This is a genomic window from Dendronalium phyllosphericum CENA369, from assembly GCF_016056275.1.
Lineage (GTDB): Bacteria > Cyanobacteriota > Cyanobacteriia > Cyanobacteriales > Nostocaceae > Dendronalium > Dendronalium phyllosphericum.
Window position 1 is genome coordinate 115,344 of record NZ_JAECZA010000012.1, and the last position, 57,671, is coordinate 173,014.

Annotated in this window: 40 protein-coding genes (1 of these 40 only partly in view); 21 read left to right on the forward strand and 19 right to left on the reverse strand. The window is 41.1% G+C overall.

The window, feature by feature from the left end:
- Positions 1 to 643, reverse strand: partial view of an FAD-dependent oxidoreductase gene (locus I8752_RS05145; protein ID WP_214431251.1) — the beginning only. It extends 986 nt beyond the left edge of the window; the window shows 643 of its 1,629 coding nt (coding positions 1-643); the start codon lies at positions 641 to 643; its stop codon lies beyond the left edge, outside the window.
- A 314-nt stretch (positions 644 to 957) separates the two neighbouring features.
- Here I8752_RS05145 and I8752_RS05150 point away from each other — a divergent pair, with 314 nt between their 5' ends.
- Complete coding sequence (locus I8752_RS05150; protein WP_214431252.1) at positions 958 to 1,773, forward strand: class I SAM-dependent methyltransferase; 816 nt, start codon at positions 958 to 960, stop codon at positions 1,771 to 1,773.
- 69 nt (positions 1,774 to 1,842) lie between these two features.
- On the opposite strand, the gene I8752_RS05155 is transcribed toward I8752_RS05150, so the two are convergent.
- Both I8752_RS05155 and I8752_RS05160 read right to left on the reverse strand, forming a co-directional pair.
- A complete protein-coding gene (locus I8752_RS05155; RefSeq protein WP_214431253.1) occupies positions 1,843 to 3,354 on the reverse strand; it encodes an NB-ARC domain-containing protein in 1,512 nt (503 codons plus the stop codon).
- 175 nt (positions 3,355 to 3,529) lie between these two features.
- Positions 3,530 to 6,235, reverse strand: a complete 2,706-nt coding sequence (locus I8752_RS05160) for an AAA family ATPase (protein WP_214431254.1) — start codon at positions 6,233 to 6,235, stop codon at positions 3,530 to 3,532.
- 289 nt (positions 6,236 to 6,524) lie between these two features.
- On the opposite strand from I8752_RS05160, the gene I8752_RS05165 reads away from it, so the two are divergent.
- A complete protein-coding gene (locus I8752_RS05165) occupies positions 6,525 to 8,909 on the forward strand; it encodes a VIT domain-containing protein (RefSeq protein WP_214431255.1) in 2,385 nt (794 codons plus the stop codon).
- Here the strand turns inward: I8752_RS05165 and I8752_RS05170 are convergent.
- Positions 8,900 to 9,103: a hypothetical protein gene (locus I8752_RS05170; RefSeq protein ID WP_214431256.1), complete on the reverse strand. Its 204-nt coding sequence runs from the start codon at positions 9,101 to 9,103 to the stop codon at positions 8,900 to 8,902. The genes I8752_RS05165 and I8752_RS05170 overlap by 10 nt on opposite strands.
- 301 nt (positions 9,104 to 9,404) lie before the next feature.
- Here I8752_RS05170 and I8752_RS05175 point away from each other — a divergent pair, with 301 nt between their 5' ends.
- The 4 genes from I8752_RS05175 to I8752_RS05190 all read left to right on the forward strand — a co-directional run bounded on the left by I8752_RS05175 (position 9,405) and on the right by I8752_RS05190 (position 11,549).
- Complete coding sequence (locus I8752_RS05175) at positions 9,405 to 9,857, forward strand: GFA family protein (RefSeq protein ID WP_214431257.1); 453 nt, start codon at positions 9,405 to 9,407, stop codon at positions 9,855 to 9,857.
- Positions 9,858 to 9,923: 66 nt separating this feature from the next.
- The gene (locus I8752_RS05180) at positions 9,924 to 10,133 is read left to right on the forward strand and encodes a hypothetical protein (RefSeq protein ID WP_214431258.1); all 210 of its coding nucleotides are present in this window, start codon (positions 9,924 to 9,926) and stop codon (positions 10,131 to 10,133) included.
- Positions 10,133 to 10,306, forward strand: coding sequence for a hypothetical protein (locus I8752_RS05185; protein WP_214431259.1), 174 nt, complete (start codon positions 10,133 to 10,135; stop codon positions 10,304 to 10,306). Before I8752_RS05180 ends, I8752_RS05185 begins: the two co-directional genes overlap by 1 nt.
- Before the next feature lie 61 nt (positions 10,307 to 10,367).
- Complete coding sequence (locus I8752_RS05190; protein ID WP_214431260.1) at positions 10,368 to 11,549, forward strand: low temperature requirement protein A; 1,182 nt, start codon at positions 10,368 to 10,370, stop codon at positions 11,547 to 11,549.
- Between the two features lie 343 nt (positions 11,550 to 11,892).
- On the opposite strand, the gene I8752_RS05195 is transcribed toward I8752_RS05190, so the two are convergent.
- A complete protein-coding gene (locus I8752_RS05195; protein WP_214431261.1) occupies positions 11,893 to 12,552 on the reverse strand; it encodes a Uma2 family endonuclease in 660 nt (219 codons plus the stop codon).
- Between the two features lie 227 nt (positions 12,553 to 12,779).
- On the opposite strand from I8752_RS05195, the gene I8752_RS05200 reads away from it, so the two are divergent.
- Positions 12,780 to 14,468, forward strand: coding sequence for a dipeptide ABC transporter ATP-binding protein (locus tag I8752_RS05200; protein ID WP_214431262.1), 1,689 nt, complete (start codon positions 12,780 to 12,782; stop codon positions 14,466 to 14,468).
- Between the two features lie 109 nt (positions 14,469 to 14,577).
- Here the strand turns inward: I8752_RS05200 and I8752_RS05205 are convergent, their stop codons facing one another.
- Positions 14,578 to 15,513, reverse strand: coding sequence for a hypothetical protein (locus I8752_RS05205; protein ID WP_214431263.1), 936 nt, complete (start codon positions 15,511 to 15,513; stop codon positions 14,578 to 14,580).
- Positions 15,514 to 16,079: 566 nt separating this feature from the next.
- On the opposite strand from I8752_RS05205, the gene I8752_RS05210 reads away from it, so the two are divergent.
- On the forward strand, positions 16,080 to 16,595 hold the full coding sequence (locus I8752_RS05210; protein WP_214431264.1) for a GNAT family N-acetyltransferase: 516 nt from the start codon (positions 16,080 to 16,082) through the stop codon (positions 16,593 to 16,595).
- Between the two features lie 209 nt (positions 16,596 to 16,804).
- On the opposite strand, the gene I8752_RS05215 is transcribed toward I8752_RS05210, so the two are convergent.
- From I8752_RS05215 to I8752_RS05255, 9 genes are all read right to left on the reverse strand, one after another.
- On the reverse strand, positions 16,805 to 19,330 hold the full coding sequence (locus tag I8752_RS05215; protein WP_214431265.1) for a cyclic nucleotide-binding domain-containing protein: 2,526 nt from the start codon (positions 19,328 to 19,330) through the stop codon (positions 16,805 to 16,807).
- Positions 19,331 to 19,509: 179 nt separating this feature from the next.
- Complete coding sequence (locus tag I8752_RS05220; RefSeq protein WP_214431266.1) at positions 19,510 to 19,884, reverse strand: DUF1877 family protein; 375 nt, start codon at positions 19,882 to 19,884, stop codon at positions 19,510 to 19,512.
- Between the two features lie 181 nt (positions 19,885 to 20,065).
- Positions 20,066 to 20,326 carry a hypothetical protein gene (locus I8752_RS05225; RefSeq protein ID WP_214431267.1) on the reverse strand — a complete coding sequence of 87 codons (261 nt, stop codon included), beginning with the start codon at positions 20,324 to 20,326 and terminating at the stop codon, positions 20,066 to 20,068.
- Between the two features lie 77 nt (positions 20,327 to 20,403).
- The gene (locus I8752_RS05230) at positions 20,404 to 21,597 is read right to left on the reverse strand and encodes an MFS transporter (RefSeq protein WP_214431268.1); all 1,194 of its coding nucleotides are present in this window, start codon (positions 21,595 to 21,597) and stop codon (positions 20,404 to 20,406) included.
- A gap of 233 nt (positions 21,598 to 21,830) precedes the next feature.
- Positions 21,831 to 22,544, reverse strand: a complete 714-nt coding sequence (locus tag I8752_RS38340; protein WP_214431269.1) for a rubrerythrin family protein — start codon at positions 22,542 to 22,544, stop codon at positions 21,831 to 21,833.
- A 505-nt stretch (positions 22,545 to 23,049) separates the two neighbouring features.
- Positions 23,050 to 23,790: an SDR family oxidoreductase gene (locus I8752_RS05240; RefSeq protein WP_214431270.1), complete on the reverse strand. Its 741-nt coding sequence runs from the start codon at positions 23,788 to 23,790 to the stop codon at positions 23,050 to 23,052.
- Positions 23,791 to 23,941: 151 nt separating this feature from the next.
- The gene (locus I8752_RS05245; RefSeq protein ID WP_214431271.1) at positions 23,942 to 27,118 is read right to left on the reverse strand and encodes an efflux RND transporter permease subunit; all 3,177 of its coding nucleotides are present in this window, start codon (positions 27,116 to 27,118) and stop codon (positions 23,942 to 23,944) included.
- A 72-nt stretch (positions 27,119 to 27,190) separates the two neighbouring features.
- Positions 27,191 to 28,507 (reverse strand): efflux RND transporter periplasmic adaptor subunit, encoded by a 1,317-nt coding sequence (locus I8752_RS05250; protein ID WP_214431272.1) that lies wholly within the window; start codon positions 28,505 to 28,507, stop codon positions 27,191 to 27,193.
- Positions 28,508 to 28,996: 489 nt separating this feature from the next.
- On the reverse strand, positions 28,997 to 29,941 hold the full coding sequence (locus tag I8752_RS05255) for a LysR substrate-binding domain-containing protein (RefSeq protein WP_214431273.1): 945 nt from the start codon (positions 29,939 to 29,941) through the stop codon (positions 28,997 to 28,999).
- Positions 29,942 to 30,256: 315 nt separating this feature from the next.
- On the opposite strand from I8752_RS05255, the gene I8752_RS05260 reads away from it, so the two are divergent.
- Together I8752_RS05260 and I8752_RS05265 are read left to right on the forward strand one after the other, a co-directional pair.
- Positions 30,257 to 30,928 (forward strand): cadmium resistance transporter, encoded by a 672-nt coding sequence (locus tag I8752_RS05260; protein WP_214431274.1) that lies wholly within the window; start codon positions 30,257 to 30,259, stop codon positions 30,926 to 30,928.
- A 366-nt stretch (positions 30,929 to 31,294) separates the two neighbouring features.
- The gene (locus I8752_RS05265; RefSeq protein WP_318780813.1) at positions 31,295 to 31,849 is read left to right on the forward strand and encodes a YidH family protein; all 555 of its coding nucleotides are present in this window, start codon (positions 31,295 to 31,297) and stop codon (positions 31,847 to 31,849) included.
- 422 nt (positions 31,850 to 32,271) lie between these two features.
- On the opposite strand, the gene I8752_RS05270 is transcribed toward I8752_RS05265, so the two are convergent.
- Both I8752_RS05270 and I8752_RS05275 read right to left on the reverse strand, forming a co-directional pair.
- Complete coding sequence (locus I8752_RS05270) at positions 32,272 to 32,940, reverse strand: PEP-CTERM sorting domain-containing protein (RefSeq protein WP_214431275.1); 669 nt, start codon at positions 32,938 to 32,940, stop codon at positions 32,272 to 32,274.
- A gap of 93 nt (positions 32,941 to 33,033) precedes the next feature.
- Positions 33,034 to 37,974 (reverse strand): pre-peptidase C-terminal domain-containing protein, encoded by a 4,941-nt coding sequence (locus tag I8752_RS05275; RefSeq protein WP_214431276.1) that lies wholly within the window; start codon positions 37,972 to 37,974, stop codon positions 33,034 to 33,036.
- Positions 37,975 to 38,650: 676 nt separating this feature from the next.
- Here I8752_RS05275 and I8752_RS05280 point away from each other — a divergent pair.
- Both I8752_RS05280 and I8752_RS05285 read left to right on the forward strand, forming a co-directional pair.
- Entirely contained in the window at positions 38,651 to 40,618 is a 1,968-nt protein-coding gene (locus I8752_RS05280; protein ID WP_214431277.1) for a VgrG-related protein, read from the forward strand.
- 89 nt (positions 40,619 to 40,707) lie between these two features.
- On the forward strand, positions 40,708 to 40,995 hold the full coding sequence (locus I8752_RS05285; protein WP_214431278.1) for a PAAR domain-containing protein: 288 nt from the start codon (positions 40,708 to 40,710) through the stop codon (positions 40,993 to 40,995).
- Between the two features lie 86 nt (positions 40,996 to 41,081).
- On the opposite strand, the gene I8752_RS05290 is transcribed toward I8752_RS05285, so the two are convergent.
- Positions 41,082 to 41,246: a hypothetical protein gene (locus I8752_RS05290; RefSeq protein WP_214431279.1), complete on the reverse strand. Its 165-nt coding sequence runs from the start codon at positions 41,244 to 41,246 to the stop codon at positions 41,082 to 41,084.
- A 42-nt stretch (positions 41,247 to 41,288) separates the two neighbouring features.
- On the opposite strand from I8752_RS05290, the gene I8752_RS05295 reads away from it, so the two are divergent.
- The 9 genes from I8752_RS05295 to I8752_RS05335 all read left to right on the forward strand — a co-directional run bounded on the left by I8752_RS05295 (position 41,289) and on the right by I8752_RS05335 (position 56,539).
- Entirely contained in the window at positions 41,289 to 41,705 is a 417-nt protein-coding gene (locus I8752_RS05295; protein ID WP_214431280.1) for a GPW/gp25 family protein, read from the forward strand.
- Positions 41,706 to 41,790: 85 nt separating this feature from the next.
- Complete coding sequence (locus tag I8752_RS05300; RefSeq protein ID WP_214431281.1) at positions 41,791 to 43,983, forward strand: putative baseplate assembly protein; 2,193 nt, start codon at positions 41,791 to 41,793, stop codon at positions 43,981 to 43,983.
- Between the two features lie 85 nt (positions 43,984 to 44,068).
- Positions 44,069 to 44,443, forward strand: coding sequence for a four helix bundle protein (locus I8752_RS05305; RefSeq protein WP_214431282.1), 375 nt, complete (start codon positions 44,069 to 44,071; stop codon positions 44,441 to 44,443).
- 41 nt (positions 44,444 to 44,484) lie between these two features.
- The gene (locus tag I8752_RS05310) at positions 44,485 to 45,537 is read left to right on the forward strand and encodes a phage tail protein (protein WP_214431283.1); all 1,053 of its coding nucleotides are present in this window, start codon (positions 44,485 to 44,487) and stop codon (positions 45,535 to 45,537) included.
- 68 nt (positions 45,538 to 45,605) lie between these two features.
- Positions 45,606 to 46,865 (forward strand): DUF4159 domain-containing protein, encoded by a 1,260-nt coding sequence (locus I8752_RS05315; RefSeq protein WP_214431284.1) that lies wholly within the window; start codon positions 45,606 to 45,608, stop codon positions 46,863 to 46,865.
- A gap of 119 nt (positions 46,866 to 46,984) precedes the next feature.
- Complete coding sequence (locus I8752_RS05320) at positions 46,985 to 49,147, forward strand: WD40 repeat domain-containing protein (protein ID WP_214431285.1); 2,163 nt, start codon at positions 46,985 to 46,987, stop codon at positions 49,145 to 49,147.
- Positions 49,148 to 49,326: 179 nt separating this feature from the next.
- Positions 49,327 to 52,089: a hypothetical protein gene (locus I8752_RS05325; RefSeq protein WP_214431286.1), complete on the forward strand. Its 2,763-nt coding sequence runs from the start codon at positions 49,327 to 49,329 to the stop codon at positions 52,087 to 52,089.
- Between the two features lie 33 nt (positions 52,090 to 52,122).
- Entirely contained in the window at positions 52,123 to 54,708 is a 2,586-nt protein-coding gene (locus I8752_RS05330; protein ID WP_214431287.1) for a CHAT domain-containing protein, read from the forward strand.
- 127 nt (positions 54,709 to 54,835) lie between these two features.
- Positions 54,836 to 56,539 carry a ShlB/FhaC/HecB family hemolysin secretion/activation protein gene (locus I8752_RS05335; protein ID WP_225895449.1) on the forward strand — a complete coding sequence of 568 codons (1,704 nt, stop codon included), beginning with the start codon at positions 54,836 to 54,838 and terminating at the stop codon, positions 56,537 to 56,539.
- Between the two features lie 133 nt (positions 56,540 to 56,672).
- Here the strand turns inward: I8752_RS05335 and I8752_RS05340 are convergent, their stop codons facing one another.
- The gene (locus I8752_RS05340) at positions 56,673 to 57,626 is read right to left on the reverse strand and encodes a hypothetical protein (protein WP_214431288.1); all 954 of its coding nucleotides are present in this window, start codon (positions 57,624 to 57,626) and stop codon (positions 56,673 to 56,675) included.
- Positions 57,627 to 57,671: the final 45 nt, after the last annotated feature.

The following is a 57,671-nucleotide window of genomic DNA, read 5'->3' on the forward strand; positions in this document are numbered from 1 at the left end:
AATAACCATCTCCGGTGAGGACATTGCAACCGAGGGCTTTACTTAAAAAAGCACAACCACCAGTAGCGATGACTACTGCTTTGGCTCGCACTGTCCAGCGTCCACCCGCTTGACGACGTATTCCTTTTGCTCCAGACACTGCTCCTTCTCGATCTACTAGCAATTCTAGAGCCGGACTATGGTCAAGAATCTGTACTCCAGCTTTCTTAACTTGCTTACGCATCAGACGCATATATTCTGCGCCTTGCTGGAGGGAACGATAGTAAGGTTGTCCTTGTTGGTCGGAGGGAAAGGGATAACCCCAGTTACCTAACTCATACAGATTTGCATGAGTGCGATCTAGAACTCGCTCCATCCAAGAACGCTCTGCTAAAAACCCTCCCAGAGCTTCCCGACTGGCCATAGCGGTTTCTCGTTGGTTGGGGTTTGCTACATACCACACACTGGTTCCACCAGACGCAGTTGCTCCACTAGAACCACAGTAGCCTTTATCTACCAAAATAACCCGGACTCCAACAGCCGCCGCATTGTAAGCCGCCCAAGCACCAGCCGGGCCACCTCCAATAACTAAGACATCGGCTTCTAAATCTATATCAGAGCCATTGTTAGATGATTGCTCAGACGCTAATTGACTTGCACTCACTAGCTCTCACTCCTTCATAGACAGCAATATTTTTAACACCACAGACATGACTAGCAGAATTCATCTGTGCATAATTTTTAGAAGACCTAAAAGACTTATTTGTAAAGTAATACAGAGGTTTTGCAATTAAATACGAATCATCTACCGATTTAACGGTGATTGATTTAGTAGTATTACACGGCACTAAATAAAATTCAAGCCCTTAGCAGCTAAAATATATATTTAACTAAATTTATTAGTTACGAATATTTAGAGTAACTAAATATTTGTTGACAATAATGAAATTGGACTTCATCGCTGACACGCCCTAGCTTATGCAAGACCCTAGACAAGAAATAAATGCCAGAGCTTCTATGGATTTGGAACAGCGAAGGACTTGGTATTCTCCCGTTGCGGATGTTTATTACAATGCAAGAGCGTCCTATCCAAAGGAATTAATCGATCGGGCTGTCGCTTTAGCCCAACTTGACTCAGATGCGTCGATTCTTGAGGTTGGTTGTGGCCCGGGAAATGCGACGGTGGCTTTTGCTCAATTTGGTTTTTCAATGACGTGTATTGAGCCAAACCAGGACTTTTATCATTTGGCACAACACAACTGCGATCGCTATCCAAAAGTTACAATTTGCAATACATCATTTGAGGAGTGGAAACTAGAAGCAAAACAGTTCAATGCTGTTCTATCTGCCAATGCCTTTCACTGGATACCGCCAGAGATTAGATATACCAAGGCAGCAGCGGCAATGTGCGATAACGGTTTTCTTATTTTGCTATGGAATCTGACCCCAGAACCGAAATACGAAGTTTACCAAGCGATTGAGGAAGTGTATCAAGCTTATGCTCCCTCATTTGCCCGATATGAAGGTGCGGAAGTTCAAGCGGAGATTTTGAGGGGGTTTGGACAAGAGGTTTTGGACTCCGGTTGCTTCAAAGAGTTGGTCGTTGAGCAAACTGCGTGTGAAGTCACCTATAGCATTGATAATTATCTCAAGCTTTTAAGTACCTTTCGGAGACTGGAACCACAAACCAAAGAGTTACTCTTTGCAGGATTGCGGGAGAAGCTAGAAAAAATTGGAGATAGCGTACAACTAGAGTTTCTTTCTGCTGTTCATGTTGCCCGCAAAGACAGCTAAACTGTTAAGGTCGTAACACATCCTACTCAATATTTCCTTTATAAATAGCGTCTGAGACCGAAACATCGGTCATACTAAGTCTATTCCTAAGAGGATTGCGATGTTGCTGCCAATGTAACCCATTGCTAAAGGAGATTGACCCTTTAACAATAATAAAATTTGATTAAGGATTTGTGGAAGAGTTGCACCATATAAGTGCCAGAGCTTTTTCCTCAGTTGAGTTAAAATGCGATCGCCTGTAATATCGTCAGTACCCGGTCGTAGCAACCAATGGGTTCGCAATATCTGAAAATGACGAATATCATGACTCTGCACTACTCGATGAATCTCTTGAGTTGTATTTTCTACCAATTCATCTGTAACCACTTTCATTACTAGGGGTTGCAATGTAAACGAGGGTTCATAATCGCCGATCCATTTTTCTAAAAGCGATCGCTTTTCTAAAGCTACAATACTTTCTAAAACCATAGCTGGGTCAACGGATATCAGCAAGTGGGTTTGCAATCGAGAGAATGAGACAGGTTCTTGCCAAATTGCTAACCAGTAGAGAATATCTTGCTCTAAGCCGGAAAGTTGCTCAAATTGCTGTTGGAGCATCACATGCAAGCGATCGCCTACAATTAAAGTATTCTGCTTCAAAAAAGCAGCAACATTCCCACCAAATACAGACTGAATCAATGGTGTTACCAGTTTCAGCGCTAAGGGATTACCGCGATAAAGTTGAATCAAGGCTGATAACCCCAATTCCTTGCCTGTAAATCCCCTTGATTGCAATAATTCTACAGCTTCCGTTTTCTGCAACCCTTTGAGATTTAAACAACGAAATACTTTTGTGTTAATTTCAACAGTGCTTATTTGTTCGCGGCTGCTAATCAGAATACAACTTTGATGCCGTTCCCGACTTAATTGCTGGATAAATTGACTGTAACTTAAGTCTTTTGGCTGTGAGAAAATAGCTTCTACTCCATCTAATACCAACAGACAGTGATGTTTTTGTAACTGCTGGATGAGTTGTGCAGTACCTTGTTGAATATTTTGGACAAGGCTTTGCTCGAAGAAATTTAGCAGGCTATTCAGTAGGGAAAGCAGAGATGGGGAAGTTTGTACAGACTTCCAAATTAAACAATCAAATTTTGATTGAATGCGATCTACTAAAGCCAGTGCTAGGGTAGTTTTGCCAATACCAGCAATACCGTTAATGGCGACTAATTTATAGTTTTGGCTAGCAATCAATTCTTCTAACTGTACCAATTCCCGATTGCGTCCATAGAAGCTTTCGATATCAGGTGCTTCATTCCAGTCTCGGTAGGATATAGGAATGTCTGTAATAGTTTCTAAGTCTGCGTCTGCATCGGATAAATCTGCGATCGCTTCCCAGTTTTCAATTCTTACAGCTTGACAGATAGCAATGAAAATTTCTCGCTGGATGCGATCGCCTTGCCAAAATCGGCGTAAAGTAGCTCTAGATGTATGGGCATCTTGCCACCAACGCGCCGTGCTAGTTTTTGTCCAACCCAGACGTTGACGGGATTTGTCTACAATTGCTAGTCCTGCTGTTGATGCTTTCAGAGAGTTTGACATACATCTATGGCTGAGATTCCGACTTCTTAAAATAAGTCGAGAATCTGGGAATGATTTTCAAACAATTCTAATAAACCAATTGTACCTACAAAAAAAGTATAAATTTCACATATGTGTTTTGTGCAAAGGATAAAAATTTGTATCTGAACTCTACGTAACAATAGAAACTTTCAAGTTAACTAGAAGCTGTAGAATCAGCGTTGCCTGTATTATTTTTACTCTTCGATTTTTTAATGTTCATAATTTTTGCTTCCGATGATGAAGAATTCTTTGAATTATCATCATCTAATGAAGAAGGTTTAGATAACTCTAAACTCTGATTATTGCCTGATGAATTAATTAATTTACCTTCATGAATAATTTGGAAATTTTCCTGTTTTTCTTGACTTGCAAACTTCCCTGAATACTTAAGACGTTGTAAATCTTGCTTGAATTTTTCATAATTTTCTACAGGTTCGCTCAAATTAAAATTAAGCTGGTAATCATTTCTAATACATCCTATACCTTTTCTAATTTCATCACTATCAAAACTATCATCTAAAAGTAAAAGAGCTTCTAATTTTTCTAAGAACTGTACAACATCTTCCCGATTAGCAGTATTTGGATGATTAGAGAAGAAACTTTCCTCAATATCTTTCAGTTTTTGAGAAGCTTTTTCTCTAGTACGCTCAAGTTCTGCTAAAGATTTTCGTCTGTCAAGTTCTCGAAATAATATCTTGAAATTGAATTCAAATTTATCTAAAGCTTCAGTATATTTCATTTCTCGATTTGTATCTCTTTTTAAAGAGTTAATTACTTCAACAACACTGCGTGCAAACCCAACTTTATCAAGATAGTGTGGATCTTTTGAACATTGCTTAACGCAAGCGTCTACCGCATCAAACATTGTTTCACCTAATTCAACTTTATGCTGAACAAATTCTTCCGTAATATCTCTAGTGTCACGCTCCCTAACACCCCGCACCTCTGAAGCAAATTTTTGAGCAGCTAAAACACTAATAGGTATTGGTATTAAATCTTCAACTTCAGGACTTGAAAGTGTTTCAGGAAAATTAACACCTAATTGCCTCAAATCACCAATTTGCAGGACAAATTCTTCTTTCAGTGGTGGTTTTTTTCGAGGACCATAACCTTTCTTAGTTAATTCTTTTTTAGCGTTATTACCGGAATCATCACTATCTAGTAAAACAATTACTGCTGGTTGTTCTGAGTCACGTCCACGAGCTAGATAAGTTAAGTATGGAATATTTGATGCTCCCTCAGCAGGAACAATAGTAACTTCGTTCAGATCAAGTGATTCACGCTTTGAAGCTACATCAAAAGTACGCAAGTAAGTTGATACTCCTGCAAGAAGGACTTGATCAACAGGTCCTTCTACCATTAAATTGCAATGACTTATATAAACAGTTTCAGCTACAAAAGCACCAAATGCAGAACGCAGTGGTTCATAGTGATTTCTAGATACACTTTTTACTACACGAGTACCTTCATAATCACTTCCTTTATCTAAAACTCGAATTCTTTCGCCGTGATTTTTATCTATCAAAAATGGTGAATGAGTTACATATACTACCTGAGAAGCTGACTTTCTATCTTCTGAATTTGCAACTTCCTCAAAGATTTTCAATAAATCTTGTTGTGCTCGACTGGATAGGAAAGCATCAGGCTCATCCATTAATAGAATTTCAGGAATATTATTTGGAGGTTCATAGGAGCGATGCTGAATGAAGTAACTAAGAAAGTATTTCAATCCATTACTACGTTCATCAAAAGAATATTTGGTTCCTGTCCTATCAACTATTGTGAATTCAAGATTGTGATCTTTTGCTGATACAAGTAAGCGAAATTTGCTATCTTGAACCCAATAGTTTGGGAAGTTGAGATTTGCCGATAGTTGTCTATTTATTTTATCTATTATAGCCTGTGTATATCCTACATCGTTAGCTTCCATCGAATGCGCTAAATCTAACAAATTTATCTCATTAACTTCAGCAATTATACAGAGTAATTGATAAGTTAGATTAACCTCTTCTTCTTGTTTATCCTTCTCTTTTTCGTTTAAAGTACTATCAGAATCAGATAAAATATTGATAATTTCTTGTATTACATTATTGGATGCTTTATCTTCATTAAAATTATATGGAGTTTTAGAATTATTAAATATTTGTGGGTTCTTATAAAACTCATCTATTAACTTACGAATTCTTTGACGATGAGTATTTGAAAGCATTTCATATTTAGTACAATCAGCTTCTCCCTTGACTTTTTGAACAAGTTTTTGAATTGGTATACTTGAAGGAAGTGCTATGTTACTCTTCAGCCTGCGAGTTCCTGGTAGTATTTTTATAAACTCATCTACTTTTCGAGGATCAACTTCATGATAGGAATATTTTCCCTCATCTTCAGGAAGGTATATACTGAGCAAGTTGCCACTAGTCCTAAAAAGAAAAAATCTATCTAATGGACGGCTTTGAGAAATATCAGATAGTTTTTTGATGTGCTTACACTCTATCTCAGATAGACATGACCATTCTGTACCAAAGTCAGGCAGACGATTTTTGTCAGAAGTTACAAGAAAACGCTCTGAATAGCGACAAAAATCTCTTGAAGAAATTGGTTGTTTTTTAGAGTCGTATTCAATAGCATACCCAGTAATTGCTTTTTCAATGGCACTTAAAAGATGAGACTTGCCTGATTCATTTGCACCTACAATAGCTGTGATTTTTGGATCTATCGGTACTTGAATATAGGGATACCACATTTCAGTATTATCGGCTTTAATGATTTCCCAAGGCTTTTTATGCGCTCTAGAATCATGTTGCTTCATATAGTCAACATTGAATGACTTATAAAATCTAACTAAAACTGAATCGAGACGCATAAGTTTTATCTTGATTAAAATGTATAAATATTTACTCAATATACTTCTGTATTTTTACTAGAAAAAGTATTTTAATTGATTTATTCTCGGTAGTTTTTATTACAAAAGTATATGACTAAAATCATACAGGCTGCAAGCAGTATCTAAAAAAATTAGTATATGCTTAAACGAAACTGAATATTTCACCTTAAACCCATCACTGAGCATTTAGTGAGCACAAAACTGAGCATATCTCCCCGAAAAACCCGCCTACGCTAGAGACAGCAAGCAAAAGCGTTAGGTAAAGATTATGACTCAAACCCTAGAACAACCCAGTGGTTTATATCTGCAAAACTCTAGCGAACAGATTGCCTTTCCTCTCAAACACACTGAAGTAAAAGCCAAAATCGCTGGTAACATTTCACGGATGGAAGTTACTCAAAGCTTTGAAAATCCTTTTACCACAACCCTAGAAGCTGTTTATATCTTCCCCTTACCTGATGAAGCCGCCGTTGATGATATGCTGATTCGCATAGGCGATCGCACAATTCAAGGCAGCATCAAAAAACGTCAAGAAGCTTTAGCCATATACGAACAAGCCAGAAAACAGGGACACACAGCTGGACTCCTCGAACAAGAACGAGACAATATCTTTACCCAATCTCTGGCAAATATCAAACCAGGCGAACAAATTGATGTGATTATTCGCTACAGCGACAGTCTAAAATTTGAGAGGGGAAATTACGAGTTTATCTTCCCGATGGTTGTTGGCCCTCGTTACATTCCAGGGATCGCCATCGCAGAAAATGCAGTTGGGGGTGGTTCAGCTATTGCACCCATGACTTCAAATCAAGATACCGATCTAGTTCCAGACGCTTCTCGCTTAAACGCTCCTCTTTTACCAGCTGGAATGCGATCGCGTCATGATATTAATGTCACCATCGAAATTAATGCTGGCGTTGAAATTTCAGATATTAACTCACCCTCTCACCAAATCCAAATCATTCGTGAAGGACAGTTAGTGAATGTCAAACTAGCAGGTACAGACACCATACCCAACAAAGACCTCATTTTACACTACCAAGTTAGCAGTAATAATATTCAAACAACTACACTCACCCAAGCCGATGAACGGGGTGGACACTTCGCACTATATCTGATTCCCGCCCTGGAATACCGTCCTGATGAGATTGTCGCTAAAGATATGGTGTTTCTCATCGATTCTTCCGGTTCTCAAAGTGGCGAACCACTGATGCAATGTCAAAAATTGATGCACCGTTTTATCGATGGACTCAATCCCGATGACACCTTTAATATTATTGATTTTTCCGATACTATACGGCAACTCTCACCTGTCCCCCTTACGAATACTAGCCAAAATCGCTCATTAGCAATCAACTATATCAATCGGTTAAACGCTGGTGGTGGAACGGAGATGTTAAGCGGTATTCGCGCCGTTTTAAACTTAAAAGTTACAAATCCGGGACGCTTGCGAAATATTGTTTTACTAACTGATGGCTATATCGGCAACGAAAACCAAATTTTAGCAGAAATTAAACAGTGTCTCCAGCCAGGAACCCGCCTGCATAGCTTTGGTGCAGGTAGTTCGGTGAATCGTTTCTTACTCAATCGGATTGCGGAATTAGGACGAGGTATTGCTCGAATTATTCGCCATGATGAACCTGTAGATGAAGTGGTAGAAAAATTCTTTCACCAAATAAATAATCCAGTCCTCGCCAATATTCAATTGCAATGGGAGGGTAAGGGGGAATCTCCAATTATGTATCCTTCTACACCACCAGATTTGTTTGCGGAGCAACCCTTAGTGCTATTTGGACGCAAACCAGACGCGCGTTCTGGAAAGTTGTATGTTACTGGCATTGCTGCGGGTGGTAAGCGTTATCAGCACAGTTTTCATCTAGATTTTCCACAAACAGGTAATCCTGCTATTGCTCAACTTTGGGGACGTTCCCGCATCAAGGATTTAATGAATCAAATGGTGAGTGGCGATACTAAAGAAGGTGTAAAAGCAGTGACAGATACGGCTTTGACTTATCAACTTTTATCGCAATATACCGCTTTTGTTGCTGTCAGTGATGATATCGGGGTCAATCCCAACCAAGATTCTGTATCTGTGCAAGTACCTGTGGAAATGCCTGAAGCTATAATGCATGAAGGTATTTTTAGTAACATTACTGCTGGTGCTGCTCCTGGAGGTGCAAGGGTAACGCAAAGGCGGGAAATGAAAAAACAATCTGCACCACCGCCACCAGCTCCCATGGCTGCACCTGCTCTCCCCAAACCGTTGCCACAGTTTGAAGAGATACAATCATTAGCGATGGAAAGCTATATTCCAATATCGGAGCCAGAAATCGGATTTACAGATGTTGATGATTCTAGTAATTTTTATAGCTTGCGTTTAGAGATTGTGAACGTAACGGGATTGAGTCCACAGATGATTTCTCTCTTGGCGCAATACTTGCAACCAATTCAACTTCCTAGAGGTTTCAGTGGCGATTTGGTGTTTGAATTCCAAGTTAGCCGAGGACGGGTGAGACAGTTGGTACTTGATGAGCAGGCTTCATCCTTGAAGGAACAGACAGTGATTGAATTAATTAGGCGATCGCTTTTAGCTTGGCTACCCCCCCAAACCCTTACCAGTACTGTGCTCTTAATACTTCGGATTCAATCGTAATATAGCGAAGTGCTGAGTGCTGAGTGCTGAGTGCTGAGTGCTGAGTTAGGAGTACAGACGCGATAAATCGCGTCTGTACAAGAGTCGGTTGCTATAAGGTTTTGAGCAATCGCAATTGTCTTAAAGGGTGTGACTACGGCTATAGCTCCTTGATAATAGAGCGATCGCCAATAGTGTACCGTAGGCGAACTCATTTACTATATCGGCGAACTCATTTGCTATTTCGGCGAACTCATTTGTTATTTCGGCGAACTCATTTGCTATTTCGGCGAACTCATTTGCTATTTCGGCGAACCCATTTGCTATTTCGGCGAACTCATTTGCTATTTCGGCGAACTCATTATACAGAGTTGATATTACACTAATAACTAGTTCTCAAGGAGAGAAAACTTGTGATATCATGTCCGGTAATCACTTACAATTAAAAATTCTCCGCGTCCCCACGTCTCCCCATCTCCGCGTCACTCTTATCGTAACTATTTAGGTGGACATGATATGATTCCATATGTTGGGGGTTGTCAATGCGGGAATATTCGTTATGAAATCCGCGCCCAACCTTTAACACTCTACTTGTGCCATTGTAAAGAGTGTCAAAAACAATCTTCCAGTGCCTTTGGGATGTCATTGACTGTCGCAAGAGATGCTGTAGTTATTACTCAAGGACAGCCAAAAGCTTGGATTCGCAAAGCTGATAGCGGACGGGAAGTCAAAAACATATTCTGCGGTGACTGCGGAACGCGATTATTTCACGATCGGGCTTACAACCCAAGTACTATCAACGTTAAAGCTGGGACGTTGGATGATACAACAAATTTACATCCAGTTGGTAACATTTGGACGCGCAGCGCCCAGCCCTGGGTAACAATTTCAGACGAGATGTTGAACTACGACGAACAACCTGATGATGTACATCTGTTGTGGGACAAATGGACACAACAAGGTTTTTGAAGAAGAATTCAGCAATCTTGTTCGCTTGATGTACTATTAATATTAGTACATCAGTACAATTGAACTATGAACGAGAAACTCGATCTGAGGTTTGGGCAGAAAGTTTATGTTAGCGAACCCAGAATGCCACAATATGGTCGTCTACTGACGATTTACGGTTCTCACCACAGTCCGAGTTTAGGCATCTTCTTAGTTTGCAAAGATGACCAAGGCAATAGATTGCTGTTACAACCACAAGAACTTTCCGCTTCCAAACCTCAACGTTTAAAAACTTAATGTTATTTATAGCGTGCTGGCAGGTTTGTTCAGAAGGCAGTCCCGATGAAAAAATTTTCATCACCATGCATGAAAAAGGAATATTCCCTACACCCTACACCCTACACCCCACACCCCACACCCTACACCCTACACCCTACACCCTTTGTAACACCTATCATTTATCAGGCTAAGGTTTAGTATGTGGGCAATTATCGTATCTTAGTAATTATTCAAAAGCAATGATTACCAAATATGACCAATTTTCTGCAACCTCCTAGGTTACGTATTGGTGACGAGAGCGAAGAAGAACGACGTGCCACTTGGCTAGAGCTTTTTTATGATTTAGTATTTGTAGTTGCAGTTTCTCAACTCGCCCATAATTTCACAGAAGATATCTCCTTTTCCGGATGGGTTGGGTTTGTAGTTTTATTTATACCGATTTGGTGGTCGTGGATTGGCACAACATACTATGCCAACCGCTTTGATAGCGATGATGTAATCCGGCGGTTGCTTGTTGGTTTACATATGCTGGCAGCAGCAGCAATGGCTATTAACATCCATCATGGCTTGGGTGAAAGTTCTCCGGGTTTTGCCATTTCTTATGCACTTGGTCGGGTTGTGCTAATTGTCGAATACATTCGTGCGGGTATGCACATTCCGACAGCGCGTCCTTTAACTACTCGCTACGCCATAGGTTTTGCGATCGCTGCCTTTTTATGGTTAATATCAGCATTTATACCCGTTCCCTGGCGATTCGTACTTTGGGGATTGGGAATCATCATTGATTTTAGTACCCCCCTAACAGCACGCCAATTCCAGTTAAAACTACTTCCCCACGCTTCCCACTTGCCAGAACGTTTTGGGCTATTTACCATGATTGTTTTAGGTGAAGCAATAATCGCAGTTATTGAAGGTGTTTCTGAGCAGAAATGGGATATTTTAACTGTGTTTGCCGCTATCTTTGGTCTAATCATTGCTTTTAGCTTATGGTGGATCTATTTTGATAACTTGGGTGGTACACCTATTCAAAGGGCAAAGACACAAGGACAAGTTGGTATTGTTAATCTTTGGCTTTACACCCATTTACCGCTAGTGATCGGAATTACTGCTGCTGGAGTCGGCGTAGAACAAATCTTGTTGAGTAAGGCAACCCTAGCACTACCTGACGAGCGGCGATGGCTGATCTGTGGTTCAGTAGCAATATGCTTATCAGCTATTGGTATTCTGCATAGATTTGGGGTAATCCGCTACTGCAAAATTCGTTCTCAGTATCGACTTGTAGGGGCAAGTGTACTACTTTTGCTAGCCATCTTTGGCAAAGGTTTGTTACCCATTTTAGTTATCGCTCTTGTAGCTGTAGTTGTTGCTGTGCAAGTAATTCAAGATTTGTATCAAAGTCGTCCCACTACCCGCTTAGTCGATCCAGAGATTTAGTCATAGAGGAAAAAAGGGCGTTGCTGTAATTTGTTTGACTGCCGTAGTCCTATTGCGATCGCCAGATTCATCAGTTGCATTCTAGTAATCTGCCAAAGTCTTTTTGACAGACAAGAAAAGGGTAATACCAATTCTGTGTGAAGATGCGCTGAATGATATAACGAACCGCAAAGGACGCAAAGTACACAAAGAAACAGCTAAAGAAATTTAGCGCAGCCTCATAAAGAAACGGTATAAGGGGTAAAGGTTTTAAACCCTTCCCCTTTCCCCTTTTAAGAGCCTACACCTGTCAATATTTGCGTGGTGAACTACTAGTATTAACTCAACACTTTTACTCGGAGTGCTAAATTGTATCCGGGTCAATATTTAATTCTCTAAGTTTGGCAGCCAAACGTTCTGCTACTTCTTCTGGTGTAGGAACTAGCTGTCCTGTGGGCGTGAAAAATCGTAATAGTCCTTGATGAATCCCTAAATATAAATCTAGCTGTCGGCTCCACAAATGTCCTTGATTATTTGGTTCTAGTAGTTGATATTCACCATCTACTAAATGAAACCCAGCAAATTCTAATGTATCTGGATCGAACCAAAAATAATCAGGCGTGCGAAAAGTGTCTTGGTAAATTTGTTTCTTTAAGCCCCGATCGATATCAGCAGTTTTCGGAGAAAGGATTTCGACAATTACATTAGGATACTTTCCATCTTCTTGCCAAACTACCCAACTTTTACGGGTTTTGCGTTCTGTTCCTAGCGTGACAAAAAAATCTGGCCCTCGAAAGTCCTGAGATTTGCGTTGTGTGGGACTGTAGTAAATGCTAAGATTAGCAGCTGTGTAAAAGTCTTGTCTGTCCCGCCATAACCATTCTAGGCATTTAAGAAGTAAGATTATCTGTCGCAGATGTAATTCAGTTTCCAAGGGTGGTTCGTCACTATATAAATCACCAGGAGGAAAGATAACATCTTCTTGGCTGTCTTGGTTAGTGTTTAATTCTTGAGCAACAGACATGGCGGGGATTGGACGAGCTGGCTATGTGTCTAGTGTAATTGGGATTAGCAGTGCTGGTTACGCAGTTACTACCTCATCTGCTTCATCCCCCAAGTTTGCAAGATATAAGATTAGTAATAATTGACTAATATTCTCCTACTTCCTCGAACAGCTACTTTTACTAATTTGATAGACTATCCTAAATTTGAATTTATAGAAGCTGGTAGCTCAGGGCTGATAACTAAATTATGAGTGAAGCCTTATTTTGTATCGAAAATCTGCGAGTTGCCTATCCTCAGCGGGGTGGGGAAGACCTAAGTTGGGCAGTTGATGATGTGTCTTTCACTCTGCAACGCGGTGAAAGAATGGGATTGGTAGGAGAATCTGGTTGTGGGAAGTCAACTTTAGGACGAGCCGCAATGCGTTTGTTACCAGCCTCTAGTCGGGTTGAGGGACGGGTAACATTTCAGGGACAATCGGTGTTTGACTTAACACCACCTCAGTTACGGAAATTTCGGGGAGAAGCGGTGGCGCTGATTTTTCAAGATCCGATGACGCGCCTCGATCCGTTGATGACGATTGGTAAGCATTGTATTGAAACTCTACAAGCGCACTCACCACAATTATCGGCGCGGGAAGCAAAACAAAAAGCACTTGCCACTTTAGAAAAAGTGAAGATTCCAGCTAGTCGGTGGAATCAGTATCCTCACGAGTTTAGCGGTGGGATGCGGCAAAGGGTAGCGATCGCTTTAGCTTTACTTTTGGGGCCGAAGTTAATTGTCGCTGACGAACCGACTACCAGCTTGGATGTTACTGTCTCTGCTCAAATACTGCAAGAATTAACTCGACTGTGCAGTGAAGAAAATATGGGGCTGCTGCTAATTTCCCACGATTTGGCAATGGTGGCGGAGTATTGCGATCGCATTGGCGTAATGTATGACGGCAAAATGGTAGAAATGGGTTTGACAGAATCTGTATTTAGACAACCACAGCACGAATACACGCGATCGCTTTTGCAAGCAGCTTTACACATTCAAGCAGTAGAAGGGACTGGGGACTGGGGACTGGGAACTAGGGATAATTCTTTACCTATTCCCGATACCACACACCCAAGTTCTCATAACCAATCGCCAATCTTGCGCGTCACCGAACTGAAGCAGCATTACACGATAGAACCGAACTTTATTGAAAGACTGTTTAAGGTGCAAGATCAAACAATTAAAGCAGTGGATGGCATCAATCTCGAACTTTATCCTGGGGAAATTCTGGGATTAGTTGGAGAGTCAGGCTGCGGTAAAAGTACGCTGTCGCGGACAATATTGCAACTCATTCGTCCTACTGCTGGCAAAGTGGAGTTTTTGGGAAAAGATTTAACTAGGCTGTCGCGTCAAGAAATTCGTTTTTCCCGGCGACAAATGCAAATGGTTTTTCAAGACCCCCATGCTTGTCTAAATCCAGCCATGACAGTGGGACAAAGTATAGCTGACCCTTTATTTATCCACAATCTTGCCGATTCAGCCAAAGCAAAACAAGAGGTTTTGTGGATGCTTCAGAAAGTAGGGTTAACACCGCCAGAAGTTTATTACGAACGCTATCCATCAGATTTGTCTGGCGGACAACAGCAGAGAGTTGCGATCGCTCGTGCTTTAATTACTCGTCCAAAACTAGTAATTTGTGATGAACCAGTGAGTATGTTAGATGCTAGCGTGCAATCCCAAGTACTGGATCTGATGTTGCAGTTAAAAGAAGAATTTGAGTTAACTTATTTATTCATCACTCATGACCTTTGGCTAGCGAGGTTTTTGTGCGATCGGATTGCTGTGATGCATGGCGGTAAAATTGTGGAACTAGGTTCTACAAAAGAAATTTTTGCCAATCCTCAACATCCTTACACCAAAACTTTACTAGCTGCTGCTCCCCTACTCGCACGGGCATAAATAAAGCTGGGCGAGCTGGGGAAATAAAACGACTGATTCTTTCTTGTAGAGACGCGATTAATCGCGTCTCTACGACTACTGACAGACGCGAGCGATCGCTTCTCTACGACTACTTGCTCCCCATCAATTGAGTTTTTTCTGTGCCTGCACCATATAGCTCAACGAATCTTTTAAAGAGCAAAGTATTTGCGTGATTTGAAAACTTACTTAATTTAAATAAACGCTCTACATTTGTCTCAGCCAGATTGCGTAAATAAGGCAAATCTTCAAATAGCGTCAAACAAGCAGCAAAATGCAATAAGACTTGCAATATAGGTTTGGGCCAATTTAGATCGCTGTAAATCTCGATAAAGAACTGATGCTCTTTCTCTGTTAATGGTACGGCATGAAAGATCACAATTATTCTTTTGTTATCGTAGACTGGAATACTCAGTTCAACTGTATATGGATTATGTAATATTAAATCCACTTCTACAATTGGTTGTCTCCAAATTCTCAGAGGATTGACTGGAGAATCTAAAATGGTTTGAAATTTAATAATTCCACCAATACTTGTTGGTTGGAAATAACTAATATTCAAGATTTTTAATTTACTCAAGCTAAAACTATGAACTGTTTCTAAATGTTTTAGATTCAAGAGATGGTAGATTTGGCAAAGGTAAGGAAAAGGTAAAATATACTCCTGGCTAATCATATGTCGCTTTTTCAACTCATATTGACCTGCTTGAGTTGGACAGAGACATCCTTCTTGATTTAGGCTATCATCAAGACTATTGTTTGGTTTCAAGTACAACCAACTAAGAAAAAAGAAGGAGGCTGTAAAAAGCTGAAAAACTTCTATAGGAGATATATAACCATCAGTATATGCAGCCATACTCCTGTCGGTTAATCCAAAAAGCCACGATGGAATACCGATCAGCCAAACACCAGTTTTAAATCTATTGATAAATAAAGATATTTCTACTTCTATAGATGTATTTATACCGGGATTATGTCCTGGAGCCTCTTCGGACAATTGATTTTTTTTTACTATATTGCTAGACATAAAAGCTCAAACATAAATCTTCATAACTATCTCGATGGTAGGTAATATCAACGGAATCACCCTCTATCTTTAGCTGTATTTGAAAGTTGCGATCGCCTCTAACTAAAAGATAAATAAAGATTGTAATTATAGCTACTAAATATTATTGTTTTCCTGAATAATTATGATAGTTAATTTGCCGATTAAACTTGTGTTTATGGGTTTTGACCCTCTTTTAGCAGACTTAAACACGAGCAGCGATCGCAAATCTGGTAACGAGAGAAGTTCTAAAAATTAACTCACTCCCACAAAAGATGTATATATATAGTACGAGTAAAAAAGATTTATTCTTTTCGTGTTGACTGTGGACAGTTAATTATCAGCAGTCAATTAACCTCATAAGCAATCGTACAATTTCAAAACGTAATAGTTTAGAACAATATCTTTGAGCAATGAACGAGAGAAAAGTATGTTGCTTTACCAATCTATTGTCAAGCACCTGTGATAATTGCAAGAGGGCACAAAACTACTAGCCCAAATGCTGTATTATCTTTGAATATTTTCTCCATTTTTCCTAAACGGCAGCGATGATTATCCGCCATGCAACTGAAACTGATTTGCCTGCCATTGTGGCAATTTACAATGCTGCCGTTCCCAGCCGCATGGCAACTGCTGATTTAGAACCAGTATCCGTGGAAAGCCGCCTTGCTTGGTTTCATGGGCGATCGCCTTCACAACGCCCACTTTGGGTAATCGAAGTAGAGGGAGTAATTGCTGGGTGGCTGAGTTTTCAAACATTCTATGGCCGACCAGCCTATAGTAAAACTGCCGAAATTAGTATTTATATTGCCCCTGCTTTCCGTCGCTGTAGCTTGGGAAAGCAACTTCTGGCGCAAGCGATTCAAGAAAGTCCGAGATTGGGTCTAAAAACCTTAGTAGGATTCATTTTTGCTCACAATCAGCCCAGTTTGAAACTTTTTGAAACGTTTGGTTTTCAAGCTTGGGGGCATTTGCCCAGAATCGGAGAACTTGACGGTGTGGAACGAGACTTAATAATTATGGGACTGAGAGTTAGCGAACAGAATGCCTCTTATAGACCATAAACCGAATGGCACTAAGTTACGCGCAAACCCTTGATATCAGTGGCTTTTGGGTGTGGGGTGTGGGGTGTAGGGTGTGGGGTACTCTGAAGAAGTAACCTCTGTTTTACCCCTAACAAATGAATATTTATTAACACTACACCCGTTGCGTCACCCCCAACGCTGTCAACAGTCAACAACTTTAAGCGGAATAATTTATTTTTTGGAGTTCCCTAAGACACAATGATTGCCCACATACTAACACCCAAAGCGATCGCTGCTAAATGTTGCCAAAGCATAGTTTTTAATGGTTGGTGCGTAATTTTTTGAGTTAACACTATCGTTAACAGTACTGAGAAAATTAGCGTTGTCCCTTGCAAAAAAGACATCACAGCGGGATGTGCCACTAATATTGGCAACTGTTCGCCACTCAAGCCAAAGGTAGCAAACGTCACAGGCAAAATTCGTCCGCCTTCACCCAAGCCTAAGCGCAGGTAGTGAGCTAAATTACCTCCCAACACCAATGGTAAATAGCCATAGGCAAGTTCTACAAATCGCCGAGGCTTACGCCCAAATTGAATTAGTTGCATTAAGCCATATGCCACAAATGTGACAGTTGCCGGAATCATCAAAGCTAGCAGCGATAATCCTAAATGTTGCCAAAAATTAGTTAAATTTAGTTGCAACCCCAACGCAGATAAGATTTCTGGTAAGCGATGCAGATATACTCCACCTAACAGCAAAAACAACAATGCTACTTCATAGGTGCGAGGTACATGAGTTGTCCACAATTCAATGCCAGGGGGACGCAAATTAAACTCGACGGAACGGTGGGGACAAGCTTTCAGACAAGTCATGCACAACACGCAATCTCTGTTATCTTCCAACTGTGCGGGGTGAGAGTACAAAGGACATCCATTAGTTTCCATACCTTCGCCTTTTTGCGGCCCGCCTTTGTAACACTGGTAAGTGGTGCAGCTGGCAGAACAGATACCTTGTTGCGCCCGAAGTTCGGTCATGGAGAGTTTAGCAAATAAACCATTCATACCACCAATGGGACAGAGATAGCGACACCAAAACCGTCGCTCAAAAAGAGCAGAGAAAATCATCGCCCCAGCAGTAATTAATAGCAGCAAACAAGCGCTCAGATAGGCGGTGTCTTCTAAATGCCAGAGTTCTTCCCATAAGAAAATCAACGTAAATAGCCCAAATACAAACCAGCCGCCCCATTTCTCGGCTTTTTCTCTCGGCCAGCGCTTGAGTTTTCTCGGCCACAGCCATAGCGAAAGCTTTTGCGTAATTTCCCCGTAAATCATGAAGGGACAGACAGCACACCACACACGACCTAAGAAGGGAAAGAGAAATAAGAAGAAAGGCCACCACCAAGCCCAAAATAGATTTAATGCAAAATTGCGATCGCGTGTTTGCGGGCCGATAAATAACACGCCAACAAGAATAGCAAAAGCTGCGACAGTGAAACCATAGTTAATGCGATCGGGCCACCAAGAACTCCGCAAAAACCGCCGCAACTGGGGATAAGCATTCAACAAATTGACGCGAAAGTGCTTTTTCTTGCTGTTGGCTGACCAAAAAATTTCTTCTGTGAGTTCTCGTCTTTCTCCAGCTTGCACAATCGCCCGTTCCACCAAGTTTTTCAACTCTTTGAGATTCCCAGGGAAATCATAAGACTGCAAGCGGCGCACAGCTTCTGGTGTGATATACGGTTTTGGCAGACCTCTAGCTCGAACGTAAAGACTGGTGTAATATTCTACCTGGGCTTGAATATCAGTTTTGCGTACCCGCAGCGGTGGCACTTTGATAATATGACCGACACAGCGTTCAATTGTCGCTTGGGTTTTTTCGGAAACAATGAGAATTCTGGCTTGAGTGAGGCGAGGTTCGGCGGCTGGCTCTCCGGGACGAGTAACAGGGGTGTATTTGCCCGTCTTGAGCAACTGCTCCATAGACGGTAATAATTCTGTGGGCAAATCTTGGATGTTGTTGAGAATTAAGCTACCTTCTCCCAACCATTCCAAAAGTCCTGGTTTACCGCCAGCACGACCAAATAAATCTGCGCCGCTAGTTTGCAGAATCCCACAGTTGACTTTAATAATTGGTTGTCGTCGATAGGGAGAACCGTAGTGAATCAGGGCGGCGATATTATCTTTTTCTAAGCCTGGTTCCCCAAAAATATCTACAGACTTGCGGTCATTAGCGGCTTCTCGAATTTGCTCTCGCAGACGCACGGCGTAACGACTTGTACCAATGATTCCCCGTTGTGCTTTCGTGACTAAATATGGTCGCAAAGCTACAGAACGTTCTTGTTCGTAAGATAAAGCAGATGTTACCTGAGCTAATTCTTGAGCCAATTGCCGAGAAAAAGCTTGAGTAATTTCAGAGTATTGGCTAACTAAGTCACGAAATTTAGCCGCAGGTATAAACCAGAAGTGACATTCTGTGACAGCGGTAATTGTGAATTCGGCTAACTCATCTAAGAGTAATTCCTTGAGGTGAATAACTGAGCCAGGAAGGAACCCACGAGCAAAAGCTGGGTTACTTTGATTGTTATTATCGCTTTCGAGTTGACCTTCTACAAGAATGTAAAGTGCTTCTGGGGAAGTACCTTCGCTAACTAGAGTTTTGTGGGCTGGCACAACTTGTTCTTCGATCGCGCTAGCGATCGCATCTAAAACCTCAGGTGAGAGAATTCCTAAAGTCGTGCGTTCTTGTAGCCATTTAACTATGTCTGGAGATGTCATTGTGCGTTCTCCGTTCAGGCTGCTGTATAAAAGGATTATCCCTGAAAGCAATGTCAAAAGAGCTGCCTAATGAATTTATCGGATCTGCCTAATCTCTGGGTTCCCTTGGTACTTCTAGGTTTAATCGTGCTAGCGGCTGTGTTTTTCAGTCGCAGCAGTTGATCTGCTCCAGTCTAAGATTATGTCAGATAAAGCAGTAGTGCCTTATTTTGTCTGGCAGCACTTTGGTAATAATCAACAATTTCGTTGTAATAATCCGTCATCCATTCCAACATTTCTTCATCAGACCAGTCAATCCAAGGTATTGGTTCTGGCTTCTGAGATTCTCGGATAAAACGATTTTGGAAACCCTCTTGTGAAAGTTCTAATAACCCATCAAGAATTTGTTCAACTTCATCGCCTGGTTCTAGATACCGTATGGGGCCATAACCCGTTTCATAACCAATTTCTTTTCCAGCGCCAAAAGCATTAACTAAAGGCAAACCATCCCATGCAGAATTTTTTATTACTATAAATGGCAGAAAATCTTTTTTATATCCTTTCTCTACAATCAATTCGGGAATTTTCCCTTGATATTTATCATAATAGCTTGGAATATACCCAGCTAATAAAGATGTAGCATAATAGCTTGGAACATATCCAGCTAATAAAAATGTTACTTCTTGCCAAGATTTGTGTAAATCTAGTTCGGGGGTTTCCCACTCAGCGAGGAACTTTTTTTCTAGAACCTGCCAATCATAAATTATGCTTCCATTTTTGACGCTTTCCAGGAATCAACCAACTTAAACCTTTACTTTCTGGCAGTTGACCGAAGCGCGCTTTCACTTCTTGTTTCGTTTTTTCAGCAGGTTCTGCTGGCCAATAACTTGCTCGTTGCCAAAACGCAGATTCTGGCAACCATTGAGCATCAAAAAAAGCATTTGTAAGAAGTGGGTCTTCTCTAAGTAAATCAAGTGTTAAACCAGAAATTTGCTTAATTTGACCTGTAATTCCCATACAAATTTATTGGAATACTTAAAAAATATTCTAACCAGAATATAGCTAATGCAAACATTATAATTTATCCAGATTAATCAAATGTAAATGCAATACCTAAATACAAAAGATATTAGAATTGCAAAACCCACTCCTACATAAAATACACTATTAATTCCTCCCAAAACGAAGACTATACCCATCAAGAGTGGGCCTAAAGTTTGCCCTAATCCTAAAAATGTCCTATTTATAGATAAAATTGTTGTCAGATATTCTTTTGGTGCTAAATTAGCTAAAAGTGTTTGAATACTATGCAAACTAATACCCAAACCAATGCCAAAAATTGTAGTGGAAATTAAGAGAAACCAGACATTAGGCATTAAGGGAACAATCAACATAGCTAAAACATCCAAAATAAAAGATGCTTGAACTAAAGTTTGAGGCTTAAATCTTTTATTTAATTTTCCCAACTGAGAGGATGTAATTATAATTGCTACAGAAATACTGGAAAGTAATATACCAATTATGGCGGGTGAGGCTTGGAAAATATCATTAATTAATTGTGGTAAGTAAGTTATGTAAGCACCATAAAGAAGAACAAAATTACCAGTACTGACAATGAATAATCCGAATAATTTACGATTTTTGAGAACTTTTGCTGCATTACCTAAATCAACTTGGCGATTGCGATCGCTTTTTAATTCGGGATTATGAAGTGTGAATAAAACCAACAATCCAATGGGAATTGCCACTACAGGTAGCATAAACGGATAATACCAACCCATAGTTGCCAATGCACCGCCAATCGTTGGATAAATAGCTGTACCGACATTAGTAATACTGCCACTGTAGCTCATTACAGTAGTACGTCTATCTTTTGTATACAAATCATTAATCAAAGTAAAACTAAGAGAAAGCAAAGAGGCAGCACCGATGCCTTGGATAAAACGCAAACATAGTAACAGATTAAAGTTACGAGAAAAGGCACAAGCTATACCAGCAATACCATATAAAAATAGTGAAGTAACAATAAATTTTTTTCTGCCCCATCTATCAGCAAGGATACCAATAACAGGGACTAAAACAACAGCAGGAAAAGTGAAAGTTGAAATTAACAAACCAACATCACTGGGATTTACTTTCAATTCTTTCGCAAGGCTAGGGAAAGCTGGAGTTATGCTAGAAACACCGAGAACAGCAATCAAAGCGATTGTACAAATAATCTGAAAATTCAGCTCTAGATATATTGGTTTGCGCTGCTCAAATTGACTTTTTTCTTCTATTGGATTCATAAAATTACCCTGTTTATAGCAGTCTAGAATAATTTGTGAAACTTGCAAAGCTCTCTATTTTTCTCTTTTCCTTGGCGTTCTTAGCAGTATCCTGCGGTAAGCCGCTTTGCGTCTCCGATAAACAAATCTTCTCACGACTCAAACAGAATTACTATATGAATATACAAAAACGCAAAGCAACTAAGGAGTTACTTTGCGTTTCATTACTCAAAATTACGACTTACGAATTAGTATTAGGCTGCGGCTTTTTCTTCCAGTGGTTTAAAAGTCTTTTTACTAGCACCGCAGATCGGACAATACCAATCATCAGGAATTTCTGCAAAAGGCGTTCCAGGTGCAATTCCCGAATCAGGATCGCCAGTTACAGGATCGTAAATCATGCTGCATTGTCTGCAAATCCATTTCTGAGTTTGAGGATCGTTACCCGCAACTCTGGTTGTTTCTTTTCCCCCATTTAATACTTCTAAAGCTTCAGCATAGCGATCGGCGTGGTAATTTTCGATGAATTTTAACAAGCCAAAACGATGTGCAGCGTTACGAAATGTAGTTGCATGTTCGGTAGATTCTTGAGCTTGTTTTAAAAATTCTTCTACAGCTGGATTATCGCGATCGCGTTGAGCAGCAGCAGCAAATTCTGGATACATTGTGGTGTACTCATAAGTTTCACCTTCAATGGCCAAAGATAAGCAGCGAGAAGCAATTTCACGTTTTTGTTCGTCAGTTAAACTTGCTGCATCTTCTATCACAAGTTCTGGATGCAGTAATCTAAAATGTGCAAAAGCATGTTCAGTTTCTTGTTCTGCTGTTTCTTTAAAAAGTTTCGCTAAGTCTGTAAATCCCAGTTTACGCGCTACGTCAGCAAAAAACAGATACTTGCGATTTGCCATCGATTCACCACCGAAGGCAGCTTCTAAGTTTTGCAGTGTAGTAAAGTTTGATAAATCCATGATATTGTTGTCAGTAACGTGATTTGTGCCTGGAAAAATACAGAGTTTCAAAACAGGTATATAAGCAAAGTAACTCATTGTTTTTCAAGTTTTTATACCTTGATATATCCGTTTTGTATAGCTGTTAAGCTAATTATAAATCCGAAAATATATCGTTGAGTGTTGATTGTCAACAGTCTAATCGAGTCCATGTGCAATTTTTATATAGAACAGCTTATCAACTAATAGATATCTGTAATTACTTTGCTATCTCAATTATTAAGCTTTGATACTAAATAATGCAGCATGAAAAAGTCCTAAAGGGTTAGGACTTAAATAAAAATTTTCAATTTTTCTGTATTATTTAGTCTGAAAAAGTCAGATCCCGAAATTTGAAGCAGGGGGAGCAGGGGGACGCGGTGATGAGGGGGATGAGAGGGATGAGGGAGATGAGGAGAATAACTTCCGACCTCCGACTTCTGCCTTTTGACAACTAACAACTGACAACTAACTCCTGCTTCTCAAATCAGGCTATTCCCCCATTGACGCGGATATTTTGCCCAGTTATCCATCGTGCTTCGTCGCTGGCGAGAAATGCCACTACATTAGCGATTTCTTGAACATCTCCCAGTCTACTAAACGCTGCCATATTGGCTAAACGGTCAATTTGTTCTTGTGTCTTGCCTTCTCGAAACAATTCTGTATCTGTAGGGCCAGGAGAAATAACATTGACAGCGATTTTCTTGCAACCCAATTCTTTAGCAAGTACTCGCGTAATTTGTTCGACAGCACCTTTGGTGGCCACATAAGCACTATAAGTAGGCAACATCATCGCTGTGGTTGATGAGGAAAAGTTGATAATCCTTCCACCTTCTGCCATGTGTAGCGCAGCTTGTTGACAAGTAAAATAAGTGCCTTTGACATTAACGGCATAAATATTGTCAAAATCTGCTTCTGTAGTTTCAGTAATTGGTTTATAGAAAGCAATTCCGGCATTATTCACTAAAATGTCAACCTTGCCAAAGCGTTTAATAGTTTCCTCAAACAGCCGTTGAATATCTGCTACTTTGCTCACATCTGCTTGTACAGCGATCGCTTCTACTCCCAACTTCTCGATTTCTGCAACAACTTCTTGTGCTTTAGTTGCGTTACCCGCATAGTTAACGACAACAGACGCACCGTTACCTGCTAATTTCAGGGCGATCGCTCGTCCAATACCCCGCGATGCACCAGTAACAATTGCAACCTTTTCTGTTAAAGCTGCCATAGATTCACCCAGTTTTACTTTGGTTAACTAAATAAAAAATAGAAGCCAAGAACTAGGAAAATATTTTAACTCTTGTACAGACGCGATTTATCGCGTCTATACTCCTAATTTTTGTACAGACGCGATTAATCGCGTCTCTACTCCTAACTTCTCACCGATGGCTAGCAGAAGGGACTTTTCCATCATGACTAGAATCAGCCAATTGAGGCTTGCGGCGCGGCCGCAAGCGATCGCGGATGGTGTTAACCAGGATATACAACACTGGCACAATAAATAAACTCAATAAGGTAGAGACCAACATTCCACCAAAAACAGCAGTACCTAGAGATTGTCTGCTACCTGCGCCAGCGCCTTCAGCATTTACCAATGGCAAAATACCCAAGATAAAAGCGAAGGAAGTCATCAGAATTGGCCGCAAGCGTTCTTCGGCTGCTTGCACTGCTGCTTTGGTAATTGAAAGTCCTTGTTCGCGCAGTTGGTTGGCAAATTCTACAATCAAAATTGCGTTCTTACTTGCCAAACCAATCAGCATTACCAAACCAACTTGACAAAAGATATCGTTATTTAAACCCCGCAACGACTGTGCTGATAGCGCTCCCAAGATAGCCAAGGGCACAGCCAACATAATAATCAAGGGGTCAAAGTAATTTTCGTACTGAGCTGCCAATACTAAGAAAACGAAGACAAGTCCCAAGCCAAATATCAGGGGTGCTAGACCGCCGGATGATTGTTCTTCAGCGGAGATTCCCGACCATTCATAACCGAAACTTTGCGGCAAAACCTGCTGTGCAGATCGCTGCATTGCTTCAATTGCTTGACCGGAACTGTAGCCAGGAGCCGCCGAGCCGGTGATTTCTATCGAACGGAACAAATTATAGTGGTTAATTGTTTGCGCTCCAGTGGTTGGAGTGACTTTCACTAAATTGCTCAGAGGAATCATTTGATTAGTGGCAGAGCGAACGTACAAGCGACCGATATCTTCTGGGTTGGAGCGAAACTTAGCGTCTGCTTGCACATAGACGCGGTAAGTGCGTTGCTCTAAATTAAAATCGTTGACGTATCGGGAACCCAAGTAACTTTGGAGGGTATTGAAGACATCCTGTACAGATACTTGCAAGGCTTCGGCTCTGTTGCGATCTACTTGAATCAACAGTTGAGGTGTATTCGCAGCAAAAGTACTAAATACAGGTTTTTGCAATTCTGGTGACTGATTGGCACGTCCGAGTAACTGACCCATGAGTTGCACCATGGTATCTAAGGAGTTGTTGCCTTGTCTGTCTTGTAATTCAAATTGGAAGCCGCCAAAACTTCCCAAACCCCGAATTGCTGGGGGATTAACTGGTAATACTCTTGCTTCGGTAATTCCTGAGACTTTTTTCTGTAAATTGGCGATAATTCCCTGTGCTGAGTGACTATGTTCTTTACGTTCATCCCAAGGTTTGAGTGTTGTAAAAATCGCACCGTTATTAGCACTGTTGCCACTAAAACCAAAGCCACCGATGGCAAAAGTACCTACGACTTCTGGCAATTTCAGAATTTCTTTTTCCACCTGGCTCATGACATTGCTGGTGTAGTTGAGTGAAGTTCCTTCTGGCCCTTGAATAATAGTGATGAAATAGCCTTGGTCTTCATCAGGGAAAAATGCAGAAGGTACGCGGGTGTAAAGCCAACCCGTCAGTCCTAAAGACACTACAAACAGTAATAAGACAATTCCTTTGAAACGATTTAAACGAAGCAGCGATCGCTCGTATTTATTCCGCGTCCAATCTACACCGTTATTAAACTTTCCAAACAGCCAACCCAGCCAACCACGCGGTTTTTGCCCCCGACGTAGCAGCAGTGCTGACAGGGAAGGACTCAAAGTTAAAGCGAGAAAGGTTGAGATGGCGATCGAGAAGGCGATCGTTAATGCAAATTGTTTGTATATCTGTCCGGTAGCACCAGGAAAAAAGGCAACGGGAACGAACACCGCCATTAGCACCAAGGAAGTGGCAACCACTGCCCCAGTTAGTTCGCGCATGGACTCGGATGCTGCCTGACGCGGCGACATTCCTTCATCTTCAATCAAGCGAGAGATATTTTCAACGACGATAATCGCATCATCGACCACTAGTCCGGTGGCGAGAGTTAAACCAAACAAAGTCAGAGTATTGATGGAAAACCCAAAGACCTTAACGAAGGCAAATGTCCCAATCAATGCCAGAGGAATTACAATTACCGGAATCAGGGTGGTGCGCCAATCCTGCAAGAAAATATAAATGACTATGACTACAAGGACGATCGCCTCAAACAACGTCTTGACAACTTCCGAAAGAGATGCTGTCACAAACAAAGTTGTGTCAAACGCTACTTGATATTTCATTCCTGGCGGAAATTTTTGTGCTAGTTGCGCTATTTCCGCTTTCACTGCTTTGGCAACGTTTAAAGCATTACTTCCTGGTGTGGTAAATATACCAACACCCACGCCGTCTTGACCTCTAAATCGCAGGAATGTGTTGTAATTTTCTGCTCCTAGTTCGGCTCGGCCGACATCTTTGAGCTTGATTAGGCTACCATCGGTACTTGCTTTAATTACTAAATCCTCAAATTCTGGGACTTCCGTAAGTCTGCCGACGGCTCGCAAGTCGATTTGATACATTTGATCGGATGCCGATGGTTGCTGACCGATTTGCCCAGCCCCTACCTGCAAGTTTTGGGCGTTGAGAGCATCGATCACATCTTGGGCAGTCAAGCTGCGACTGGCAAGGCGATTGGGGTCGAGCCACAAACGCATGGCATAACGACGTTCGCCAAAAATTCGCGCTTCACCTACACCGTTGATTCTTTTGAGAGCATCTATTAAATAGAGGTCGGCGTAGTTGCTCAAAAATACGTTGCTATACTTTTGGTTATCGCTGTATAGCCCGATCGCTAACAAGATATCGTTGGATTGCTTGCTAACTGTTACCCCAGTTTGCTGCACTGGTTGCGGCAGTTGTGGTTCAGCCAGCGACACGCGATTTTGCACGTCAACTGCTGCAATATCTTTGTTACGGGAAGCGTCAAATGTGACTGTAATCGTACTGCTACCACTATTGCTACTGCTCGAAGTCATGTATTTCATGCCTTCGACACCGTTAATCTGTCGTTCCAAAATTGTCGTAACTGTGTTTTCTACGACTTCGGCACTAGCACCAACGTAGTTAGCAGTGACGTTAACTTGAGTCGGGCTGATTTCTGGATACTGCGTTGTGGGAAGTGTCGGAATACTGATTGCCCCCACGAGCAGAATGACTATGGCGCAGACACTGGTAAAAACAGGTCGCTTAATAAAGAAGTCAACAAACATAGGGTAATGGCAGTGGTTATTGGGTACTGGGCATTGGGTATTGGGTATCAGGTATCCTAATCCCTGTCCCTACTAAGACTCAGGATTGATGGGAACTCCATCTCTGAGATTCAATAATCCTGAGGTAATGATTTTTTCTCCTGGTTCTAATCCTTCCAGTACTTGGTAATTATTACCCGTGATATTGCCTAGCTTCACTGGCTTTTGCTTGGCTACTAGTTGAGACTTTCCATCTGATGATTTCTGTGTAGCGGTAACGTAGACGAAATTTTCCCCAGCCACTCGCGCCACAGCAGTTGTTGGGATTAGTACACCTGGACGTTGACTAAATATGACTTTAGCCTGGACGTACCCATCTGCTTGTAACTGACCTCTAGCGTTATCGTATAGAGCGATTATCAATATTGTTTGATTGTTATTAGTCGCTGTCGGAGAAATAAAAGATACCCTGGTGGTAGCGATATTACGCCCTTGGGCATCCATTAACTGTACTAGCGTTCCTTTACGTACTTGGGATGCGCGTTCAAGTGGTACAGAGATGTTTACTTCTAATGGTCGGTTTTGAGTGACACTTACTAACTGTGTGGAAGTATTGACAAAGTCGCCTATTTTAACCGGAAAGTCGCCAACTATGCCAGCAAAAGGAGCTGTAATTCTGTAGTACTGCAACTGGACTTTTTGCTGATTAGTATTAGCCAAGGCTTGTTGTACGGCTTTTTGTGCTTGGGAGACAGAAGCTTGCTGCGCTTTGATTTTGGCTTCGTTAGCATTATAAGCAGCTCTTGCTGTCGCTAGCTTATTTGCATACTGATCCCTAATTTGTACGGCTACGGCTCCTTGAGCAGCCAGATCGGCATAACGCTGGTAATCCTGCTGGTTCAATTTCAAATCTGCAAGGAAAGATTGTCTATCTGCTTCAAAGGATCTTAAATTAGCTTGGGCATTTGCTAGTTGCGATCGCGCCGCTTGTGCGGCAGCATCAATACTGTTAACTGCGGCTTGCTGTTCTCTTGGATCTATTTGAATAATTGGATCTCCCGTTTTAACCACAGTTCCCGACTTGACAAATATCTGAGTCACCTGACCTTCAATTCTCGGTTGCAAGGTAACTGAACGGCGCGACACTAGCCTACCGATATATATTCCGCTCTCTTCTATCTGACCCGCTTGTACTGTAGCTACCTTGACCGTTGCTGCTTGCGGTTGACTATTAGCAGTTGTCGGTGTTTTATGCGGAGCAAGCAAATACCAAGCGATCGCTCCTCCACCCCCTATAAGTAGTATTAAAGCTATCAATAACCGAAGCCACCGCCGTTTTTTCGGAGGTGGCTCGTATGAGGTTTGTGAAATACTGTCTCTAAACTCTGTTTGTGGCTCAGGGGATGTCATGGCTTACAAGCGACCTAAGAACAACTTAAAAAATTAACTAGTTAATAACAACTGAATCAGGATTTTCAATTATAAATTACTGATTTAGTATGAAGTACTGCGACAAATTGTATGGTATTCATTCAGATAAATATACAGCCTCAGAGATTTTCTACAATCTACCCAAAGGTGAGTTGATGTAAATATAGTTTACAAATCAAGCGATACTATTGTCTTTTCAAATATTGCGTAAAATATTCTAATATTGCTATTATTAAATATTTGTAATTAAGAAATACACAACAAACTTCATCGGCTATTGGGCTGACAAATTGCATCATTCACACTTTTCGCAAAAGCTTTCAGGGAACTCCAAAAAAGAAATTATCCAATTTCTAAACTTGATTACGACTTTTTCTCCCCTGTTAAGAGTTCCCTGCGTTCAAAGCGATACAATATTTTTTTATGTAGTTCACTTTGTTATAACATGATACTTCTAACAATTTAGTATCAGGGTAAATTATGTGCAGATGAGAGCAACATTTGCTCAAAAGCTTTGGATAGTGCTGTTTGAAACCGCTGCCGATGCTTTAACTTGAAAAAAGGTCGTACTATTTCTGCGATCGCACTACAGCCGTCTCTATTATCAATCACTTTAATTGCCCGTAAAGTCCCAAGTTGTATTTCTTTTTTAACCATCAACTCCGAAATTCCAATTGCACCTACACTATTCTCAATAGCTGCTTTTGTCATTTCTCCACTGTTAAAAACTAAAATGACATTCAGTTCGCCCAGATTAATACCCCAATTTTGTAAGGCTTCTTCAAACCTTTGCTGAGTTCCAGAACCAGGTTCTCGCATTACCCAAGGAGTTTGAGTTAGTTGCGTTAACTCAATTTCTCCCCGCTCAAACCAAGGGTGAGTTTGACCGACAACAATTTCTAAGCGATCGCTTCCCACAATTTCGTACTCTAGAGTATTCTGAAGCGCTGGCTTAATATCTCCTTCCACCAAGCCCAAATCAAATTGTCCCATTGCTGTACCGATACAAATCTCTTCGGTATTAGCAAGAGTGCAGTCAATCTGGATATGAGGATATTGACTTTTAAACTTGCTAATTTTGCTTGGCAGCCAATAGTTACCAATTGTCAAACTCGATCCTAACTTCAATTCGCCTCGTTGCAGATTATTCAATTCGCGCAATCCTCGTTCTGTCAAAGAGACTTGATCGAGAATTTTTTGGGCTTCCACTTGTAGTAACTTGCCAGCTTCCGCAATCTCAATATGGCGACCAATCCGATGGAACAGTTTTACTCCGTATTCTTGCTCTAAGTTGTGGATTGCTGCACTGACGGCAGGTTGGGTGATATAAAGCTCTTCCGCTGCACGGGTAAAGTGTAGATGTTCTGCCACGGTAATAAAGATTTTTAGCTGCTCAAGCGTCATCCCTGCCATTTAAAGTGTCCTAAAAAACTAGTGTCAAAATTTAATCACTTACATTTATCATTTTGACAAAAAAAAGCATTTGATTCTATCAATTAGGTCGCCTAAAGTATAAATCAAGCCTTCAGCACTCGGCCAAACGGCTAAGGCAGAGATTGTAAATTCCAATTAAGCGAAAAAGCGATCGCTCGCAAATACCTTCAGAGAGTTCTAAAAAACCTCTCCTCCAAGCTTTATTCAACACAACCAAGCACTTGACGCTATCCAGGTGTCTGCGGTAAAGGCTTTGCATAACAGCGATCGCAAAGGCAATTAAAGGAGATAAATATGAATAGTTGGTTGATTAGTACAATAATTATTGGGATTTCTGCTGCTTTTGCCACCACATTTGACGACAATTTATATTTGACAGCTTTTTTTGGAAAAGTCAACCGCACTTTTCGAGCTAGACATATTGTTCTCGGTGAATTTGTTGGATTCACTGCATTAGTAATGGCTAGTCTCCCTGGCTTTTTAGGCGGTCTAATTCTTCCAGAAGCTTGGATTGGATTGCTGGGATTCTTACCAATCGCTATTGGGATTAGTCATCTCTTAAGTAAAGAAGAAGAAACAGCAGTGCAAACTGTCTCAGTTGACGTAACTCCTGCTAAATCTCAGCTCCGCAAAAGATCGCTCTTGGCAACTCTGCGCGATCCCCAAACCTATCGCGTTTCCGCAGTCACCATTGCCAATGGAGGAAACAACATCGGAATTTACGTACCGTTGTTTGCTAGTAGCAATCTCCCAAGCTTAGGGGTAATTTTGTGTGTTTGCTATATGACTGTTGGAGTCTGGTGCTTCCTTTCTTACAACTTAACTCGTAATCCTCTCATGGCTCCTGTTCTGGCTCGCTATGGTCGCAAAGTCTTCCCTTTTGTGTTGATCTGGGTAGGATTCTCCATTCTCATGAAAAGTGGCTCATTTCAACTTTTACCTAGTCTGGCAATGTTTTCCCATTAAGCGAATCGGCTGATACCAATATAGGATTAGAGATTGAAAGTTTTTCTAAAAATACTATTGTAAAAATCTTAAATAATACTACCTATCCTGATTGGTATCTTGCAAATAATCAATGTTGATATAGTTATTGTGCCATTAATCAATTTCACAAAGTAAATATTTTGAATTTTTCGCAACTCATATATCATTTTGTATTTATCCTTAATAGTTAATAATAAAAAATAAATTTTGCCATCAAATTTTATACTAAGTTATTTAGATATTCATTTTAACTAATTTAAAAATCAACAAATTTTTCTAAAACCTCTGAAATTTATATTTTGGCTGGTTTTTGGAATATTAACTATACTTAATTTTTTAAAAAAAATGAACAAACGTATTAAGTATAAGTCGGTAATAAAACTATCTCAGTGGATAGAAATTATCTGGAGAGAGATTTGCTATTACCTTGGTATTATTTTGAGAGAGGCTTCATCGGGAATAAGGGTGTTATTGATGCAGTTGTTAAAACCTACAGAAGAAGATAAGGATAAGAAAAAGTCAGGACGATTGAATCCGTCACGAATACGAGATCACTTAGCTAATGAGCGCACTTACCTCGCTTGGATGCGAACTGCGATCGCTCTTTTAGGTTTTGGTGTCGTTATTGTACGTCTACGTGCCTTCCAAGTACCCCTAGTACCTCGTCCTGGCACTGGCTGGAAGTTAGGCTTAGTCTTCTCACTAGTGGGTTTGATTACAGTGTGGCTCTCAACGGCACACTATTTCGCCGTTCGCCGTGATATTGAAGAAGACACCTATGAACCTACAGACCGTTGGGTACTCTTGTTCAGTCTCGCCATCATGATTCTGGGTGCTGGGGTAGTTTATTTTGTCTTTACGAGTCCTTTAGACCCATTAAGTCCAGTGATACCTGAGTAATTTTTGGCTCATAGTTATTATTTATTAACCCAAAGTTACCGTAAAACTTATTATGTAACAAGATAAAAATTTTACCCTCTTTGATGTACTCTCAGAGGGTTTTTCGCAATTCATCTGTCTGAGAGATACAAGTTCAAACAAAACGAAAGTAGTTATCGTTAAGACTTAGACCTGTAATACCGTTTCTTTATGAGGCTGCGCTAAATTTCTTTAGCTGTTTCTTTGTGTACTTTGCGTCCTTTGCGGTTCGTTATATCATTCAGCGCATCTTCACACAGAATTGGTATAACTCCTCTTACAACAGCAATGAGTACGCCTATTTCTAGAATAATAGACAGCAGGGAACAAGGTTAAAAATCTTTCGGTATATGGCTTTGTTCTTAAAATTTGTACCTTATTCACCTGCAATCTGCTGTATATACTTATGCGTTGTGGTAAATTTTCAAAACATGTTTTCTTTTTAACATAACTCCAAACCCGCCTGCCAAAATAGAACCGAGTGTAGTTAAAGGTTCGGGGACTGGTTGACCGTTGTTTGTCAGTGAAGCATTTGTTACCGACAATGTTGAAGAGCCAATGCTATCAATTACATCGATAACACCGATGCCTACGTTATAAGTGCCGGCTGTTGCGAAGGTATAGCTAAAAGAAGAATTTGCGGTTAGAGGAATAACTGAGTTGCTAACCGTCACAAAAGCGCGATCGCTAGAGAAAGTATCGTAGGTTAACAAGGAATAGTCGAAACTGATAACATCTCCAGCCAGAACATTAAAAGCTTTCTTGATGGCAGAACCTTCGGTAGCATCAAGACCGAGGTCTCCTGAGTTGAGACCTAAAAAAGTTTCTAAGGAGTTAATGTAAGTTGGATCGTTACCTGAGACATTGTAGTTAGAAGCATCATCACTACCATCAGCGAAGGCATTTGTGAGAGTCGCTTGATTTGGAACTGTGACAACATCACCTGACTTGTCCCAACTGCTCAAATCAATGCTGGCAGCAAAAGAGGGGGAAATAACAGTAAAGCCGCTTAAGCCAAATAAGCTGAAGACTATAGCCTTGTGAATTTTTTGTTTGATAGTTGTAGCCAACATATTAAACTCCTACAGTTAAATTAGAACAGGTTGTGTGTAGATATAAGTCTTTTTATCCCCTCCAAGTTTTGCTCTGGAGAGTAAAGAAAAGCCCTAAAATACGAAGTTGCTGGGGCTATTAAGGGTATCTGGATTTGTTAATTTCACTGTGATAAAAGGTCTGAAGATGTCACCAGTAGCGAGTCCATCAGTGTCAATTTGCACGCTGAAGTTATTTGCACTAGTACCCTGTACAACTTTCACATAGCCATCAGCTATGGCATTAGTGCCGTTGTAGCCTCCCGTGACTAGGCTATCGAGCAGTTGAGTCAAGACAATATTATCTTTGCCAACTTCAAAATCAGTAATTGTGTCCCCGCGATCGCGGATGTTAGTGTAGACAAATTGGTCATTACCGCCTCCGCTTGTAAGTTTATCCGCACCTTGTAAGCCGATGATGCGGTCATTGCTGGAGGTGCCAGTAAGTTCGTCACGTCCTGATGTACCCGTGATTTCAGCTTCATTAACAACATCTAAGATAACTGAAGTGAAATCATCCTCATTGGGATTATTGTTATTAGGAGTAGAATCAGGATCTCCCTCATCAACAGCAATCACTTCAGCAGTGTTGGTGATAGATTGTCCTGAGCTAACGTTTGCAGTAATTTTGAGGCTAACATCTTCATTAGGTGGCATATTCCCGACAGTCCATATCCCTGTATTGCTGTCGTAGCTTCCTAAATCTGCGGACGCAGAAACAAAACTTAATGCTCCTGGTAAAATATCTTGTACTTTGATAACAGTAGCTGTGCCAGGGCCTTTATTAGTCAAGGTTAAGGTTAAGGTAACTTGATCTCCTATGCGAGGATTAGAATTACTAACTATTTGAGTTAATTCGAGGTCTGCATTAGGAGGCGTTATTGAATTGACAGTTTTTGTGCTGACCAGAAAATTGTTAGATAGGTTGTAATCATATTCACTGCTAGTAACGTTAGTTTTACTTAAAAGGTAACCTGAAGAGAAAGTGCCAAGAGTCAAATTCACTGTTGCACTTTCTCCACTATTGAGAGTTCCTAAGTTAGCTGTCACAACACTATTGTTCACGCTAACAGGATTTGTATTGCCAGTGTTGATGAAACCCGAACCGATGAAAGTACCAGGGTTAGCTGAACTTAAACCTGTATCGAAAGCTTGGGAAATTGTATCGTTAGGTTCACTTAAAGTAACTTGATTACTAAAATTACCACTGCCGACGCTAACATTAAGTGTGTAAGTGCCAGAAGTATAACCATATCCAGTGGGCGAACCTGTAAAGGGATCGTAGTAGAAATCATAGTAGCTGCTTACCCCAACATAATAAGTTTGAGCAGAACTAGCAGTGAAGTCTATATAAGAGTCTGTTGAAAAGCTTTCACCAGGAGCCGGATTGTTATCACTTACAGCGACTTGATTTCCAGAAGAGTCAAATAGTCGTAAAGCTGAGTCTAATCCAGAGCCAAATTCATTAGCATCAAGATCGATGGTGACTTGATCGCCTGAATTCAATTGAAACTTAAGGAAATCTAAATAGTTTAGAGGACGAGGGGGAACTATGGTTGTTGCTGAGACAACATTAACCCCAGATGGCAAATTTTCGGTAAGGGTTACATTGTTTGCCGTACTAGGGCCGTTATTAGTAACAGTCAGAGTATAAGTGTACTGCTCACCTAGATCGACTGCTCCTGTACTATCAGTTCTCGTTAATGACAGGTCACTGCCAACCGCATTAGTAGGCGTAAGAGATAAATTGTAGTTAGTGTCACCTTCATACTGATCTACCCGAACATAGTAAGTCCCTGCTGCTAAAGCACTAATATCGATAACTTCAGCATCAGATCCTTCCAACTCAGAGGTACTAATGATTTCATTAGAGTCAATTGTTCCATCATTGTTGCTATCTTGAGCAAGTTCTAGGTCAGCATCCGCAGCTAGACCATTGAGTTCTATTCTTAACCCACTGACATTAGCAAGACTAAAACGATAAAAATCTTCAGGATCGACATTGCCGACAAAATCACTAAAATTGGATGCGCTATTGAGAGAGCCAATATTTAAAGCTGTGCTTGGCGTACTTCCTGCTTGATCTGGCGGGATGATTGCTGTCGTTGCTGATAGGTTGAGGTTGTAGTCTGTATTGCCACTGTTGCGAGAGAGCCAGACATAGTAAGTTCCCGCCACTAACCCATTGATATTAATTGCTTCTGGTTCATTACTCTCAGCGTCTGATACGGCAATTATTTCATCGAAGTCAATGACTCCATTATTGTTAATATCTTGCCCCAGAGTAGCAACTAAATCTCCTTGATCTAATCCACTAACTTCCAGACTAAAATCGCTTACGGTAGTAATTTTAAAGCGATAGTAGTCATCTGGATCGACTTTACCAATAAAATCAGTCCGGGTTAAACTGCCACTGAGGATTCCTAAATCCTGAGCATTATTAGGAGTATTACCCGCATTGTCTGGGGGAACTGGCAACGGGGGAACAGTTAAAGTCAGGTTGTAATTGGTGTCTCCACTTTTTTGAAATACTCGTAGATAATATATCCCTTCATCAAGATTAGGTAGGTTAATAGTTTCAGATTCGTTGCCTGATTTTGTTGAACTTGCAATTACTTCACCATTTTGACGAATACCATCTTCACTAAAGTCTTGAAATAGTTCAACATCTACATCCCCAGATAACCCATCTAGTAAGAGATTAAAATCTCTCGGAGTAGTAAAATAGCCTTCTTCACCTTGCAGACTTCCGATAACAAAATTATAATATTGCTCTGTATTGGTTGTATTAATACTACCAGATAGATATTGGCTGTTTTCTAAATTGCCAATATCTATAATGTTAGGAAAGGCATTCGTTTCAATAATGTTTGTGAAAAATGGACTAGCAATATTAAGAGAATTACTACTTACAGAAAATCCATTAAATGGTAGACTTTGATTTATTGATGGAGAACTCTGGGGAATAGGAATTTCAAAATGGATATGATCGAAATGAGGGTTAGCGTAACGGATAACTCCAGTATCAAAAAATCTAGGATCGTTGTAAAAAATTCGGGGAGATTCAGAAAAAGCATCAAGAAGTTCTTGTACTTCTTCTTCGGTTTGTGAAAAAACAAACAAGTTAGCATTATGTATAGCAGTAACTTTTGCTTTTTGATCTAGTTTTGGATTAACAAGATCCTTAGTTCTAATGCCATTGGCAAGATCAGATGGAATATTTGGATTGCCGATTCTGTAAGTATTTCCATCTCTTACGACAAATCCACCTCCCAGTGCCGCAACGTAAGAAACGCCGTTTACTCCAATAGATTTGAAAAAATAGCTACCAGGTATATCATCTATATCAATACTTCTCCCCCCATCATGAGTACTACTGGGATTACCAATGCCATTTTTTTGGGATACTCCTGTAGATTTCAAGTTACGATTTAGTGTTGACGTACCTAATTGAAGAAATTCCCCAGTATTATCTGTTCCATAAAACCTTTGACTCTGATTTGATTCTGGTGGAAAATCGAGATTTGAAATAGCACCACGCAATAAATTCCACTCTGGGGCATTAGCAGAATTTATAAATTTTTTGAAGGATTTGTCATCCTGCTGTGCAATTCTTTTTCTTGCTGAAGCAATTTCAGGTCGTACTGTAATATTAAATAGTTTTTTAGCCCAAGATAATTCATTGCCATCGTCTTGCCCGTTGACAGTTAGGGCTGCACCAGAATTTTGAGGAAAACCAAGATAAGCTAATCGCTGCTCTTGCCGATAAACATCCAGTTTGTTAGTACCAAAAGTTACCGTATTATCGGTTACTAAAGGCCCTTGTAAAGGAGCACCAGTAGAAAACCCATCAGTAATATTAAATTTGATAGGAATCTTAATATTACCATTAGTCATCGTTAAGGTACTTTCGCCCAAACCAGCATCATCCCTTGCTTGATCAAATTGAAGGAGAGTTCCGGCTAATGTAGGAACAAAATAAAATTTCCCAGTTTTAAGATCATCCTGAAAATTATCAACATTTTCGGCAACTTCGCCTCTACTATTACTGTTGCTTTCTAGCCCAAATCCATTAGGGTCTAATCCTGCATCCTGAATTGAAATTCCTCGCTTTACAAATTCTTTCAATAAATCAACTTCAATTACATCACCTAAAAAACCATCAATAGTTATTTCAAGTGGCAGTGTTTCTACATTAAAATCCCACGCAGTCCCCTCATTGGGAGCCGTTACTTTTATTGTTAATTCATCGGAATTTTTTTTAAGGATGATATGTTCTCCACTTTCACCACCACTTTGAAGACCGACATTTCCTACAATCCGCTTATCCTCATAAAGAATTTGAAATTCATCAGGAATTGAATAGTTTTGCCAGGAAAATTTCACTAAGGTAAGCTCAGATTCAAGAGGAAGTGAATAAACAAATGGAGTTGTTTGTTGACCTCCACTTTCTTGAATGCGTGCCTGCTCAATTTCAATAACTTGACCATTTATTGTAACAGTGGCAGTATCATCCCTAGTCTTCAATTGCTGTATTTGTTCTTCGCTTAAAACCTGTCCCTGCACTAAAGCTGAAAAAATCGCTCCCTCATCTCCCGGTGCATCGCTACTATTTAATGCAGCATCCACACGATGACCGTATTCTTCTAGCAGAATCGAGGCGATCGCTTCTGGTTTGACTTCCTTGAGGCTAAGAAATTCTTCAGACAGATAAATCCGGTTAGTCGCTACAGCATAAGCTCCCTTTGCTCCATTAATCTCTGTCCCTGAGACAATCTCAATTTGGGGAAAGTTGCTCACATCACCAGCTAGCCAAGCTCTCTGCAAAGGTTCTGTTACTATACCTTCTCCAAACGCTAATACCATGTTATGGCTGAATTTCGTATCACTGGCAAAGACTTGTAACCGCTTTTGTACTAAGAGGAAGGCTTGTTCTAGAGTTCCAAAAATTTCTGGGTTGAGGGTTAGAGTCGATTCTATAAGTAAGTTGTTGCTGAGGATGCGAGTTTTACTCATGTCTATAAGTCTTTTTTTGTTTAAAGGGTGAGAATAGTCAAGGGAAATCGAGGAGGCGATCGCTGATGCTTCAACCCCCTTCAGCTACTGAAGTTTTTTCAATTACCTATCACTTTTTAAAAGACAGTGGCTTACTCTCCGACTGATAGCAAGAATTTTTCTTCAATCACCCTTCGGAAAGTTTTCAATTTACCTTGCCTTTTCTGAATTAATTACTGTATGTGCTGTAGCTATTCATTCTAATAAATTACTACATTTAAGTAATTATACTAAAATTTATTTACCATACATTTAGCAAATCTAGTTAAATTTACTATCCATGTTCATCAAACCTTTACAGAGTTCAGTAAATTTACTAACAAAACTTTAAACTATATAGAAAAAATAAGAAAATAGCTGAAATTATTACCATTTGTGTAATAGTTCGTGACTAAGAGGAATTATCTACTAAATTGCTGTAGATATCAGGCTAAAGCCTCAACAAGCAAATAATCTCTGGTTACGAAAAATTTAAAGGCTGTAATTGTTGAAAGAAAAGTTGGTTTTGATTGGATCTGTTGTAGTAACGAAATGTAACAATATGAACTTTGGTAACTTGGTATGATTCGACCTTTGGGGAATAGTACACAATCAGATGTTCCAATAGGCTATTGAAAATCAACTTTTCAAGATATGTATGCCCGCAGTCCGTTACATTCCCGAACCGCTATTGCAGATTGATGGTACTAATGCTTCCACTGATTTGCTCAACGACATTTTGCAAATCTCTGTAGAAGAAAGCCTTCACCTACCGGGAATGTTTACCCTGATTATCAAAAATGATTACTTCCCCGGACGCGCAGAAGAAAAGACTTGGCGACACCAGAGCTTATTTGCAATTGGTAAAAAGATTAAAATTGGTTTCGTCTCTAGTACTACAGAAAACGTAGACTTTGAAACTGCGGAACAGGGTTATGTATTAGATGGAGAAATTACAGCCATAGAAACAGAGTTTACTGAAAAGTCTCAGGCTCCGATCGTGATTCGCGGTTATGATATTTCCCATCGCCTGCACCGAGGACGTTATAATCGCTCGTTCCAGAACGTGACTGATAGCGATATCGTCAATCAGATTGTCCAAGAAACGGGAATTGCAACTGGCACAGTCACTTCTACTAGTATTGTTCATGATTACGTCTTTCAAGAAAATCAGACCAACATGGAGTTTCTGCGGGAGAGGGCTGCTCGTTTAGGTTTTGAGCTGTATGTTCAAGATGGCAAGCTCAACTTTCGCCAGCCTGCACAAAATCAATCTTTAAGTCTCACATGGTTGGAAGACATCCATAACTTCCGCGTTCGAGTTACTAGTGCAGAACAAGTCAGTTCTGTGGAAGTGCGCGGTTGGGACTACACTACAAAGCGCCCAATAGTCTCCACAGCATCAACAGAGCAAGTAATTACCAACACAGAAAATGGTACAGGTAGTAAAACCAGCACTAAGTTTAGCATTCAGCCGAAGATGATCGTCGTAGATCGGCCTGTTTTCAGTGCCAACGAAGCTCAGAAAATGGCTCAAGCTCTGTGCAATGAACTTGGGGGAGAATTTGTCTATGCTGATGCCAAAGGTGAAGGTAATCCCGACCTCAGACCGGGAAGAGTAGTGAAGCTAAAAGATATGGGCAATTATAGTGGTAGCTACTACGTCACCGAAACCCGTCACTTATTCCACGAAAGAGTTTATACTACAGAATTTGGTGTCCGCGGCTTGCGTTCTGGCGACCTTTTAGCTACTCTGTCACCCCAAACCCACCTGCAACCAGGACAAACGCTCTTGGTAGGAATTGTTAGTAATAATAAAGATCCAAAAGGTTGGGGTCGGGTGAGAGTTAAGTTTCCTACCCTAACCGAAGAACATGAAAGCAACTGGGCGAGAGTTGTGAGTGTTGGAGCAGGGTCGGGTAGAGGGTTTGACTGTTTGCCAGAAGTGAACGATGAAGTGTTAGTAGCCTTTGAACACGGAGATATCCATCGCCCTTACGTGATTGGTGGTGTCTGGAATGGCACAGATGCACCACCAGAAAGCGTGAATGATACTGTTGTTAACGGTAAAGTGCGCCTGCGAACTTTTAAAACTCGTGTCGGGCATAAACTACAGTTTGTAGAAGAAGATAAAGGTACTAAAAAAGGTGTTTATCTGCAAACTACAGATGGTCACAATTTGCGACTGAATGATAGTGAGAAGTTTGCCGAATTAGAAACCACTGGCGGTCACAAATTTCGTTGTGATGATAGTAATAAAACTATTAGTTTAACTTCCACAGGTGATATTACAGTTAAATCTGGAACCACTGGAACAACGAAAAAAATTAGTGTTAATGGTGGCGAAATTGCTTTGACTGCAACTCAAAAAATTACCTTAACTGTAGGGACGACTAGTATAGAACTAACTCCCAGCGGTATTACGATGAGAACGACTGGAACGGTTAGCGTGCAAGCTGGTAGTTCAATAAGCGTGCAATCTGGGGGTTCATTGAGTGTGAATTCTGGTGCTTCAATTAGTGCCAGCGCTGGGGCTTCAATTAGTGCTAATGCTGGCGCTACAGTTAGCATTAATGGTGCTGCTACGGTAGGTATTATGGGTGGATTAATTAGATTAAATTGCTAATAGTTAGTAGAGACACGATTAATCGCGTCTGTACAAGAGCGTGATTAATTGTGTCTGTTCAAAAGGTTATTAATAAAGGAAGATTTATTATGTTTCCAGCGGCACGACTTACCGATTTAACTGTGACAGGCGATCCGATTACTGCGCCAGGTGTGCCAAATGTATTGATTTTGGGTTTACCCGCAGCTTGTGTTGGCGACCTTGTGGTGGGGCCAGTTGTGACTGGAAGCATTGTCATGGGTTCTTTGACAGTATTGATTGGCGGACGACCAGCAGCGCGGGTGACATCCCAAGTGGCTGGAGCGAATACTGTCACTGGCATACCATTAACTACTGTTGTGGGCATAGGTGCGCCAACTGTGTTAATTGGTGGGTGAAGATATTTGAGTATCTGCAAAACGCAACACTATAGCAAAGTGCTGAGTGCTGAGTGCTGAGTGAAAACCCAATTACTTTAAGGCTTTTAGCGATCGCAATCATAGTTCAACTGGTTATTCTGTGTTGATTGTCGATTATTAACTGCTAACAACTTCAAGTAGGATAATTTATTTCTTAGAATTGCGATCGCTGAACTCGACTTTTGGCGAATAGTGTTAATTTGCACGCGAGCGTAGAGTAGCGTAGACAAGCCGATGCTTGTCGCTGGAATCGCTCGGCAAATTTACCTCCTATGCCAGAACTCAATCAAAATCAACACCTGGGTACAGGCTGGTCTTTTCCACTCCGCGTCAACGTACAAGGAGGTCTGCAACTCAGTACAACACAAAGAAATATTGAAGAGTCGATGCTCTTAATTTTGCGTACCGATTTGGGTGAGCGGGTGTATCGACCTAATTTTGGTTCGCGTTTGTCTGCATTAACTTTTGCACCGATGAATACCCAAACTCTACTGCTTCTGCGGTTACACGTTCAAGAAGCTTTAGAAATGTGGGAACCACGCATCGTAATAGATGCAGTCCGTACTGACCCCGATCCTTTGCGAGGTCGGGTAGATATTATCATTCAGTACCATCCTAAAGATTCTCATGATTCCCGGAGTTTAGTCTTTCCCTTCTACCTCAATGGCGTTGAAAGTCAGGGGGGATGAGGGAGATGAGGGAGATGAGGGAGATGAGGGGGGGAGAGGGGAGATAAGACCACTGACAACTGACAACTGAAAACTGACAACTAACGTGGAATTTGATTTTTTACCAAAATTACCAAAATCTAATTTAGACGATCGCACTTTTAAAGATTTAGTAGATGAGTGTATTCTACGGATTCCTCGCTACTGTCCAGAATGGACGAATTATAATCCTAGCGATCCGGGGATTACGCTGATTGAGCTATTTGCTTGGTTAACTGACCAAATGCTGCTGCGATTCAATCAAGTGCCGCAGCGCAATTACATTACTTTTTTAGAGTTGCTAGGGGTACGGTTACAAGCACCAGCTCCCGCAGTGGCAGATATTACTTTTTATCTCAGTGCTGCTTTACCCGATATCTACACAATTCCGACGGGGGTGGAGGTTGCAACACTGCGAACTGAAACGGAAGAAGCGATCGCTTTTACCACAGATCGTCCTTTAATTATTGATAAACCCCGGATTCGCCATTTTCTCTCTTCTCAAACCACAGACACAACACCACAAATCTTACGCGATCGCTTCACTAATTTGTGGACTATGCGCTCTGATGGTGAGTGGTACGGTAGAGAACTGGCATGTTTTGACGAGCAACCCCAGCCAGGAAACTGCTTTTATCTAGTTATTGATGGTGAGTGTCAGTGTGAAGGTAATGTTTTAGCCCTGCAATTTAAAGGGGAAGCCGCCACAGCTACAGGCATTAATCCCGATGTACCACCTCGGCGCTGGGAAGCTTGGAATGGTTTGCAATGGGAGTCAGTTCTGCTTCGAGAATCTGACGATAGCACTAAGGGTTTCAGTTTCAGCGAATTGGCTAGACAAGGTGTTAATCCCCTGCAAGGTGCTGATGTGGTGTTGCATTTGCCCCAATCCTGGCCTGTAACTACCTTTACTGCTTACCAAGGACGTTGGTTGCGCTGTGTTTACACTGCTCCCCAACCCAATCAACCAGGATACAGCAGTTCTCCTAGAATTATTGGTTTAGCTGCCAGGGCAATTGGTGGGACTGTAGGCGCTAGTCAAAGCGAACTAATTCGCAACGAAATTGTCGGGGAAAGCGACGGTACGCCCGGCCAGACTTTTCAATTGCAAGGTGTTCCTGTCTTGAACCGTCGGGAAGATGAATATTTACTAATTTCTCCCCCTGGAGGAATTCCCCAAAGATGGCAGGAGGTCAGCGATTTTGCCAATTCTGGCCCCCAAGATTTGCACTACACCATTGATTCCCGCACGGGTACAGTGCAGTTTGGCCCGGTGATTCGAGAACCCGCCCAACTCCAGCAACAAACTCAAGTGCGGGCATTCGCACAAACAGGAATACCACTCAGCACCTTGCAAAACCCAGCCCTTACCAATGAGTTAGAGCGTCAATATGGTGCTGTACCGCCACGAGGCTCGGTGCTGCGGATGGTGGCTTACCGCACGGGTGGAGGACGTAAAGGTAATGTCCAACGAGGGACAATTATCGTTGCCAAAACAGCTGTTCCTTATGTTGCTAGATTAGTCAACCATACACCTGCCCGTAACGGTTCAGATGCCGAATCATTGGAAGATGCGGTGATGAGAGTGCCAGCAATGCTACGCACCCGCGATCGCGCCGTCACGCCAGAAGATTTTGAAGTACTGACTTTACAAGCTGGAATGGGAGCCGTTACCCGCGTCCGTTGCTTACCACCGACATCTAGTAAAGAAGCTGGGACAATTCGATTATTAGTTGTACCCGCTGCAAATACAGATGTCATTGCTCGTGGTGAAGGCATCGATCCAGAACTATTGAGCCTCAGCCCCCAACTCCGCGATCAAATTGTTGCTTACTTAGACGAACGGCGCTTACTAGGAGTGCAAGTCAGACTGCAGGCACCTGAATATGTGGGTGTGGCAGTGCAAACAGAAGTAGCGCTAGAGCCAGAGTACAACAATCCCCTCGCCCAACAAGAAATTCTTTGGAAATTGCGAATTGCCCTTTACCGCTTTCTCAACCCTATCACTGGCGGACAAGATGGTAGAGGCTGGCCTTTCGGTCGCCCTGTATATCCTTCAGATATTGTCAACTTATTCCAGCAATTTCCGGCTGTGCGGTACTTAGGGGTAGTACAGCTATTTGAACTGCGGTATACCGATGGAACTTGGGTGCGATCGCTACCTCAAAATCCAGTTATCGATCCAGGCCCTTTAGGTTTGATTTGTTCTTGGCAAAATACTCGCTTACGTTCCGGTCATGTTGTTAATTTGATTCAGTAAGTGCTTTATGAGTGCTGAGTGCTGAGTGCTGAGTGCTGAGTGAGGAGTAGTAAGTATTAAGTGTTGAATTTTGGAGGTGAGTAAATTGAGTAAAGTAGAGCGATTTGAAGATTTGATTGCTTGGCAAAAAGCTAGGGTTTTGACTCAGTTAATTTATCAAATTACTCAACAGGGAGTTTTTAGTAAAGACTTTGGACTTTCAAAGCAAATGCAAAGAGCAGCAGTATCGATAATGTCTAATATAGCTGAAGGATTCGAGCGTAATAGACCAGGTGAATTTCATCAGTTTCTCTCAATTGCTAAAGCATCTTGTGCTGAACTTCGTTCTCAACTTTACGTAGCTTTAGATGTCAACTATATCCAACAAAGTGAATTTAATCAGGTTTTAAATCAAGCACAAGAAGTCGGCAGAATTATTGGTGGTCTTCGTGCATCTGTTGACATAAATAGAAAAGAATAGTTCTACATTTTTGCTTAAATTTAATTTACTCAGCGCTCTTTATGCCTAGTCAAATCCTGCACCTGCAACTTACAGCAATGCAATTGTCCGACGCGATGCAACCATCGTCAGTCGGTAAAGGTGCAGCTGATTTTCGGCACTCCTCACTCCTCACTCCTAACTCCTCACTCAGCACTCAGCACTCAGCACTCAGCACTTTGCTAGTTCACCCCCAGGAACCGAGTGAAATAGTCTTGCAGTTAGAAAATATCGGTAGTCGCAACCTCCGATTGAATGTGCGAGTTGAAGGGAACTTTCCTTCAGAGTGGTGTCGCATCGGCATGGAAGGCTATGACCTTGCGCCGCGATCGCGCATGGATGCAGTGTTGTACTTCCAAGTCCCAGCAGACTTTTTTGAGAATCAAGCAGCTTTGGAACAAGGGCAATCCTTGATGCTGGATTATCACAGCCTAATTTATGTTTATTACACAGAGGAGGATACTGGTAGACAACTAGTCGAAACCGCAGGCGTTAATTTATATGTTCGTCCTCACAGTTTATACCTAAATTTTGTACCTGCGCTGTATCGAGAAGTAGACTTTATTGGTCGCTTCTTAAAGATTTTCGAGCAGGCTTTTGAACCCACAGTCCAGACATTGGATGTGCTTTGGGCTTACCTAGACCCGATGACAGCGCCACAAGCGCTACTGCCTTTTCTCGCTCATTGGGTAGCTTGGCCCATAGATCGGCGTTGGACTTTAGAGCGACAACGTTTTTTAATTCGCTCTGCGATCGAGCTTTATCGCTGGCGCGGGACAAAGCGAGGTTTACGTTTATACATACATCTTTATACAGATTTGCCTTTGGATGACCATATAACTACGGAAACTGATAAGCACATTTGTATAGAAGAAATCCACGGTCAAGGTTTTGTTTTGAGTAAAACACGTTTAGGAGAGAGTGCTATGATTGGCGGCGGTCGTCCGTATCATTTTATCGTTCGCCTGCGTCCAGAACGCCCGAACCAAGTAGACGAACAATTAGTCCGCCACATCATCGACCAAGAAAAACCAGCCTTCTGCACCTATGAACTTTATGTAGTCAATAGTCAGTAGTCATTTGTCAGTTGTCAGTTGTCAGGAAGCAGAAGTATAAATTCTTCATTTTGAATTTTTAATTGATTATGTACCACCCACCCCAAATTCAGCCTTTAGAGCGATTGCAAATTGAAGATGGTTTAATGATTAATGCCGAACGTTGGAAGCGATCGCACGATTACCATCGTCAGCGTCAAAATATTCATTATCAGTCGCTCAACCAACCAGGAATTGTTCGTGGTCTGGGTGTGAGTTTGATTCTTGCACCGCCTGATGTACCTTCGCAATACAACGATGGGCGGTGGTTGCAGATTCAACCAGGGATAGCAATTGATTTAGTTGGCAACCCGATTGTGGTTTCCCAAGCTATAGACTTTCATCTAGCAGCTGATATTACCGAAGAAAAACCCCGCCTCATCTATATAGTGGTGAGTTATGTTGACCCAGAGAACTTACAACGCAAACAAGTACAAGAATTTGAACCAGAAAGTTTTCGGATTTATGAAAAGACAATACCACCAGATGCCATGGAGGTGGAATTGTGCCGGATTTTATTGCAACCAGGATTAGTTTCTTTGCAGAATCCTCAAGATGTCTTTTTTCCAGGTTTGAATAGTTTGGACTTTCGTTATAGAACAATAGCGCGATCGCGTCCCACTAACATTGTGCGCGTTGCTCATTTAGAAACAACCCAACTAGAAAATCCAAATAGTTTTGCCAATCTCTCCTACTTAATAAAATCTACCGCTAATCTCACTTACACTTTGCAGGGAACTGAGCGAATAGATAGACTGGTATATCCACTACAAGATGTGACTACAGCGATTGACTACGATTTGCTGTTTCTCACAGGTCGTCAACCACTGACTCTCGGCTTACAAGAATTAACTGACCTCAAAAGCTATTTAGATACTGGCGGAGTCTTGCTTGTCGAATCGCCCACTGATGCTGTCAACCGTCTAGAAAGCATCATGGATCTCACCGACAAGTTAGGTACTCCCTTAGAAGATTTACGACGACTAGACCGCAATCACCCAATGCGGACACAACCATTTTTATTTGCCGCCTTACCAATATTCAATCAAAAGCCAATTCAAATATTAATCGCGGGAGGCATTGTCTTGGTTATTGGTGATTTGTCAGCTTGTTGGGGATTAGATGAAAAGCTTTCCCTACCGCGAGAGACAATTCGCAGCGCCCAGGAATTAGGAATTAACATCCTGCATTTTGCCTGGGCTAGAAGGCAAATGACCCAGTTACAGCGACAGACTATTTCACTAACACCTCCCACTACATCAACTAAACCCGATGCCTTGAAAAGTCTCTTTAACAAACTAGAACAATAGAGGAGATGAAGAGGACACGGAGACAGGGGGACGCGGAGAATCACCAATGACAACAGACGCGATTAATCGCGTCTCTACTCCTAACTCAGCACTCAGAACTCAGCACTCAGCACTCACTTATGGCAGTCAACCTCGTTAATACCAAAATCTCTACACAAGTACTTCACTTTAAACCAGGTGGTTCGCCAGTCTCTTTTGAAGTGAGCGTTGTTAATGAAAGCAATCAATTTGCTTCTTTTCAATTAGAAATCATTGCCGCAGGTGGTAGTTCGATAGGTTCTAATTGGTACAATATCTCACCCGCCGTTAGTGCGAAAAATCCACCAGGAGACACGACAAAGTTTTATATAACTATTACCGATACACCCGTTGCAGGTTTTATTGGCAAAATGAACCTCATTGTCCGCATCTTCTCACTGGAACTGCGAGATGAGGACAGACAGCTGCTGCGTTTGGTAGTGGAAGCAGGGACTAGTTCTGTACCGATGCGAGTTGAGTTACCTGTACGAGAATTTTCGACGCAACCACAGACATTAATTGAAATTCCAGTCCTCGTTCTCAATCCTAGTCAAATCTCTACCAGTGTCTCACTTCGGTTTTGCGGATTAAAACCACAGTGGCTAGTAGACGGTGGCGAACGACTGCTACAAGTTCCTCCAGGTGCAAAGGTGGAAACATCTTTTTTGTGTCAATTGCCAGCTGCTGAAGAAGTCCCCAGTCAGGCATATCCTTTCACAATTGAAGCTACCCATCTGAATGGTCTGCCATCACGTAGTCCAGAAGGTCTGATAAAAGTACTGCCAGGGGGATTTATTAATTTCCAATGTATTCCAGAAAAGCAGCGGATACCTGTATCTCGTCCTTGGCTACCTCAGTGGCGGACTAATTCTGCTATTTACCACCTTGAATGTCAGAACTTCAGCAATTTAAGCCAGCAAATACAGGTTGAAGTCAGTAAAGGTGAGGAAGAACAGCCGAAATGTTTCCTCGATATTCAGCCAGAAATCATTGATATCAATCCAGGAGAGACAAAGCATTCTCAACTATTGGTAAGTAAGCGGCGGCGGTGGTTTGGTCTAGCTCAAAAATTTTCATTTATAGTTAAAGCTTTCGCATCAGATAGCAGACTAAATATTAACAATGAAAACCAATTTCTAAAACTTACTATTCACCCTATTATTCATCCTTGGCTACAGTTAATATTAGGAATTTTGTTGTTACGCATTCTGTGGATGGTATCATGGCTTAACCCTGCTAATCCTTTATTTGGGCATCATAGTTCTGTAACTTCCGTACAATTTAATGGGGTAGGCGATCGCGCCATTAGCGGCTCTCAAGACCAAAGCATAATTAGATGGAATATTGCAGGTTTTACCAATCCTTTAATCAATCAACAACATGGTAAAATAGCCAAAAATTTAGGCAAAGCAATACGTGTTGTTCGCTACAAACCTGTAAATAATGATGTAGTAGCAGCAGGTTTAGAAAATGGAGAAATTCAACTTTGGAGTGTACTTAGCGGTACTAAAAAGTCTATAGCCACTTTCACTTTAAACAAATCAGACCGCGTTTTGGCTTTGGAATTTAGCCCAGACTCGCGTTTTTTATTTAGCGGTCATGGCAGTGGTTCGGTTTTACAATGGGATGCTAATAATGCTCTTTTAGAAAATGCCCCAATTATTACTAAACCGATAAAAAGCCAAGATGTAAAATTTTCTGTTTACGGTCTGGCATTGGTTGGACAAGATAGACAAAATCTAGTTGTTGGTGGTAGGTATAACAATTTAGCAGTTTGGAATTTAACCCAAAATAAACTATGGAAAATACCATACAATCCACCAGGAAGCCAAAACGATTATATTGTCAGTTTGGATAGTGCTGAATACAGACCAAATCTCTTAGCGACATCTGATAATAACGGACAGATTACTTTGTGGAATATGCAATCATGTCTGAATAATCAAAAAGCTCAATGTCAAGTTCTCGATAAATGGTCTGATGGTCATGGTGGTAAGGCGGTGCGTTCGGTTGCTATCAGTAATAATGGCTGCTATTTAGCAAGTGGTGGAGATGATAATCGAGTAATGTTATGGCCATTGACAAAAGAAGGTAGGCGAGCTTTGCCTAATGGTATACAAGTACATTCTGCTTCCCAGAGATTTAATAGTGTTGATATCAAAGTTGTTAAAGATAAAATTTTGATAATTAGCGGTAATGATAATACAGAAGTTATGGTAGATATTCGAGATTTAGATAAAAATTCTTACTGTAAAATACAATAAAATTTACAATAATTACTCTTTACTAAATTAATTACATTTAAAGGTTAAAGAAAATTAAACGAACCACAAAGAACACAAAGTACACAAAGATAAGAAATCAAAAATAAACTGTATTAGTATCTAAAAAAATAGAGAAATATTGATATTTTTAATTTTAATTTTTTTATAAGGTGATAAGTATGACTGCCACGGATGCGAGAATCACAACTACAAGATCGGGTTTGACGATGGCAGAGGTACTGATGCTGCCGCCTCAACAGCGCAAAATTGTGCAGTGGTTGATGAAGCGATCGCCTGATGGTGTAACTTTAACTGAAGCAGCACTGCACATAGACTTAAATCAACAAGCAACTCTGGCTTTATTAGATGAGTTGGTTGAAGAGGGTTTTGTTCAAGAAATCTTAACTTCTGGTGAGGTTCAATACCGAGTAAATCTCGCGGCTAAACGTGGCATTCAACAGCAAAAAATCCAACAAAGTTTAGCACCTGGTAATCCGCTGGCTGTAATTTTCAATCCTTCGGGCGACTACGCTGTGCAGGCGGGTTCTAAATTTGAAATTTATGTGACGGTGACTAATAAGGGTGCAGAGAGTGCATTAATTGATATTTTTATCGATGAATTATCCCAACAATTGATTCAATGGTGCGTTGCACCCCGTCAGCGGTTGGCATTGGGTTCTAATTCAATTAGTGAGGTTTTGTTTGAGTTTCAAGTGCCGTTGACAGCAATTCCGAGTACTTACAACTACTCAATAGTTATTGATGCACCGCTGCACTACCCAGAAGATACGCCGATTCGGCATGGGGCGCGAATTCAGGTTTTACCTGCGATTGAAACTGTTGTCAGGGTGAGTGACCCGACTTTTACATTACTACCACCAACAAGTTCGCGATCGCCTGCTTTAATTCCCCCAGGAGGCATTCTTCAAGTTAATGTCAATGTCCACAACCGTTCTGATCGAGTAGACCGTTTTCGCTTGAGTTGCACGGATTTTGAGGAAAGCTGGTACAGCGTCCGCTACCCGGAAGGGTTGGAGACGGCAGGACTAGTAATACCCAATATGGGGTTAAATCTTAACCCTGGCGAACAAGGAGAAATTTTACTACAGTTCAATCCGCCTTTGGGTGTGACTGCGGGTTTGTACTATCCCACAATCCGCCTGTACTCTGCCAACAATCCCGACTTGGTGCTGTTGGATGTGGTGTACTTGGAAATTCTGCCATCTTACCTATTGAATGCAGAATTGTTGATAGTGGTAGGTAGGGTAAGACGCAAACATGGGGCGTTTGAGGTCAAGTTGACCAATGCTGGAAACACCGTCCGGGAAATTGTTTGTCGGGCGATTTCTGCTGAGGAAGATAAGCTGTGTACATATACAGTTTCGCCAGCGCTGTTGCGCGTGTTGCCTGGAGAGAAAAGCAGTACACAAGTAACAGTAACACCAGTCAAATGGTGGCATCGTCCGATATTTGGGGCGGGACGATTACTTAACTTCCGCATTGAAATTGAAGACCAGCAGCAATTACCTCTGCCTTATGCTTCCCTACCAGGGACTTTAATTTGGGAACCTCGTCCTTGGTGGCAGTTTTTGCTAGTGTTGCTGACAGTTTTAGGAACTGTGGGTGCGATCGCATTTTCGATCTGGTGGCTATTGCGACCCCCCGCACAACCGAAAGCTGTGCAATTTAACTCTTCAGATGCTTTATATCAACAAGCCAATAATGACTTTATTCGCCTGAGTTGGCAAATACACAACCCTAAAGCACTGCAAAATTTGTCTTTAAGTGGTTTGTTTGCTGATGGCACTGCTGCGGTACAACCGATTGTTTATAACTTCAACAACGGAGTACCCAAAGAACTCCAGCAATATTGTCAGATGCAGGCAATGTTAACTTGTTCAAATGTGCCGACAGACGCGCGCAAACCTGGCGATTACGTTTTTGAACTGCAAGCATTTGCTAAAAAGAATCCAGAGGTGGCAGCGAATCTTTTGAAGACAAACACTATCAAAATTGTTCCTGTACCTCCACCCACGATTTTAGAGTTCTCTTCTGCAAAACCCATTTATCAAGAAGTTCCCATTAATTTACAAAATAATAAAATTAGCCCAGATACGATTCGCTTAAATTGGCAAATCAATAATTTAGACACAATTAAAGAACTGCGAGTGATCGGGCGATCGCCTGAAAATTTAATCAACAGTCCGCTACAAGTTTACAATTTAACTCAAGGTGTTCCTCACGAACTCAAAGCTTTTTGTATGCAGTTACAAAATCAATTGGCTTGTCAAAATGTGCCTGCGAATAATCGGGGTGCGGGAAACTATATTTTTGAACTGCAAATATTATCTAAAACTGACACCGATAAACCAAGTGCATCTCAAAAAACAGATGTAATCAAAGTCCAACCTTTGCCTAGTAAAATTGTAGAATTCAAAATTAATAATAGTACTCCACTACCTAAATATTCAATTCCTCTCAATCGAGGCAAATCAAGCAAATTTCTCAACTTATCTTGGAAAGTAGAAGGCAGCAGCAATATTAAAGTTGAGTTACTTCCCGCACCCGGAACCGTTAGCCGCGTTGGCACAATTCCTTACCCAATTAGTCAGCAACCCAGTAGCGAAACAATTACATTGCAAGTCACTAGCGCTACTGGCGAAAAAATTAGTCGTGCGGTGACGATTGAAACTTTTCTCCCGCCTACTCCAGCATCAAGCCCGACAAATAAGCTACCAAAATTAGAAGGAGGTAAACCTGAAATACCTGTAATTCCCACGCCTTCAGTCGGACAACCCGCACAAACTCCTGGTAATGCAGGTTCAACATCACCTACACCAACAGCTTCACCTTCTTCCGGTTCTTCCCCTAGTCTTGGTTCGCCCGAACCTTCCCAACCAGGAAAACTCTCACCTTTGGAACTACCTCCAGGATTTGATTAAAATTCAGAAATCAGATTTTTTATTACTTAATTTATGTATATTAATATCTTAAAAAAACTCAAACTTTATCTTTTATATTTGTTTTTAACCAATCAATTATATATTAATCCTAATTTATTTTTAGAAAACTCTATTTTCTTACTTCGCGCTCTTTGCGTACTTTGCGGTAGCCTGCGGCAAGCCGCTATCGCGTCTACGTTAACAAAAGTAACTTTCACTACGCAAAAACGATGGTTATACTTATTAATACTGTTAAACTCTAGCTCTCTTTTGCCTTTTAGTTTTTTAATTTTACCTTCTCTAGCTGCCCCAACATCAAATCAAATACCAGCCCTGCAATACCGTGCTGATTTACTTTTAAGATTAGGAAATCGACAATTAACTACCGGACAATTTTCAGCCGCTTTAGCATCTTTGCAAGAATCTTTGAAACTTTATCAAGAAATAGGCGATCGCACGGGTGAAGGAAATGCTTTATGGCGATTAGGCGAAATGAATTTCACTCTCGGTAAATATCAAAAGGCAATTTCTTTGTATAACCAAAGTTTAACTTTAATGCAGAGTGTTGGCAATCAACTAAGTGTGGTGCAAATTTTAGAACGTCTCAGCAATACTTACTTCAATATTGGTGATGAAAAGTTAGGTAAAGAATTACAAGAAAGAGCGACAGCACTCAGACGAGAAATTGGTAATCCCGATAGAGAAGCGGCTTTTTTGAGTAATGTTGGTTTGACACATGAGACACAAGGCGAATACGAACAGGCAATTTCTTTTCACTTCCAACAGTTAGCAATTGCTAAAGAAAATAATAATCGCAATTTACAGACTTATTCTCTACAAAATTTAGCTGCGGCTTACCAACAATTAAAGCAATATCCCCAAGCGATCGCTCTTTATCGGCAAGAATTAGAATTAGCGCAACAATCAGGCGATAAATCTTTAGCAAATCTGACTTTAAAACTGTTAGCTGAAACTTATGAAAATCAAGGAGACTTCAAGCAGGCGATCGCTTTTTATCAACAACAGCTAACACTGTCTGAAAAGTCTCAAAATACTGTTAGTAAAGCAGATTTAATTAAACAATTAGGACGCGCTTATTCTTTTTCAAGGCAGTATGACAAAGCCTTAGCACTTTACCAAGAACAATTAGCATCTGCTCAAGCTGCTAAAGATATTTTTACTCAAGGAATGGCTTTAAATAACTTGGCGTTTGTTTTTCTCAAATCTGGCAAGTTTACTGATGCTGAAAAAACTCTATCAGAGAGCATCAAAGCTTGGCAATCTCTGCGCTCAAATTTAGGAAATACAGATGATTATGCAGCCGAACAGCATAATACATACAACTTGCTGCAACAAACACTAATCGCCCAAAATCAACCAGAAGCAGCTTTAGAAATAGCCGAACAAGGTAGCACAATGGCTTTTTTAAAGTTGTTGGGAATGCGTTTAGCTTCTGAATCGGTAGGTACTAATTTAAAAGTCGCACCTAAGCAAATTGTACCACCAACAATTAACGAAATTAAAGCAATTGCTAAAGAACAAAAAGCTACTTTGGTAAAATATGCAATTATTCCCGATGCAGGTCTTTATGTCTGGGTAATTCAGCCCACAGGTAAAGTTACATTTCGCAAGTTTGATCCCAAGTCAGAAAATACAATCTCGCCCATTTCTTCTATAACAGAAGTTATTGCTAATATTCCGGCTTCTCTAGGTTTGCCAAGTCAGAGAAAAATAACTAAAAGTAATTCTCAACCGTTATTACAACTAAATCAGTTACTAATAAAACCGATTGCCGACTTATTACCAAAAAATCCTACAGAACAGGTTATTTTCATCCCTCAAGATGAATTATGGTTTATTCCCTTCCCTGCTTTAGTTGATATTTATGGCAAATACTTAATTGAAAAACACACAATTACAACAGTACCAGCAATTCAAATTCTCAAGTTAGCTAAAGATAGACGTAACAATACAGGTGGTAGTAAAGTTGTGGTGGTGGGCAATCCTACTATGCCAGCAATTGCACGAGTAATTGGTGAAAAATCCCAGCCGTTACCACCATTAGTAAATGCCGAACAAGAAGCTTTAGAAATTGCCGATTTATTTAAAACTACAGCATTAATTGGCAATCGAGCCACCAAAGCAACTATTTTACCTTTGTTAGCAAAAGCAAAAACAATTCATTTAGCAACTTACAGTATATTAGACGATGTCAAAAGACAAGGGATACCAGGAGCGATCGCACTTGCTGGCGCTGGTGATAGTGACGGACTCCTGACAGCGAGTGAAATTCTCAATTTGTATGCCCAACCGAAAGGCCAGCGTTTACGCGCTAGGTTAGTCTTTCTCAGTGCAGGCGAAACTGGTAATACTAAGACTGGCGAGGGTGTACTTGGTTTATCTCTAGCATTAATGATTGCTGGTGTCCCCAGTATTATTGTCTCTCAGTGGGCAGCACCCGATATCCCCACAGCTGCAATTACTACCGAGTTCTATCGTCAGTTAAAGCAGAATCCCCATAAAGCACAAGCCTTGCGAAATGCGATGTTGGGGACAATGAAGCAGTTTCCCAACCCCAAAGACTGGGCAGCATTTACTTTAATTGGTGAACCACGTTAAAAAAAAGCAAAAGTCAAAACATAAAATAGCAAAATAAAGAAACAATAAACATATTTGCGTATTATTTTTGACAGTCGGCATTGAAATGCAGTATCCCACAAATCAGATTTATTTCATTTCGCTTAACATGTTACCTAGATTTATATCTGGAACCTTGCTTTTGACTTTTGCTTTTTTATTTCTGACTTACTCAGCACAGGCACAAGCACCAAACCCCCAAGGAGATCGCAACCGAGACCGTTTTCCCCAACCTCAGTCAGTCCCAGAACCGCTACCATCGGAACAGCCATCCTTACAGCCAACTCCTACCCCAGAAGTTTCACCAACACCGAGTTCTGAGAGGATACAGGTTGAAAAAATTCAAGTGACAGGCAGCACAATTTTTAATATAGAGACATTGAATGCTATTACTAAACCAGTGGAAGGGCGTTCTGTCACTTTAGATGAATTGACCCAAGTTGCCAATGCGATTACGCAACTTTACCTAAATCAGGGATACATCACTTCAAGGGCGATTTTAGTAGACCAAAAAGTTACCAATGGCGTTGTAGAAATTCGAGTGATTGAAGGCAGCTTGGAAAAAATTGAAATCCAAGGTACAAAACGTTTGCATCCTAATTATGTGCGATCGCGCATCTCGTTAGGTGTAAGCAAGCCTCTTTCCACCGCCAGTTTAGAAAGCCAGTTAAGATTGCTGCGGGCCGATCCCTTATTTTCCAACATCGAAGCCAGCTTGCGTCCTGGTACTAATCTCGGTCAAAGTATTCTCGTGGTACGCGTCACTGAGGCTAACCCTTTTTATGGCACATTCAGTATTGACAACTATTCTCCACCTAGCGTCGGTTCTGAAAGATTAGGTGTCAGCGCTGCTTATCGCAACCTTACAGGTAGGGGCGATGAACTTGCTGCATCTTATTATCGAACTACGCAGGGAGGTTCCAATATTTACGATTTCAGCTATCAAGTGCCATTGAATGCAATGGATGGTACTTTACAACTGCGAACCTCGATTAATGATAATAAAGTTATCCAGGGAGACTTTAAGAGTTTCGATATTAGTGGAGAATCTCAGCTATACGAGATTAGTTATCGACAACCACTGATGCGATCGCCGCGTGAAGAATTTGCCTTATCTATAGGTTTCGCCGTTCAAAATGGGCAAACCTTTACCTTTGCCGGGCCGACACCCTTTGGTTTTGGCCCTGACGCTGAAGGTAACAGTCGTACCCGCGTCATCAAATTCGGACAAGATTACGTGCGTCGGGATGCTCAAGGTGCTTGGGCATTGCGATCGCTATTTAGTTTAGGGATTGATGTATTTAATCCCACAATCAACTCTGACCCCGTTCCCGATGGTCGCTTTTTTAGTTGGCTGGCACAAGTTCAGCGCGTGCAACGCTTGAATCAAAATAATTTATTAATTGCCCAAGCTGAACTACAACTGACACCGAATGCTTTATTACCTTCCCAACAGTTTGTCGTTGGTGGCGGTCAATCGGTGCGTGGCTATCGGCAAAACGTCCGCGCTGGCGATAACGGAGTGCGATTTTCTTTAGAAGACCGCTTTACAGTCCAAGAGGATTCTGCCGGAAATTCGACGTTACAATTTGCTCCATTTTTTGATTTAGCATACATCTGGAATGTTGATGATAATCCCAATAGTTTACAAAGGCAAAAGTTTTTAGCTGGTCTGGGGCTGGGAGTTTTATTCGAGCCAATACCCCGCCTCAATCTGAGAATAGATTATGCCCTTCCTCTAATTGATTTAGATGACCGGGGTACAAATGCTCAAGATGATGGTTTTTACTTTAGTGTTGGCTATCGTTTTTAAGCTTTGATCTAGCCTCATTGCATCGAAACAAGATAGAGAAAAATAGTATTTTTTGACGAATAAAGCAGTTTATGACTGTCTCATTTTATGGTACGGCACAGAAGAATATACCAAATTTTCTGAAACTCACTTTTCACGCCCGAATTAACATTGGGTCATAAATTTGACACTCCTGAATCCCATGCTTGCCCATAATATAGCTAGCAGGATCTAGCTCGTTGTCTGTGCCATTAACGATAACTATGTAGTTGCCTTGCTCGATTTGCTCGTTGTAAAAGCGTGCCCACTCATCTGGTACTCCTAATCTCATAGCGTCAAAGCGATCGCTGACACTAACGCTTGTTGAGTTTTTCAATTGCGAAAAGTCTTTGCAAATTAAGGAAATCTGGTTTGCTGAAAAACCTGCAAGATACATATCGTCAATTGCTGCTTCCGCATTGCCAATATTATTAAAGTAACTAATAGCATATTTAGTCAAAATTCCACTTTTATTAGGAATAGTAGTAGGGGTGGAAAAACTATCTGTAGTTACATCCTCGCTGTTGAGATGCTCGTAAATGCCCAACTCTTCGATACCCCAACGTTGCAGAATTGCTGCTACTTTGGCAATTTCTTGAGCTGTACCATCCACAATTATTAAGTAATGTCCGTACCCAACTCGCTCGTTATATGCTCTAGCTTGGTCTTCCGACATTCCCCAACCAACTAATGCACCAGCAAAAGTCCCAGTAGTAGCACCAATACCGGCCCCTACAAGGGTTGTAGCCAAAGCAGTTGCTGTTGCGCCAGCCAACATGATTGGGCCAACTCCAGGAATTGCTAAAGTCCCAAGACCTACTAATAAACCAGTCAATCCACCAACAGCGCCCCCTGACAGTCCTCCTACTGTTGCACCTTCGTCAGCTTTATCACTAGTGCGATCGCTAATTTCATCATTGAGAATTTGAGAATTACGGTCTGGATTCTCTACGACTACAGATACTCTATCCATTGCAAAACCAGAACTTCTCAACTCATCTAGTGCCTGTTCTGCATTTCGACGATCGGTAAATACGCCTACAGCACGTTGATATTGACTTAAAATCATTACTACTCCTTGGTTGCAGGGTAAAAATGAATCCCTACAAATTTA

Bases quoted from the DNA above. Each gene is read 5' to 3' on its own strand.
- I8752_RS05150 (WP_214431252.1), top strand. From the start codon at position 958: ATGCAAGACCCTAGACAAGAAATAAATGCCAGAGCTTCTATGGATTTG.
- I8752_RS05155 (WP_214431253.1), bottom strand. From the start codon at position 3,354: ATGTCAAACTCTCTGAAAGCATCAACAGCAGGACTAGCAATTGTAGAC.
- I8752_RS05160 (WP_214431254.1), bottom strand. From the start codon at position 6,235: ATGCGTCTCGATTCAGTTTTAGTTAGATTTTATAAGTCATTCAATGTT.
- I8752_RS05165 (WP_214431255.1), top strand. From the start codon at position 6,525: ATGACTCAAACCCTAGAACAACCCAGTGGTTTATATCTGCAAAACTCT.
- I8752_RS05170 (WP_214431256.1), bottom strand. From the start codon at position 9,103: ATGAGTTCGCCTACGGTACACTATTGGCGATCGCTCTATTATCAAGGA.
- I8752_RS05175 (WP_214431257.1), top strand. From the start codon at position 9,405: ATGATTCCATATGTTGGGGGTTGTCAATGCGGGAATATTCGTTATGAA.
- I8752_RS05180 (WP_214431258.1), top strand. From the start codon at position 9,924: ATGAACGAGAAACTCGATCTGAGGTTTGGGCAGAAAGTTTATGTTAGC.
- I8752_RS05185 (WP_214431259.1), top strand. From the start codon at position 10,133: ATGTTATTTATAGCGTGCTGGCAGGTTTGTTCAGAAGGCAGTCCCGAT.
- I8752_RS05190 (WP_214431260.1), top strand. From the start codon at position 10,368: ATGACCAATTTTCTGCAACCTCCTAGGTTACGTATTGGTGACGAGAGC.
- I8752_RS05195 (WP_214431261.1), bottom strand. From the start codon at position 12,552: ATGTCTGTTGCTCAAGAATTAAACACTAACCAAGACAGCCAAGAAGAT.
- I8752_RS05200 (WP_214431262.1), top strand. From the start codon at position 12,780: ATGAGTGAAGCCTTATTTTGTATCGAAAATCTGCGAGTTGCCTATCCT.
- I8752_RS05205 (WP_214431263.1), bottom strand. From the start codon at position 15,513: ATGTCTAGCAATATAGTAAAAAAAAATCAATTGTCCGAAGAGGCTCCA.
- I8752_RS05210 (WP_214431264.1), top strand. From the start codon at position 16,080: ATGATTATCCGCCATGCAACTGAAACTGATTTGCCTGCCATTGTGGCA.
- I8752_RS05215 (WP_214431265.1), bottom strand. From the start codon at position 19,330: ATGACATCTCCAGACATAGTTAAATGGCTACAAGAACGCACGACTTTA.
- I8752_RS05225 (WP_214431267.1), bottom strand. From the start codon at position 20,326: ATGGGAATTACAGGTCAAATTAAGCAAATTTCTGGTTTAACACTTGAT.
- I8752_RS05230 (WP_214431268.1), bottom strand. From the start codon at position 21,597: ATGAATCCAATAGAAGAAAAAAGTCAATTTGAGCAGCGCAAACCAATA.
- I8752_RS38340 (WP_214431269.1), bottom strand. From the start codon at position 22,544: ATGGATTTATCAAACTTTACTACACTGCAAAACTTAGAAGCTGCCTTC.
- I8752_RS05240 (WP_214431270.1), bottom strand. From the start codon at position 23,790: ATGGCAGCTTTAACAGAAAAGGTTGCAATTGTTACTGGTGCATCGCGG.
- I8752_RS05245 (WP_214431271.1), bottom strand. From the start codon at position 27,118: ATGTTTGTTGACTTCTTTATTAAGCGACCTGTTTTTACCAGTGTCTGC.
- I8752_RS05250 (WP_214431272.1), bottom strand. From the start codon at position 28,507: ATGACATCCCCTGAGCCACAAACAGAGTTTAGAGACAGTATTTCACAA.
- I8752_RS05255 (WP_214431273.1), bottom strand. From the start codon at position 29,941: ATGGCAGGGATGACGCTTGAGCAGCTAAAAATCTTTATTACCGTGGCA.
- I8752_RS05260 (WP_214431274.1), top strand. From the start codon at position 30,257: ATGAATAGTTGGTTGATTAGTACAATAATTATTGGGATTTCTGCTGCT.
- I8752_RS05265 (WP_318780813.1), top strand. From the start codon at position 31,295: ATGAACAAACGTATTAAGTATAAGTCGGTAATAAAACTATCTCAGTGG.
- I8752_RS05270 (WP_214431275.1), bottom strand. From the start codon at position 32,940: ATGTTGGCTACAACTATCAAACAAAAAATTCACAAGGCTATAGTCTTC.
- I8752_RS05275 (WP_214431276.1), bottom strand. From the start codon at position 37,974: ATGAGTAAAACTCGCATCCTCAGCAACAACTTACTTATAGAATCGACT.
- I8752_RS05280 (WP_214431277.1), top strand. From the start codon at position 38,651: ATGCCCGCAGTCCGTTACATTCCCGAACCGCTATTGCAGATTGATGGT.
- I8752_RS05285 (WP_214431278.1), top strand. From the start codon at position 40,708: ATGTTTCCAGCGGCACGACTTACCGATTTAACTGTGACAGGCGATCCG.
- I8752_RS05295 (WP_214431280.1), top strand. From the start codon at position 41,289: ATGCCAGAACTCAATCAAAATCAACACCTGGGTACAGGCTGGTCTTTT.
- I8752_RS05310 (WP_214431283.1), top strand. From the start codon at position 44,485: ATGCCTAGTCAAATCCTGCACCTGCAACTTACAGCAATGCAATTGTCC.
- I8752_RS05315 (WP_214431284.1), top strand. From the start codon at position 45,606: ATGTACCACCCACCCCAAATTCAGCCTTTAGAGCGATTGCAAATTGAA.
- I8752_RS05320 (WP_214431285.1), top strand. From the start codon at position 46,985: ATGGCAGTCAACCTCGTTAATACCAAAATCTCTACACAAGTACTTCAC.
- I8752_RS05325 (WP_214431286.1), top strand. From the start codon at position 49,327: ATGACTGCCACGGATGCGAGAATCACAACTACAAGATCGGGTTTGACG.
- I8752_RS05330 (WP_214431287.1), top strand. From the start codon at position 52,123: ATGTATATTAATATCTTAAAAAAACTCAAACTTTATCTTTTATATTTG.
- I8752_RS05335 (WP_225895449.1), top strand. From the start codon at position 54,836: ATGTTACCTAGATTTATATCTGGAACCTTGCTTTTGACTTTTGCTTTT.
- I8752_RS05340 (WP_214431288.1), bottom strand. From the start codon at position 57,626: ATGATTTTAAGTCAATATCAACGTGCTGTAGGCGTATTTACCGATCGT.